Annotated in this window: 53 protein-coding genes and 2 pseudogenes (1 of these 55 cut by a window edge); 22 read left to right on the forward strand and 33 right to left on the reverse strand. The window is 66.6% G+C overall.

The window, feature by feature from the left end; genetic code table 11:
* Both AC56LK_RS08105 and AC56LK_RS08110 read right to left on the reverse strand, forming a co-directional pair.
* A protein-coding gene (locus AC56LK_RS08105) for a lytic transglycosylase domain-containing protein (RefSeq protein ID WP_497184044.1) crosses the window boundary here: on the reverse strand, positions 1-560 show its 5' portion. It extends 67 nt beyond the left edge of the window; only the first 560 of its 627 coding nucleotides appear in the window; the start codon lies at positions 558-560; its stop codon lies beyond the left edge, outside the window.
* A complete protein-coding gene (locus AC56LK_RS08110) occupies positions 557-2,275 on the reverse strand; it encodes a proline--tRNA ligase (RefSeq protein WP_497184045.1) in 1,719 nt (572 codons plus the stop codon). The genes AC56LK_RS08105 and AC56LK_RS08110 overlap by 4 nt, the downstream gene beginning before the upstream one ends.
* A gap of 204 nt (positions 2,276-2,479) precedes the next feature.
* Between AC56LK_RS08110 and AC56LK_RS08115 the strand changes: the two genes are divergently transcribed.
* The 7 genes and pseudogenes from AC56LK_RS08115 (at position 2,480) to AC56LK_RS08145 (ending at position 7,630) form a co-directional block, all read left to right on the forward strand.
* Positions 2,480-3,118, forward strand: a complete 639-nt coding sequence (locus AC56LK_RS08115) for an RNA pyrophosphohydrolase (RefSeq protein WP_497184046.1) — start codon at positions 2,480-2,482, stop codon at positions 3,116-3,118.
* Between the two features lie 59 nt (positions 3,119-3,177).
* Complete coding sequence (locus tag AC56LK_RS08120) at positions 3,178-3,369, forward strand: MerR family DNA-binding transcriptional regulator (protein ID WP_497184275.1); 192 nt, start codon at positions 3,178-3,180, stop codon at positions 3,367-3,369.
* A pseudogene (locus AC56LK_RS08125) lies at positions 3,341-3,403 on the forward strand (hypothetical protein); the annotation flags it as partial. The gene AC56LK_RS08120 and the pseudogene AC56LK_RS08125, both read left to right, overlap by 29 nt.
* 44 nt (positions 3,404-3,447) lie before the next feature.
* A pseudogene (locus AC56LK_RS08130) lies at positions 3,448-3,660 on the forward strand (zinc ribbon domain-containing protein); the annotation flags it as partial.
* A 318-nt stretch (positions 3,661-3,978) separates the two neighbouring features.
* Complete coding sequence (locus AC56LK_RS08135; protein WP_497184276.1) at positions 3,979-5,499, forward strand: aspartyl protease family protein; 1,521 nt, start codon at positions 3,979-3,981, stop codon at positions 5,497-5,499.
* 62 nt (positions 5,500-5,561) lie between these two features.
* Entirely contained in the window at positions 5,562-5,990 is a 429-nt protein-coding gene (locus AC56LK_RS08140; RefSeq protein ID WP_497184047.1) for a DUF1841 family protein, read from the forward strand.
* Positions 5,991-6,097: 107 nt separating this feature from the next.
* On the forward strand, positions 6,098-7,630 hold the full coding sequence (locus AC56LK_RS08145) for an aspartyl protease family protein (protein ID WP_497184048.1): 1,533 nt from the start codon (positions 6,098-6,100) through the stop codon (positions 7,628-7,630).
* Here the strand turns inward: AC56LK_RS08145 and AC56LK_RS08150 are convergent, their stop codons facing one another.
* The 4 genes from AC56LK_RS08150 to AC56LK_RS08165 form a co-directional block, all read right to left on the reverse strand.
* Positions 7,631-9,106, reverse strand: coding sequence for an amidohydrolase family protein (locus tag AC56LK_RS08150; RefSeq protein ID WP_497184049.1), 1,476 nt, complete (start codon positions 9,104-9,106; stop codon positions 7,631-7,633).
* 86 nt (positions 9,107-9,192) lie between these two features.
* Positions 9,193-10,314, reverse strand: a complete 1,122-nt coding sequence (locus AC56LK_RS08155) for an AraC family transcriptional regulator (protein ID WP_497184050.1) — start codon at positions 10,312-10,314, stop codon at positions 9,193-9,195.
* Positions 10,315-10,696: 382 nt separating this feature from the next.
* The gene (locus tag AC56LK_RS08160) at positions 10,697-11,035 is read right to left on the reverse strand and encodes a c-type cytochrome (protein WP_497184051.1); all 339 of its coding nucleotides are present in this window, start codon (positions 11,033-11,035) and stop codon (positions 10,697-10,699) included.
* 10 nt (positions 11,036-11,045) lie between these two features.
* A complete protein-coding gene (locus AC56LK_RS08165; protein ID WP_497184052.1) occupies positions 11,046-11,393 on the reverse strand; it encodes a c-type cytochrome in 348 nt (115 codons plus the stop codon).
* Between the two features lie 177 nt (positions 11,394-11,570).
* On the opposite strand from AC56LK_RS08165, the gene AC56LK_RS08170 reads away from it, so the two are divergent.
* The 5 genes from AC56LK_RS08170 to AC56LK_RS08190 all read left to right on the forward strand — a co-directional run bounded on the left by AC56LK_RS08170 (position 11,571) and on the right by AC56LK_RS08190 (position 16,594).
* A complete protein-coding gene (locus tag AC56LK_RS08170; protein WP_497184053.1) occupies positions 11,571-12,425 on the forward strand; it encodes an AAA family ATPase in 855 nt (284 codons plus the stop codon).
* Positions 12,422-13,012 (forward strand): GNAT family N-acetyltransferase, encoded by a 591-nt coding sequence (locus tag AC56LK_RS08175; RefSeq protein WP_497184054.1) that lies wholly within the window; start codon positions 12,422-12,424, stop codon positions 13,010-13,012. Before AC56LK_RS08170 ends, AC56LK_RS08175 begins: the two co-directional genes overlap by 4 nt.
* A gap of 4 nt (positions 13,013-13,016) precedes the next feature.
* Positions 13,017-14,186, forward strand: a complete 1,170-nt coding sequence (locus AC56LK_RS08180) for a vWA domain-containing protein (RefSeq protein ID WP_497184055.1) — start codon at positions 13,017-13,019, stop codon at positions 14,184-14,186.
* Positions 14,187-14,265: 79 nt separating this feature from the next.
* A complete protein-coding gene (locus AC56LK_RS08185; protein ID WP_497184056.1) occupies positions 14,266-15,468 on the forward strand; it encodes a cation:proton antiporter in 1,203 nt (400 codons plus the stop codon).
* Positions 15,458-16,594 carry a YbdK family carboxylate-amine ligase gene (locus AC56LK_RS08190; RefSeq protein WP_497184057.1) on the forward strand — a complete coding sequence of 379 codons (1,137 nt, stop codon included), beginning with the start codon at positions 15,458-15,460 and terminating at the stop codon, positions 16,592-16,594. Before AC56LK_RS08185 ends, AC56LK_RS08190 begins: the two co-directional genes overlap by 11 nt.
* 9 nt (positions 16,595-16,603) lie before the next feature.
* Here AC56LK_RS08190 and AC56LK_RS08195 read toward each other — a convergent pair whose 3' ends face one another.
* The gene (locus tag AC56LK_RS08195) at positions 16,604-16,948 is read right to left on the reverse strand and encodes an antibiotic biosynthesis monooxygenase family protein (RefSeq protein ID WP_497184058.1); all 345 of its coding nucleotides are present in this window, start codon (positions 16,946-16,948) and stop codon (positions 16,604-16,606) included.
* Positions 16,945-17,277 (reverse strand): NIPSNAP family protein, encoded by a 333-nt coding sequence (locus tag AC56LK_RS08200; protein ID WP_497184059.1) that lies wholly within the window; start codon positions 17,275-17,277, stop codon positions 16,945-16,947. The genes AC56LK_RS08195 and AC56LK_RS08200 overlap by 4 nt, the downstream gene beginning before the upstream one ends.
* Positions 17,278-17,349: 72 nt before the next feature.
* On the opposite strand from AC56LK_RS08200, the gene AC56LK_RS08205 reads away from it, so the two are divergent.
* Positions 17,350-18,021: an ArsR/SmtB family transcription factor gene (locus tag AC56LK_RS08205; protein ID WP_497184060.1), complete on the forward strand. Its 672-nt coding sequence runs from the start codon at positions 17,350-17,352 to the stop codon at positions 18,019-18,021.
* Position 18,022: 1 nt separating this feature from the next.
* On the opposite strand, the gene AC56LK_RS08210 is transcribed toward AC56LK_RS08205, so the two are convergent.
* From AC56LK_RS08210 to AC56LK_RS08220, 3 genes are all read right to left on the reverse strand, one after another.
* Positions 18,023-18,364 carry a hypothetical protein gene (locus AC56LK_RS08210; RefSeq protein ID WP_497184061.1) on the reverse strand — a complete coding sequence of 114 codons (342 nt, stop codon included), beginning with the start codon at positions 18,362-18,364 and terminating at the stop codon, positions 18,023-18,025.
* Between the two features lie 87 nt (positions 18,365-18,451).
* A complete protein-coding gene (locus AC56LK_RS08215; protein ID WP_497184062.1) occupies positions 18,452-19,453 on the reverse strand; it encodes a gamma-glutamyl-gamma-aminobutyrate hydrolase family protein in 1,002 nt (333 codons plus the stop codon).
* Between the two features lie 141 nt (positions 19,454-19,594).
* Entirely contained in the window at positions 19,595-20,491 is an 897-nt protein-coding gene (locus tag AC56LK_RS08220) for a response regulator (RefSeq protein ID WP_497184063.1), read from the reverse strand.
* Positions 20,492-20,648: 157 nt separating this feature from the next.
* Here AC56LK_RS08220 and AC56LK_RS08225 point away from each other — a divergent pair, with 157 nt between their 5' ends.
* Together AC56LK_RS08225 and parC are read left to right on the forward strand one after the other, a co-directional pair.
* Positions 20,649-22,646 (forward strand): DNA topoisomerase IV subunit B, encoded by a 1,998-nt coding sequence (locus AC56LK_RS08225; RefSeq protein ID WP_497184064.1) that lies wholly within the window; start codon positions 20,649-20,651, stop codon positions 22,644-22,646.
* Positions 22,647-22,680: 34 nt separating this feature from the next.
* Complete coding sequence (gene parC / locus AC56LK_RS08230; RefSeq protein ID WP_497184065.1) at positions 22,681-25,008, forward strand: DNA topoisomerase IV subunit A; 2,328 nt, start codon at positions 22,681-22,683, stop codon at positions 25,006-25,008.
* A 64-nt stretch (positions 25,009-25,072) separates the two neighbouring features.
* Here parC and AC56LK_RS08235 read toward each other — a convergent pair whose 3' ends face one another.
* From AC56LK_RS08235 to AC56LK_RS08255, 5 genes are all read right to left on the reverse strand, one after another.
* Complete coding sequence (locus AC56LK_RS08235) at positions 25,073-25,561, reverse strand: hypothetical protein (protein WP_497184066.1); 489 nt, start codon at positions 25,559-25,561, stop codon at positions 25,073-25,075.
* A gap of 144 nt (positions 25,562-25,705) precedes the next feature.
* A complete protein-coding gene (locus AC56LK_RS08240) occupies positions 25,706-27,121 on the reverse strand; it encodes an IgA Peptidase M64 (RefSeq protein ID WP_497184067.1) in 1,416 nt (471 codons plus the stop codon).
* A 49-nt stretch (positions 27,122-27,170) separates the two neighbouring features.
* Positions 27,171-28,442: a cyanophycinase gene (locus tag AC56LK_RS08245; RefSeq protein WP_497184068.1), complete on the reverse strand. Its 1,272-nt coding sequence runs from the start codon at positions 28,440-28,442 to the stop codon at positions 27,171-27,173.
* Between the two features lie 66 nt (positions 28,443-28,508).
* A complete protein-coding gene (locus AC56LK_RS08250; RefSeq protein WP_497184069.1) occupies positions 28,509-28,946 on the reverse strand; it encodes a GNAT family N-acetyltransferase in 438 nt (145 codons plus the stop codon).
* Between the two features lie 98 nt (positions 28,947-29,044).
* Complete coding sequence (locus AC56LK_RS08255; protein ID WP_497184070.1) at positions 29,045-29,605, reverse strand: hypothetical protein; 561 nt, start codon at positions 29,603-29,605, stop codon at positions 29,045-29,047.
* 131 nt (positions 29,606-29,736) lie between these two features.
* Here AC56LK_RS08255 and argH point away from each other — a divergent pair, with 131 nt between their 5' ends.
* Positions 29,737-31,131 carry an argininosuccinate lyase gene (argH, locus tag AC56LK_RS08260; protein ID WP_436104234.1) on the forward strand — a complete coding sequence of 465 codons (1,395 nt, stop codon included), beginning with the start codon at positions 29,737-29,739 and terminating at the stop codon, positions 31,129-31,131.
* A 31-nt stretch (positions 31,132-31,162) separates the two neighbouring features.
* On the opposite strand, the gene rsgA is transcribed toward argH, so the two are convergent.
* Entirely contained in the window at positions 31,163-32,197 is a 1,035-nt protein-coding gene (rsgA, locus tag AC56LK_RS08265) for a ribosome small subunit-dependent GTPase A (protein WP_497184071.1), read from the reverse strand.
* A 302-nt stretch (positions 32,198-32,499) separates the two neighbouring features.
* Between rsgA and AC56LK_RS08270 the strand changes: the two genes are divergently transcribed.
* Together AC56LK_RS08270 and AC56LK_RS08275 are read left to right on the forward strand one after the other, a co-directional pair.
* Positions 32,500-33,183 (forward strand): HAD-IA family hydrolase, encoded by a 684-nt coding sequence (locus tag AC56LK_RS08270; RefSeq protein WP_497184072.1) that lies wholly within the window; start codon positions 32,500-32,502, stop codon positions 33,181-33,183.
* A gap of 67 nt (positions 33,184-33,250) precedes the next feature.
* Positions 33,251-33,478, forward strand: coding sequence for a hypothetical protein (locus AC56LK_RS08275; RefSeq protein WP_436104231.1), 228 nt, complete (start codon positions 33,251-33,253; stop codon positions 33,476-33,478).
* Position 33,479: 1 nt separating this feature from the next.
* Here the strand turns inward: AC56LK_RS08275 and AC56LK_RS08280 are convergent, their stop codons facing one another.
* The 13 genes from AC56LK_RS08280 to paaA are packed head-to-tail and all read right to left on the reverse strand — an operon-like array spanning position 33,480 to position 45,662.
* Complete coding sequence (locus tag AC56LK_RS08280; RefSeq protein WP_497184073.1) at positions 33,480-33,944, reverse strand: cupin domain-containing protein; 465 nt, start codon at positions 33,942-33,944, stop codon at positions 33,480-33,482.
* Between the two features lie 48 nt (positions 33,945-33,992).
* A complete protein-coding gene (gene paaZ, locus AC56LK_RS08285; protein ID WP_497184074.1) occupies positions 33,993-36,044 on the reverse strand; it encodes a phenylacetic acid degradation bifunctional protein PaaZ in 2,052 nt (683 codons plus the stop codon).
* Positions 36,045-36,069: 25 nt separating this feature from the next.
* Complete coding sequence (paaY, locus tag AC56LK_RS08290) at positions 36,070-36,669, reverse strand: phenylacetic acid degradation protein PaaY (protein WP_497184075.1); 600 nt, start codon at positions 36,667-36,669, stop codon at positions 36,070-36,072.
* 2 nt (positions 36,670-36,671) lie between these two features.
* Positions 36,672-37,874, reverse strand: a complete 1,203-nt coding sequence (pcaF, locus tag AC56LK_RS08295; protein ID WP_497184076.1) for a 3-oxoadipyl-CoA thiolase — start codon at positions 37,872-37,874, stop codon at positions 36,672-36,674.
* A 17-nt stretch (positions 37,875-37,891) separates the two neighbouring features.
* Positions 37,892-39,205 (reverse strand): phenylacetate--CoA ligase PaaK, encoded by a 1,314-nt coding sequence (gene paaK, locus AC56LK_RS08300; protein WP_497184077.1) that lies wholly within the window; start codon positions 39,203-39,205, stop codon positions 37,892-37,894.
* Positions 39,206-39,221: 16 nt separating this feature from the next.
* Positions 39,222-39,656, reverse strand: a complete 435-nt coding sequence (gene paaI / locus AC56LK_RS08305; RefSeq protein ID WP_497184078.1) for a hydroxyphenylacetyl-CoA thioesterase PaaI — start codon at positions 39,654-39,656, stop codon at positions 39,222-39,224.
* Complete coding sequence (gene paaH / locus AC56LK_RS08310; protein WP_497184079.1) at positions 39,649-41,187, reverse strand: 3-hydroxyacyl-CoA dehydrogenase PaaH; 1,539 nt, start codon at positions 41,185-41,187, stop codon at positions 39,649-39,651. Before paaH ends, paaI begins: the two co-directional genes overlap by 8 nt.
* A gap of 4 nt (positions 41,188-41,191) precedes the next feature.
* Entirely contained in the window at positions 41,192-41,983 is a 792-nt protein-coding gene (gene paaG, locus AC56LK_RS08315) for a 2-(1,2-epoxy-1,2-dihydrophenyl)acetyl-CoA isomerase PaaG (RefSeq protein ID WP_497184080.1), read from the reverse strand.
* Between the two features lie 36 nt (positions 41,984-42,019).
* Entirely contained in the window at positions 42,020-43,096 is a 1,077-nt protein-coding gene (paaE, locus tag AC56LK_RS08320) for a 1,2-phenylacetyl-CoA epoxidase subunit PaaE (RefSeq protein WP_497184081.1), read from the reverse strand.
* A gap of 1 nt (position 43,097) precedes the next feature.
* Positions 43,098-43,610: a 1,2-phenylacetyl-CoA epoxidase subunit PaaD gene (gene paaD / locus AC56LK_RS08325; protein WP_497184082.1), complete on the reverse strand. Its 513-nt coding sequence runs from the start codon at positions 43,608-43,610 to the stop codon at positions 43,098-43,100.
* Positions 43,610-44,362, reverse strand: a complete 753-nt coding sequence (gene paaC, locus AC56LK_RS08330) for a 1,2-phenylacetyl-CoA epoxidase subunit PaaC (protein ID WP_497184083.1) — start codon at positions 44,360-44,362, stop codon at positions 43,610-43,612. Before paaC ends, paaD begins: the two co-directional genes overlap by 1 nt.
* An 8-nt stretch (positions 44,363-44,370) precedes the next feature.
* Positions 44,371-44,655 carry a 1,2-phenylacetyl-CoA epoxidase subunit PaaB gene (paaB, locus tag AC56LK_RS08335; RefSeq protein ID WP_224946646.1) on the reverse strand — a complete coding sequence of 95 codons (285 nt, stop codon included), beginning with the start codon at positions 44,653-44,655 and terminating at the stop codon, positions 44,371-44,373.
* A gap of 17 nt (positions 44,656-44,672) precedes the next feature.
* Positions 44,673-45,662: a 1,2-phenylacetyl-CoA epoxidase subunit PaaA gene (gene paaA, locus AC56LK_RS08340; protein ID WP_497184084.1), complete on the reverse strand. Its 990-nt coding sequence runs from the start codon at positions 45,660-45,662 to the stop codon at positions 44,673-44,675.
* 94 nt (positions 45,663-45,756) lie between these two features.
* Between paaA and paaX the strand changes: the two genes are divergently transcribed.
* From paaX to AC56LK_RS08360, 4 genes are all read left to right on the forward strand, one after another.
* Complete coding sequence (gene paaX / locus AC56LK_RS08345) at positions 45,757-46,674, forward strand: phenylacetic acid degradation operon negative regulatory protein PaaX (RefSeq protein WP_497184085.1); 918 nt, start codon at positions 45,757-45,759, stop codon at positions 46,672-46,674.
* Positions 46,675-46,731: 57 nt separating this feature from the next.
* Complete coding sequence (locus AC56LK_RS08350) at positions 46,732-47,871, forward strand: M14 family metallopeptidase (protein ID WP_497184086.1); 1,140 nt, start codon at positions 46,732-46,734, stop codon at positions 47,869-47,871.
* Positions 47,868-48,104: a hypothetical protein gene (locus AC56LK_RS08355; protein ID WP_436104216.1), complete on the forward strand. Its 237-nt coding sequence runs from the start codon at positions 47,868-47,870 to the stop codon at positions 48,102-48,104. Before AC56LK_RS08350 ends, AC56LK_RS08355 begins: the two co-directional genes overlap by 4 nt.
* Before the next feature lie 177 nt (positions 48,105-48,281).
* On the forward strand, positions 48,282-54,248 hold the full coding sequence (locus tag AC56LK_RS08360; protein WP_497184087.1) for a type I secretion C-terminal target domain-containing protein: 5,967 nt from the start codon (positions 48,282-48,284) through the stop codon (positions 54,246-54,248).
* A 1-nt stretch (position 54,249) separates the two neighbouring features.
* Here AC56LK_RS08360 and AC56LK_RS08365 read toward each other — a convergent pair whose 3' ends face one another.
* The 3 genes from AC56LK_RS08365 to AC56LK_RS08375 are packed head-to-tail and all read right to left on the reverse strand — an operon-like array spanning position 54,250 to position 55,885.
* Positions 54,250-54,669 carry a DUF1801 domain-containing protein gene (locus AC56LK_RS08365; RefSeq protein ID WP_497184088.1) on the reverse strand — a complete coding sequence of 140 codons (420 nt, stop codon included), beginning with the start codon at positions 54,667-54,669 and terminating at the stop codon, positions 54,250-54,252.
* Entirely contained in the window at positions 54,662-55,618 is a 957-nt protein-coding gene (locus tag AC56LK_RS08370) for a DUF4214 domain-containing protein (RefSeq protein WP_497184089.1), read from the reverse strand. Before AC56LK_RS08370 ends, AC56LK_RS08365 begins: the two co-directional genes overlap by 8 nt.
* Positions 55,619-55,645: 27 nt before the next feature.
* On the reverse strand, positions 55,646-55,885 hold the full coding sequence (locus AC56LK_RS08375) for a hypothetical protein (protein ID WP_497184090.1): 240 nt from the start codon (positions 55,883-55,885) through the stop codon (positions 55,646-55,648).

Consider the following 55,885-nt stretch of genomic DNA (forward strand, 5'->3'; position numbering starts at 1 on the left):
CCGCGGCTGCCGTTGTAGCGGCCCAGGGCCAGGTACAGGTTGCCCTTCTCCATGTCGATGTACATGCGCAGGATCGAGCAGCCGTAGCGCAGGTTGGTCTGCATGTTGAACAGCATGCGGCGGTCGCTGTCGCCGATCACCTTGGTCCAGAACGGCATCACCTGCATGTAGCCGCGCGCGCCGGCGATCGAGATCGCGTACTTGCGGTAGGCCGACTCCACCTGGATCAGGCCCAGCACCATGCCCGGGTCGAGGCCGGCGCGGGTCGATTCGTACCAGACCGTCTCGAGGAATTCGGTGCGCGACAACTGGTCGGGGATGCGCTTAATGAGGCGCTTCGACATCTCGTCGAACCAGGCCTGGTAGCGCGCCCGCGCGGCGGCGTCGCGCAGCACCGGCTTGGGCGGCCGGCTGTCGTGGATGGCGTTGGCCAGCGCCAGCCGCACCGAGTCGGCCAGCGCTTCTTCCTTCTGGTTACCGGCATGCGCCGCGCCGCCGAACAGCAGCCCGGCGGCGAGCAGCGCGGACGCAGCCCAGGGAACCAGGATTACCGGACTCACTTGCCCAGCTTGCCCTTGATGAAGGCGACCATGCCGTCGACCGGCACGCTGGTGGCGGCGTCGTCGCGGCGGCCCTGGTATTCCAGGTTGCCTCCCTTGAGGCCGCGCTCGCCGATCACGACGCGGTGCGGCACGCCGATCAGTTCCCAGTCGGCGAACATCGCGCCCGGACGCAGGCCGCGGTCGTCGACGATCACGTCGACCCCTAGCGCCAGCAGCTCGGCGTACAGCTTCTCGGTCTGCTCCTTGACCAACTCGCTGCGGTCCAGGCCCATCGGGCACAGCACCAGCTCGAAGGGAGCGATCGAATCCGGCCAGACGATGCCCTTGTCGTCGAAGTTCTGCTCGATGGCCGCGCCCAGGATGCGGGTCACGCCGATGCCGTAGCAGCCCATCTGCAGCGGGGCCGGCTTGCCGGCTTCGTCCAGGAAGGTGGCGCCCATCGCTTCCGAATAGGCGGTACCGAGCTGGAACACGTGGCCCACTTCGATGCCGCGCTCGATCGCCAGCACGCCCTTGCCGTCCGGCGAGGCGTCGCCCTCGACCACGTTGCGCAGGTCGGCGACGATCGGCTCGGCCGCGTCGCGGCCCCAGTTGGCACCTAGGTAGTGGTAATCGAGTTCGTTGGCGCCACAGACGAAGTCGGCCATGTTGGCGACCGTGCGGTCGGCCACCACGGTGACCGGCAGCCTGGTGTTGATCGGACCGAGGTAGCCCGGCACGGTGCCGTAGGCTTCCTGGATCTCGGCTTCGGTCGAGAAGCGGAAGTCCTTCAGGCCCGCGACCTTGCTCACCTTGATCTCGTTGAGTTCATGGTCGGCGCGCAGCAGCAGCAGGAAGTAGCTCTTCTTGCCTTCGTTCTCGACGGTCAGGGCGATGCTCTTGACGTGCTTCTGCAGCGGGATGTTCAGCAGTTCGGCCACGGCTTCGCACTTGGTCTTGCCCGGGGTCGAGGTCTTGGTCAGGGCCTGGGTAGCCGCGCCGCGCTCGCCGCCGGCCAGTGCTTCGGCCGCTTCGATGTTGGCGGCGTAGTCGGAATCCGGGCAGTACACCAGCGCGTCTTCGCCGGTGCTGGCGATGACGTGGAATTCATGCGAGCCGGTGCCGCCGATGGCGCCGTTGTCGGCCGCCACCGCGCGGAACTTCAGGCCAAAACGATTGAAAATGCGAGTGTAGGCCTCGAACATATTCTCGTAGGACTTCTGCATGCCCTCGACGTCGCGGTCGAAGGAATAGGCATCCTTCATCGTGAACTCGCGGCCGCGCATCAGGCCGAAGCGCGGACGGCGCTCGTCGCGGAACTTGGTCTGGATGTGATAGAAGTTGATCGGCAGCTGGCGGTAGGACTTCAGCTCGCTGCGCACGACGTCGGTCACGACTTCTTCCGACGTTGGCTGAATGGCAAATTCGCGGCCGTGGCGGTCTTTGACGCGCATCAGCTCGGGACCCATCTTGTCCCAGCGGCCCGTCTCTTGCCACAGTTCGGCCGGCTGCACGAGCGGCATCAGCAGTTCGATCGCGCCCGCCTTGTTCATTTCTTCGCGGATGATGTTTTCCACCTTGCGGATGATCCGCAGGCCGGTCGGCATGTAGGTGTAGATGCCCGAACCGAGGCGCTTGATCATCCCGGCGCGCATCATCAGTTGGTGGCTGACGATTTCCGCGTCGGAAGGCGCTTCTTTAAGAGTTGAAATAAAAAATCGTGAGGCGCGCATATCCGTGAATTCTTTTTAAAAAGAGAGAGTTATAATCGACCTAATTTTAAAGGATTAGCTGGCTGATGCGTCCAATCTTTCTACAAATGGGTCCGGAACAAGCATCACTCGCTTCGTCGGCAACCAGCCGGCGCGGTGGGCAAGGCACTTTGTGGGTAAAAATATAAGGATCGTACGGCCGGCAGAAAGTTTCGAGGTGCACTTATGCTCGATCGTGAAGGGTTCCGCCCCAACGTCGGCATCATCCTGCTGAACGCCAATAACGAGGTGTGGTGGGGCAAGCGGGTGCGCGAGCACTCATGGCAGTTTCCGCAAGGGGGTATCAAATACGGCGAGACGCCGGAGCAGGCGATGTACCGCGAGCTCGAGGAAGAAATCGGCCTGCGCCAGGAGCACGTCAAGATCGTGGGCCGTACCCGCGACTGGCTGCGCTATGAGGTGCCAGATCACTTCATCAAGCGCGAGATCCGCGGCCACTACCGTGGCCAGAAGCAGATCTGGTTCCTGCTGCGCATGATGGCGCGCGATAACGACGTCAACCTGCGCCTGACCGACCATCCCGAGTTCGATGCCTGGCGCTGGCACGACTACTGGGTGCCGCTGGACGTGGTCATCGAATTCAAGCGCGATGTCTACCAGCGCGCCTTGCAGGAACTGTCGCGCTTCCTCACCTGGCCGGCCAAGGGCCCGAACGGCGAGCGCCGCCACAGCGCACGCTACCTGCGCCAGCCGCATGGCCGCGCGCAGGGCACCGGCAAGGGGACGTCGCCGCAGCCGGCACTGGCGGCAGCGGCCACCAAGCCGGCGACGCCGGACTCGCTGGTGCTGGTGCCGGACGAGTAAGCAAGGGGGAGCCTGACTCTAGTCGAACCAAATGTGAGCTGAGGTGTCCAAACGTGATCATGGAAATCACGATAGGGATCGGACAGGCCGCGAGGCTGGTGGGGGCCACTGTGACGCTGCAGCGCTGGGACCGGGAGGAGCGGCTCGTCCCGGCAGCGCGCACCGCCAGCAACCGGCGCCGTTACACCGAGCGCCAGCTGCGACCGACCCTGGAAAGCCATTATGTTGCTGGCGCACCGGATCAGGATTGACGCGAGCGCAGCCCAGCGCGACTATTTCGCGCGCGCGGCCGGCACCGCCCGCCGCGTCTGGAATTGGCCCCTGGCCGAATGGCGGCGCCAGGCCGCGCTGGGCTTGACGCCGAACCAAGCTCACCACCCGACTCTGTGGCCAACGTGCGCCTGTCGCGCGCGACCGCCGACGTCGGTTTCTACGAAATCCGGCGGCAATTGCAGTACAAGGCGCAGCGCTACCGCACGGAGCTGGTGCTGGCGGACCGCTGGTATCCGTCCAGCAAGCTGTGCTCCCGGTGTGGCACGAAAAACGGCACTCTCACCCTCGGCCAGCGCAGCTGGACCTGCGGCGGGTGCGGCGCGACCACGACCGCGACGTCAACGCCGCGCTCAATCTGCCGCCGGCCTGGTGCCGGCGGGAGGCGGGAAAGTCACGCCTGTCAGGTACGAGCACGGTCAGGAGGACGGCTCGGGGCAGGAAGAGAACGATGCACACTTTTGTCCACGTTTTCGATAGCAGCAGCCTGCTCCCCCTTTTTCTGCGCCCCTGTCGGTGGCGCTTGCCCGCCAGGCCCCGTTTATGCGGGTCGAATTGTCAAAAGCACATATAGTCATGACAATGTCCGGATGAAATTATCCGCCAGCCTGCTCGCCTTCATCGCCCTCGTTGCCACGCTTCCGGCCCATGCGGACGAGGCGCTTCCCAAGGGCTGCAAGTACGTCAACGTCGCCAGCGTTCCCTTGCGTTATACCGGGCCAGGGCTTGAACTGACGATGGAAGGCTCGCTCAACGGCACGCCGGCCACCCTGCTGGTCGACACGGGCGCCAGCGACACCGCACTGACGCGTACCGGGACCGAGCCGCGCAACATGACACTGTGGAATACCGGCACCAGCGTCAGGGGTGTCGGCGGCTACAGCCGCGTCTACAACACGCGCTTCAAGGAATTCCGTGTCGGTCCGGTTTCCTCCAAGCCAGGCACGCTCAGGGTGATCCACGATTTCGGCATCGCCCCGGCGCAGGATGGCATCATCGGCGCCCCCTTCCTGCTGCAGGCCGACCTCGAATTCTCGCTGGCGGAAAAGCAGCTCCGCTTCTTCCGGCCGCTCGACTGCCGCAATGATTTCCTTGCCTACTGGGATCCGCAGGCGACGGTCATCCCCTTCGGGCACAGCGACAGCCGCAGTCCGAATCCCCATTTCACGGTCCTGCTGAATGGAAAGAAGCTGAACGCCATCATCGACAGTGGTGCCACCACAACCCTGGTCACGCTCGATGCCGCCAAGCGCGCCGGTCTCAAGCTCGACGCGCCTGGGGTCGAACGCGCAGGTTATGGCGCCGGCATCGGCGACGCCCTGGTGGCACGCTGGGTGACCGTGTTCGACACCCTGCAACTGGGCGCCGAGACCATCCGCAACGCGCGGGTCGGCGTCATCGATACCGACCTGCGCGACATCGACGTCCTGCTGGGGGTGGACTTTTTGCGCTCGCACCGGGTCCTGTTTGCGATGAGCCAGGAAAAGCTCTATATCAGCTATATCGGCGGCGAGCCCCTCGGGCAGCGGCGCGGCATCGAGCCCTGGATTCAACAGGAGGCGGACGGCGGGAATACGGACGCCCAGATGATGCTGTGGCGGCTGTACCAGAGCGGCCAGGGCGTGGCGCGCGACACGGTGCAGGCCAAAGCCTGGCTCGACCGCGCCGCCGCAGGCAACAACCCATTCGCCAATTTCTTCATTGGCCGTGGCCACATGTCGCGGCGCCAGTATGCGGAAGCAGCGCGCCACCTGCGCCTGGGCCTTGAGAAGCTGCCGGGCGACCGCAGCGCCGCCCTCTGGCTCTACCTGGCGCGCCTGCACCTGGGCGAAGCCGATGCGGCCCGGGCCGACCTGGAAAAGGTCTTCGCGCGCGACGACCGGGACCAGTGGCCGAATCCGATTGCGCGTCATTTCCTCGGCAAGCTGGACGAGCAGGAATTGCTGGAAGAAGCGCGTGACGACAAGGTCCGCGCCAAGGGCCAGGTCTGCCTCGCCAAGACCATGATGGGGGAACGGGCGGCGGCCATGGGCGACATGGAGAAGGCCAAGTCGATCATGTTCCACCGCCCCGAATGCGGAGCGACGCCGGCGCCGGAGAAGACCACCTGAAGCAGGCTGCGGCGGGAAGCGCTAGAATGCGGGCTTCCTGCCTTTTACCCTTCCCTCCAGCCATGTTTACTCCGTCCTCGCACGACGTACGCCGCTTTTTCTGCGAAGCCCTGCGCAAGCAGCGCAAGGGCGAGATCCTGACCCCGATGGACGCCATCGCGGCCGACTGGATCGTCCAGCATCCCGAATACCACGCCGAGCTCGAGGACGTGGAAGCGGCGATCGCGCGCGACTACTCGGTCGAGGGCGGCAAGCCGAACCCCTTCCTGCACCTGTCGATGCACCTGTCGATCGCCGAGCAGGTGTCGATCGACCAGCCGCGCGGCATCAAGGCCGCCCACGATGCCCTGGTCGCCAGACGCGGCGAGCACGACGCCCACCACGAGATCATGGAATGCCTGGGCGAGATGATCTGGGCTTCGCAGCGCAACGGGGTGCCGCCGGATACCGAGGCCTATATCGACTGCGTGCGCCAGCGCGCCGGCCGCTGAGAGAGCGCTGAAGCAAGCGATACAACAATGCGCCAGATGCCGCACTTTTTGTATGTATTTATGCACGGAGAATTGCATTAAAAGAAATTCTCCTTTTAGATGCATAGATGAACCCGACCTTCTCTCGCCCCCTCCTGCGCCTGGCCCTGGGCGCCGCCTGCATTCTCGCTCCTCTCGCCCACGCCGAGCCCGCCAAGTGCACCTACACCCCGATCGGCAAGCTGCCGCTGCGGTATAGCGGTCCTTCGCTGGCGATCACGACCGAGGGCACGATCAACGGCAAGCCGGCCGAGCTGCTGGTCGACACCGGCGCTTACGCGACCACGCTGACGCGTACCGGCACCGAGCGGCGCGGCATCCGGCTGTATGCCACCGGCCGCCACGCCAGCGGCTTCGGCGGCAGCTCCCCGATCTATGCCTCGATCGTCAACGAATTCATCGTCGGCCCGGTGCGCGCCGGCCGCAGCAACATGCCGGTGGTGGGCAGCTTCGGCGACACGCCCTCCTACGACGGGATCCTGGGTGCGCCCTTCCTGTTCCAGACCGACGTGGAAATCTCGCTGGCGTCTAAGCAGCTGACCTTCTTCGTGCCCGAGAAATGCGGCGGCACCTGGCTCGGCTATTGGGGCCAGGACGTGCAGGAAATCCCGCTGCGCCGCCATGACCAGCAACACAGTAATCCCAAGTTCTTTGTACGCGTCAACGGCAAGGAACTGGAGGCGATGATCGACACCGGGGCCTCGATCAGCGTGATCACCGCCGATGCGGCCAGGCGCGCCGGCATTTCGCTCGACGGCCCGAATGCCAGGCGCAACGGCGAGATCGCCGGCGTCGGCAACTATACGGCCTCGCTCTGGCAGGTGACGACCGAGTTCCAGATTGGCGAGGAAACCGTCAAGAACGCCGAAATGGGGGTGGAAAACTCCGGCCTGAACATGGCCGACGTGATCCTGGGCGCCGACTTCCTGCGCGCCCACCGCGTGCTGTTCGCCCTGAGCCAGAACAAGCTGTATTTCTCGTATGTGGGCGGCGAACCCTTCGGCCAGCGCCGCAAGCTCGAGCCCTGGATGGTGGCCGAGGCGGAAGGCGGCAACGCCGACGCCCAGTTCGCGCTGGCCAGCATCTACCGCAGCGGCGAGCTGGTCGCACAGGACAAGGAAACCTCGGCCGCATGGCTGGACAAGGCCGCCAGGGGCGGCAGTCCGTATGCCAACCTGTACTCCGGACGGGCGCTGCTCGTCAAGCGCGACTACGCCGGCGCCGCAAGCCGCCTGAGCAGCGCGCTCGACAGGCTGCCGGCCGAACGCCAGGGCGCCCTCTGGCTCTATCTCGCCCGCGTGCGCGCCGGCCAGCCGGATCTGGCGAAGTCGGAGCTGGCGGCCATCTTTGCACGCACCGAGCGCGACGAATGGCCGAAGCCGATCGGCGAGTTCTATCTCGGCACGCTCTCCGCCGAGAAGCTGCTGGCGGAGGCGGGAGACAGCCGCAGCAAGGGCAAGCAGCGGCGCTGCCAGGCGCTGGCGGCGATGGGCGACTGGTACCGGGCGCATGCGCAGGCGGAGGGGGTGAAAACCGTCGATGCCCAGATCAAGGACAGCTGCGACACCCCGGAACTGACCTATACCAGACTGGGCGACTGATCAGCGCGCGTCGGCCGCCAGCCGCGCGCGCTCGACCTGCTTGCCGCCCACCCACAGCGTGACGATGCTGTCCCAGGCCTGCACGCTTTCCAGGGGCGAGCGCCTCAAGAGGAGCAGGTTCGCGTCCTTCCCCACTTCGATGGTGCCGGCCCGCTCCAGGATGCCGAAGGCGCGCGCGTTGTTGAGGGTCGCGGCGCGGAACACCTGGGCCGGCGACATGCCTGCCTCCACCAGGTGCCCCATCTCCAGGTAGCCGTTCAGCCCCGGCAGGTTGCCGTAGGTCGGCGAGGACGGCGTGTCGGTGGCGAACAGGATGTTGGCGTCGCGCGCGGCCAGGTAGCCGACCACCTGGCGCAGCCGGCGCAACGGCGCTTCACTCGACTGCAGCATCTTCGCGTGGCTATGCCCTTCCGCCAGCTCTTCCCCGAACCAGCTGCCGGCCGGCGTCGCGAACCAGTCCGCCAGCGCCTGCGGCACCACCTTGCGCACGCCGGGGTGGCGCAGGTAGGCCGGGTCGAAATAGGCGTTCAGGCCGACCAGTACCCGCATGGTCGGCTGGTAGCCGGTCTTGTCGGCGACGATCCGGTCGAGCAGCGCCCGGATCTCGGCCGGCAGCTCCTTCTGGCCATTCAGGCTGCCCCAGTGCCACATGCCGTGCGCCAGCACGTCGGCCCGGTTCTCCACCGCGAAGCGCTGGCCTTCGAAGGAGTTGGCATGGGTGACCAGGGTCATGCCCGCGGCGCCGGCGGCGGCGCGCACCTCGGCGAACAGCGCCGGGGTCCACACCGGCAGATTCCTCTCCCGGCCGAAACCGCGTTCGAAGTGGGTCTTCACGCAGACGCCCCCATCCGCCCTGGCCCGCGCCACGCCGGCCGCCGGGGTGTGCTCCTCGGGACGGTAGCCGGCCGGGACGCTCGTGGGCTGGGCCGGATCGACAACCGAATTCGGGAAGGCCGCGAAGCGCGTCGCGGCCGGCAGGAAGGACATCGGATAGCCGTTCGCCATCGGCAGCGGCTGGCCGCAATGGACCAGGTCCGGGGCCAGGGGCGCGCTCCGGAAGCGCTCGATCACCTTCATGTCGGCCACCGCCAGGTCGACCACGGTGGTGTAGCCGTAATACAGGAAGGAGCGCGGCAGCTGCCGTGCATAGGCCTCGGCCAGGGCGCGCTCCTGCTTCGCCTGGTCCAGGCTCATGCCCGGCACCGCATGCAGGTGGACGTGGGAATCGATCAGGCCGGGCGTGAGGTAATAAGCCTTGCCGTCGACGCGCCGGGCGCCGGGCGGCATGCGCCCACCCTTGCCGCGGTGGACGGCGGCGATGCGGCCATCTTCCACCAGCACGCTGCCCGGCTCGACGCGGTCGAGTTTTTCGGGCGAGACCAGTTTGACATTGGTGATCCAGACCGCCTCGGCGGCGGCTTGTGGGACCTGCAGCAGGCCGGCCAGCAGCACGGCGAACAAATACTTGTACTTCATGCGAACACTCCATCGTCACGTTGAAACGAGTCTCGAGTGTGGCCGGACAGGGAGGTTAAGGCGTGGCGAATCATGATTCGGGACCTTCAGGCGCTTGATAACACCCGTTCCTGGGCCGGTTCACCGCGCCGGTATTCGCCCGGGGTCATCCCGGCATGCGCCTTGAATACCCGGTTCAGGGCGCTCTTGCTGTTGAAGCCCGCCGCCATGGCCAGGTCGAGGATGGTGCGCTCGCGCTGGGCCGGGTCGCGCAGCGCTTCCTTGAGCGCCTCGACCCGGTAGCGGTTCAGGTAATCCTGGAAGTTGGCGCCGCAAACGCCGTTGATCAGCTGGGACAGTTCGTGCGCGGTCATTGCCAGGCGCTCGGCCAAGCCTTCCAGTTTCAGTTCGCCGTCGCGCCAGGGCTGCTCGCCCGTCATGCAAGCCTCCAGGCGCGCCAGGAATTCGCTGCGCTGGTTCTCGGGCAGCAGTTTGTCGCCGTAGCGCTGTTTCGGCGGCGGCGCCGCTTCGGGCAAGCCGTATCCCAGCGGCTGGCGAATCGCCAGGTAGGCGGTCGCGTACAAAAAGTACAGCAGCACCAGCGCCCCGGTCACGTCCGCGGAAACCGGCAGCTCGAAGGGCGCGAACTCCAGAATGAGGACCAGCATGCTCAGCAAGCCGCCAAACAGCCAGATTCCCAACAGGCGGCGCAGGCCGGGCGCCAGCGGATGGGCGGCCGCGCCGACCAGCCGGTAACAGGCGCGCACATAGGCGAGGAAGAGCAGGAGTTTGGCGATAGCTGCCGCCCCCAGGTACCACGGCGGACCATCCAGGCCCTGCATCCAGGCCAGCTTGGCGGCGGCCGGCTGCAGGTAGAAAGGCAGCAGCGCCAGCGTGACCAGGGCGAAGGGAAGGAAGTGCGGCAGCCGGCGCCGGCCCAGCGGCTGCTCGAGCAGGAGTCGCGTGAAGTAGAGGTAGAGCAGCGGCCCGGTCGCGAAGCCCAGCGGCAGGACGATCAGGGCGCTGTGCGGCCAGCTTCGATACAGCCCGGCCATGCCCAGCCAGGCATGGCCGACGACGGCCACGCACACCAGCATCAGGGCGGCGAGCAGCCCGTTTGCGCCCCGCACTTCCGGCCGGCGCGCGCCCAGCAACAGGAGGACGGCGGCCAGGAACAGGCCCTGGCCGATGGCCAGCAGGAAGAGTCCGGACAGGATGGTCGTCAGCACGCGCGCGTCAAGCTCTGCGAATTGGTGATCCGGCCATTCTGCCCGAATCAGCCCAGCTTGTCGTCGGCGACGTGGTAGCGCGGGTCTTCCGGCAAGTTCACTTAGATCATGTCCTTCGCCTTCTCCAGCAGTTCGCGGCAGTCCGGACTCAGGTGGCGCAGGTGCAGGCGCTTAACCCGGCGCGCGGAAGTGGTCGGCCACGCGCGCTTCGGGGACGAGCGCGAGGGCGACGATCAGGCCGCTGAGCAGCTTGGATCTGATGTGGGAGGGGACATGGAATCGGTCGATACAAAAACAAACCCCCCGCCGGCTGCCCGGTTCGGGGGGATCGACAGTTTACCAGCTGGACGCCGGTAAAGCTGTATGAAGGCTTGGTGAGGGCTTATTTGCTGACGACGAAATTCGACGGCAGGCTGGCGAGGTAGGCGCCGATGTCCGCCATGTCCTGGTTCGACAGCGGCTGTACCTGGCCCGCCATGATCGGGTTGGTGCGGCCGTTGGTGCTGGCGCCGCGCTTGTAGGCGCGCAGGGCGTGGGTCAGGTAGTCGGCATGCTGGCCGGCCAGCTTCGGATAGCTCGGGTCGATCGGCTTGTTGTAGTCGGCGCCGTGGCAGGATGCGCAGTTGTACTTCTTGGCCAGGGCCTCGCCTTTCGCGACGTCGGCGGCCGAAGCATTCAGGCAGAAAGCGCCGGCAACCAGCGTATAGATCAGTTTTTTCATCGGCTGGTCCTCAGCGTTTGGCGGTGGCGGGAGTCTGCTGCGAATAATAGGCGGCGACGTCGGCGATGTCCTGGTCGCTCAGCGAGGCGGCGATGCCCATCATCGACGGGTTCTTGCGCTCGCCCTTGCGATAGGCCTTGAGTGCGCCCTCGATATACTTGGCCGACTGGCCGCCGATCATGGGAACGCGGTAGACCTCGGGGAAGCCCGACTTGTAGCCCGGGATGCCGTGGCAGCCGATGCACATTTCGATCTTGGCCGGTGCTGCTTTCGGATTGCCGACAACTTCCGCCGCGGCGGCCGGGGTGACACTGGCGGCAAACGCTGCCAATACCAGTAGTGCTAAAGATGTTTTCATGGGTGTGGCTCGTTAGTTGTAATTCGAATACCGCAAACGCACAAAAAGTTAGCAAATGGACTACCAACCTGTCGATTCTATCTGAAGAGTTGTCCCCAGTCTACAAACGCACGCCACCTGTCCGGCCTGCGGTTCTGGAATATACTCCCCTTCATTTCACTCGAATCCAGAACGCCCATGCACGCTTCCCAACGCTTCGAAGGCAGCGACAACTACGTCGCCACCGCCGACCTGAAACTGGCCGTCAACGCCGCCCTGACCCTGGGCCGCCCCCTGCTGATCAAGGGCGAGCCGGGCACCGGCAAGACCATGCTGGCCGAGGAAGTCGCCGCCGCGCTCGACATGCCGCTGCTGCAGTGGCACGTGAAGTCGACCACCAAGGCCCAGCAGGGCCTGTACGAGTACGACGCGGTGTCGCGCCTGCGCGACTCGCAGCTGGGCGACGAACGGGTGCGCGACATCCACAACTACATCGTCAAGGGCGTGCTGTGGCAGGCCTTCACCGCGCCGGAGCCGGTCGTGCTGCTAATCGACGAGATCGACAAGGCCGACATCGAGTTCCCGAACGACCTGCTGCGCGAACTGGACCGCATGGAGTTCTACGTCTACGAGACCCGCGAGATGGTGGTGGCCAGGCACCGGCCGTTGGTGATCATCACTTCGAACAATGAGAAGGAACTGCCGGACGCCTTCCTGCGCCGCTGCTTCTTCCATTACATCAAATTCCCGGACCGCGAGACGATGGCCGACATCGTCAAGGTCCACTTCCCGACCCTGAAGCAGGACCTGCTGGCCGCCGCGCTGCAGAGCTTCTATGAGCTGCGCGAGGTCGCAGGCATCAAGAAGAAGCCCTCGACCTCGGAATTCCTCGACTGGCTCAAGCTGCTGCTGGCCGAGGACATCCCGGCCGAAGCCCTGCGCAGCCAGGACAGCAAGGCCATCGTGCCGCCGCTGCACGGCGCCCTGCTGAAGAACGAACAGGATGTGCACCTGTTCGAGCGCCTGATCGCCATGTCGAGGGCCAACCGATGATCAAGCTAGCGCCGGTGACGCTCGAGTTCAACGGCCTGCGCCTGGAACCGCTCGCGCCCCACCATGAGGACGGCCTGCGCGCGGCGGCCAGCGACGGCGAATTGTGGAAGCTGCGCGTGACCAGCGTGCCCGAGCCGCACGACGTCGCCCGCTACATCGGCACCGCCCTCGATACCCGCGACCGGATGGCATTCGCCGTGATCGACGCCTATACGGACGTGCTGCTCGGCACGACCAGCTACCACGACATCGTGCCGGCGGCAGACCGCGTGGAGATCGGCTACACCTGGTATGCGAAACGCGTCCAGCGCAGCCACGTCAACACCAGCTGCAAGCTGCTCCTGCTGTCGCACGCCTTCGACACCCTCGGGGCCGGCGTGGTCGGCCTGCGCACCGACTGCGAGAACTTCGCCTCGCAGGCCGCGATCGAACGCCTGGGTGCGAAGAAGGATGGGGTGATCCGCCACCACGTCCTGCGCCGCGACGGCACGGTGCGCGACACCGTCATGTACAGCATCCTGCGGTCCGAGTGGCCCGCCATCAAGAGCGCCCTGCACGGGCGGCTGGAGCGGCACGCGCGGGGGTGAACCTATGCTGATCGATTTCTTCTATACGCTGCGCGATGCGAAAGTCCCGGTCACGATCAAGGAATTCCTGACCCTGCTGGAGGCCATGCAGCGCGGCATCACCGCGCCCTCGCTCGACGAGTTCTATTACCTGGCGCGCCTGACCCTGGTGAAGGACGAAGCCCATTTCGACAAGTTCGACCGTGCCTTCGGCGCCTTTTTCCACGGCGTGAACGCGGTGTTCGACGAGAAGGCCGACATCCCGCTCGACTGGCTGCTCAAGCGCTTCGAGCGCGAGCTCACGCCGGAACAGCGGGCGGCGCTGGAAAAGCTCGGCTACGACAAGCTGCAGCAGCGCCTGGAAGAACTGCTGAAGGAGCAGAAGGGCCGCCACGAAGGCGGCAACAAGTGGATCGGCACCGGCGGCACGTCGCCCTTCGGGAACGGCGGCACCAACCCGGAAGGCATCCGCATCGGCGGCCAGAGCCGCAACCGCACGGCGGTGAAGGTGTGGGAACAGCGCAGCTACCGCGACTACGACGACGAGCGCGAACTGGGCACCCGCAACATCAAGGTGGCGCTGCGCCGCCTGCGCCGCTTCGCGCGTCAGGGCGCGGCCGAAGAACTGGCGCTGGACGACACCATCCGCGCCACCGCCAGCAATGCCGGCTTCCTCGACATCCGCATGCAGCCCGAGCGCAAGAACCGCATCAAGGTGGTGATGCTGCTGGACGTCGGCGGTTCGATGGACGACCACATCGAGCGGGTCGAGGAACTGTTCTCGGCGGCCAAGAGCGAATTCAAGAACATGGAGTTCTATTACTTCCACAACTGCGTCTACGACTACCTGTGGAAGAACAACCGGCGCCGCCACAGCGAGCGCTTCCCGACCTGGGACGTGCTGCGCACCTACCCGCTAGATACCCGCGTGCTGTTCGTGGGCGACGCCACCATGAGTCCCTACGAGGTGCTGGCGCCGGGCGGCTCGGTCGAGTACAACAACGAAGAAGCCGGCGCGGCCTGGCTGGCGCGCTTCACGAATGCCTTCCCCAAGTTCGCCTGGCTCAATCCGGAGCCGGAACACCTGTGGCAGTACCGGCAGTCGATCGCTGTCATCAAGCAGATCATGAACGACCGGATGTTCCCGATTACGCTCGAGGGGCTGGAACGGGCGATGCGCCTACTCAGCAAGTAGGACGCTTCGCACATCAATCGTGCGCATCGCCCCCTCTTGTAGAATTGGCAAAAATACCACATGCCGATGAGGGGAACCGATGCCCGACCTGCTGCCTGCCCTGACCAGCCTCGCATGGCCGATCGCGCTCGCGATCGCCTGGCTGGCCGGCGAATTCGGGCAGCGCTGGACCGGCCTGCCGCGCATCAGCTTCTATGGCCTGGTCGGCTTCGCGCTGGGCAGCTCGCAGATCGGCGTGCTGCCGCCGCCCGACGCCGGCCCGGTGGCGCTGCTGGCCGACATCGCCTTCGGCCTGATCCTGTTCGAGCTGGGCTACCGCATCAACCTGCGCTGGCTGCGCCACAATCCCTGGATCGGCGCGGCCGGACTGCTTGAATCCGGGCTCACTTTCGTGCTGGTCTACCTGGTCGCGATCGCCTTCGGCAGCTCGCAGCTGATCGCGCTGATGATGGCCGCGCTGTCGATGGGCACCTCGCCCGCCACCATCGTCCGCGTCATCAACGAGCAGCGCAGCTCGGGCCAGGTCACCGAGCGCGTGCTGCACCTGACGGCGCAGAACTGCGTGCTCGCGGTGTTCGCCTTCAACGCCATCATCGGCTTCTGGATCTTCCGCACCTTCGACGCGGTGGGCGAAGCCCTGTGGCAGAGCCTCGTGATGCTGGCCGGCTCCGCCCTGGTGGGGGCGGTGTTCGGCGTCGTGGTCCCGGCCCTGCTGCGCGCCATCCACAACCCGCGCCAGGACGCCACCGTCGCCTTCGCGCTCGCCATCGTGCTGCTGGTGGCGGTGTGCGACGCCGGCACGCTCTCGCCCTACATCGCCACGCTGGCCTTCGGCCTGACGGCGCGCCACCGCCGCCTCGCCTTCAGCCAGGCGCAGCGCAACTTCGGGGCGCTGGGCGAAGTGTTGACCGTGCTGCTGTTCATCTATGCCGCCTCGACGCTCGACTGGCGCCAGATCGCCGCCGGCAGCGCGCTGGCGGTCAGCGTGGTGCTGGTGCGCCAGCTGGCCAAGACCGTCGGCGTGACCGCCCTCGCCCACCTGTCCGGGGTCTCCTGGCGCAAGGGCGCGCTCACCGGGCTGGGACTGGCGCCGCTGTCGGTATTCGTGATCCTGCTGATCGAGCACGCGCGCCACGCGGGCGTGCACGTGGTCGAGGAACTCCGCGCGATGGCGGCGGTGACCATGCTGCTGGAAGTGTTCGGTCCCGTCATCATCCAGCGTGCGCTGGTGTGGGCGCGCGAATCCTCTCCCGACCTGCCGGAGCAGACCCATGCCGCTTGAAGCCTTCACCGCCTCCCGGCCGCTCACCTTCGGGGTGGAGCTGGAACTGCAGCTGGTCAGCCTGTCGGACTTCGACCTGACCGCCGCCGCCCCCGACCTGCTGCACCTGTTGAAGCGCAAGCCCTTCCCGGGCAACGTGACGCCCGAGATCACCGAGAGCATGATCGAGATTAACTCGAGCGTGCACACGTCCTACGGGCCCCTGCTGGCCCAGCTGCTCGAGATCCGCGACACCCTGGTGGCGGCCGGCGACCTGCTCAACGTCGGCATCGCCGGCGGCGGCACCCATCCCTTCCAGCACTGGTCGGAACAGAAGATCTCGAGCAAGCCGCGCTACGAGTACCTGTCGCAGCTGTACGGCTACCTGGCCAAGCAGTTCACGGTGTTCGGGCAGCACGTGCACATCGGTTGCGCCGACGGCGACGACGCGCTCTACCTGCTGCATGCGCTGAACCGCTACCTGCCGCACTTCATCGCGCTGTCGGCCTCCTCGCCCTTCGTGCAGGGCCACGACAGCGGCTTCGATTCGGCGCGCCTGAATTCCGTGTTCGCCTTCCCGATGAGCGGGCGCGCGCCCTTCGTGCACACCTGGCAGGAGTTCAGCGATGTCTACTTCGCCAAGATGGAGCGCACCAACATCATCAAGAGCATGAAGGACTTCTACTGGGACCTGCGGCCCAAGCCGGAATTCGGCACCATCGAGCTGCGCGTGTGCGACACGCCGCTGACGGTCGAGCGCGCGGCGGCGATCGCCGGCTACCTGCAGGCCCTGTGCCGCTACCTGCTCACCCGCCCGGAAGAAGCGCCCGCCGAGGACGACTACCTGGTCTACAACTACAACCGCTTCCAGGCCTGCCGCTTCGGGCTGGAAGGCGCGATCACCCATCCGAAGACCTACGAATCGATCCCGCTGCGCGACGACATCCTGGCGACGCTGGAAAAGATGATGCCGCACGCCGAGGCGCTTGGCAGCGTCGACGCGCTGCAGCACCTGGCCCTGGCGGCGCGCGAAGGCAGCGACGCCAGCCAGTTGCGGCGGGTATTCGAGCGCGAGGGCAGCGTGGAAGGTATGGTCAATGCCGCGATCCAGCGCTTCCGCGGCGACCGCCGCATGCGCATCCGCTAGCCCTCCCCTTCAATCATGTACGGCGCGCGAGTCCGGCGGCGCCCCGTCGCGCGCCTGCAGGCCATAATCGCGCACGACCTCGGCCACCCGCAGGCGATAGTCGCTGAACACCCCGGCGCGCCCCTGGGCCTGCGCCGCCCGGTGCGCCTCCAGGCCGCGCCAGCGCGCCACCGCCGCTTCGTCGCGCCAGAACGACAGGGACAGGATGCGTCCGGGCCGCGACAGGGATTCGAAACGCTCGATCGAGACAAAGCCGTCGATGCTCTCCAGTTGCGCGCGCAGGCCGGCCGCGAGCTCGAGGTAGGCCTGGCGCTGCCCCGGCGCCGGCTCCACCTCGAAGATCACGGCGATCATGCCTGCGCCTCGCGCCCCAGCGTCCCCTCGACGACTTCGGTGAAGCTGCGCCATTCGCGCAGGATGAAGCGCTGTTCCTGCGCCAGCGCGAAGTTGGCGCGGGCTTCCGGGTCGGTCTTCAAACGGCCGCGGTAGGCCTCGTAGGCGGCCAGGCTGTCGAAGGCGACCAGGCCCCAGGCTTCGTCGTTCGTTCCCTCATGCGGCAGGAAGTAGCCGAGCAGCTGCCCGCCGAGGCGCGGAATGATGCGGCCCCAGTTCTCGGCATAGTGGCGGAAGTGCTCGCGCTGGAAGGGGTCGATCCGGTAGCGGATGAAGCAGGTGATGGTCATGTGAGTCCTCTCGTGGTGGAAGCGCCCATTCTGGCCGTTTGCGCCCGGCGATGCTTCGGCTAAGATCGAAGCATGGGACCGAATATCACGAACATCGCCGCACTGATCGGCGACCATGCCAGGGCAAGGGCGCTGACCGTGCTCATGGCCGGCCGCGCGCTCACGGCCACCGAACTGGCCGACGCCGCCGGCGTCACCCGGCAGACCATCAGCACCCACCTGGCGCAGCTGGTCGACGCCGGCTTGCTGGCGGTGGAAAAGCAGGGCCGCCACCGCTACTTCCGCATCGCCGATCCGGAGGTTGCGCAGATGCTGGAAACCCTGATGGGGGCGGCCGCCGATGCCGGCACCCGCGGGCCGCGGCCGGGGCCGCGCGAGCCGGCCCTGCGCAAGGCGCGCGTCTGCTATGACCACCTGGCCGGGGAACTCGGGGTGCTGGTATATGAACGCCTGGCCCAGCGCGGCGCCTTCACGCTGGGCCCGGACGGGATCGTGCTCACGCCGCAGGGCATGCAGGCGGTCGCGGCGCTGGGCCTGGACCCGGACGCGCCCGCGGAGGGGCGCCGGCCCTTCTGCCGCACCTGCCTCGACTGGAGCGAGCGGCGCCATCACCTGGCCGGCACGCTGGGCGCCAGGCTGCTGGGCCGCTTCGAGGCGCTGGGATGGGCCGGGCGGGTGCCGGACTCGCGGGTGCTGGCCTTCAGTCCCGCCGGGGAGGCGGCGCTGCGGGCCTGGCTGGATTGAGTCAGCCGGCGGCGACCGGCTTGCCGCCCCAGGACGCCTTCATGAAGCGTGCCAGCAGGGCTGGCCTGGCCGGCTGGGCGGGCGGCAGCTTCTCGTCCACCAGGCCGGCCCAGCGCTCGGCCAATTGCTCGCAGGTGGCGCGCAGCACCGGATCGATGTCCGGCAGGCGCGCCAGCGCACACAGGTGCCGCTCGATGACCGACGCCAGTTTCACGCAGGGCTGCTCGGCGTCGCCGCGCGCGGTGTAATGCGACATCAGGTGCAGCAGCGACGCCACCAGCAATGCGTCCTGGCTGCGCGGCGGCTGCGATGGCAGCGCCGGATCTGCAAATGGAGTGGTCATGCACGCCCTTCTCACGAATACGCGGTCAAATGAATGAGAATGATTCTCATTCATTATTGTACGACCTCGAAATGAAAGCAAGCGTTTTTAGAGCCGCGTTTCGCGCGCGGCGCGCAGGAACTCGTCCAGCACCGGCGTGCAGTCGAGCAGTTCGGTGCCGCCGGCGCGGTGGAATTCCGGGTGCCACTGCAGGCCCATGACGAAGTCGGCGCGCTCGTAGCGGATCGCCTCGACGATGCCGTCGGGGTCGGAATAGGCCTCGATACGGATGTCGCGCCCCAGTTCCTTGACCGCCTGGTGGTGGATCGAATTGACGATCGGCCTTTCCACGCCCGCGAACATCTTGCCCAGCGAAGAGCCGGGCGGAAAGCGGATCGCGTGCCGGTGCGCGTCATAGAGTTCGTGCACGTGGGCCAGCGCCTCCGGCACGTTGGTGGCGACGTCCTGGTGCAGCGTTCCGCCGAAGGCGACGTTGATCAGCTGGCAGCCGCGGCACACGCCCAGCACCGGCTTGCCGGCATCGACGAATTCGTGCAGCAGCTCGAGTTCGTAGACGTCGCGCGCCCGGTCGCCGCTCCATTCGGGCCGGGTCGGAAATTCGGAGTAGGTCTGCGGCGCCACGTCCGCCCCGCCCTGCAGCACCAGCCCGTCGAGGTGGCGCGCGTAATGGCGCAGCGTGATGTTACTGGGGTGGAAAAGTCCACTCGTGTTCACGGTCGGGATCATGAACACCAGCACGTCGCGCGACATCACCCATTGGGCGATGGACTCTTCGAGGTATTGCAGGTTCTTGCTGAGCAGGCCCCTGGCGCCCGGCTCAGGATGAAAAATGCGGGCCGATACCCCGATGTGCAGGGTGCGGTGCATGAAGTCGCGGTTGAAGCGCTCGCGCAGCGCGCGCCAGCGCGAAGTCAGGACCCGCCCCGCCAGCGCCAGCGGCGTGTCGCCATCACGTTGATACTTTGCGTGGCCGCGCATGGTCTGGCCTTGCGTCGCGCGCCGGTCGGGCACCCGTACCGGCGTCTCGGGACGCTTGTCGATGGGGGGGCCGGGCTTGTCCTCGGGTGGTTTTTGTTCGTCTTCCGCCATATCTGCCAATATAGCCCTGGTATGGCCGCGCACGATTTGAAGTTGTTAAAAAAACCATCATCCGCGACTGCTCATCCATACAACAACGCCGCCTTGCGGGGATCGGGTTTTTGGTTAATACTGTATGTAATTACAGTGGTTTTAGCTTGGCAGTGCCAGCAGCTTCTGGAAAGTGGCCAGCAGGTGGCGGTCGGCGACCGGCTTGTCGAGCAGGCCGCGCACACCCGCATCGCGGGCGCGCAGGCTGTCGTACTTGAAGGATTGTCCCACCAGGAAGAGCACGGCGGTACGCCCTGCCCCCTCCTGGGATTTGATGGCGCTGCTCAGGCTGTACGGTTCGATGCCCGGCGCGCAGGTATTGATCATGACGAGCGACACCGGCGTCTCGTCGCACAGGCGCACCGCGGCGCGGCAGCTGTCGGTCCATTCGACCGGCCGGCCGCCGGCGCCGGGCAGCGTGCAGGCGGACTTGCCGGGCGTCGTGTTCAGTGTCGTGCCGAGGGTGTTGGCGATGGTATTGGCGACGACGCGCGCCACGTGGTCGCGGAAGGCGCCGCCCTTGTCGATGATGAGCACGGCGCCGTCGGGCGGTCCCTGGCGCAGGCGGGCATAGTAGGCCGGAGCCTCGGTATCCGGCTCCAGCCTCGGCCTTCGGCGCCGCTCGGGCAGGCAGCGCTCGCCGCGTGCGGCCAGGGCGGCCAGGGCCTGCACCCGGCTGTCGAGCAGCTCGGCCAGGGCATCGAAGAGGCTGGCCGGATCGACCGGACGCGGCAGGGTGCGGCGGCTGCTGGCGCCGTCGCCGCCGATGAGCAGGATGGGCTGCAGCGCGCCGGGCGGCAGGCAGGACAGCCGTGCCAGTGCGGCCGGGTTGCCGCCGTCGGCGAGGTAGAGGTCGGGTTCTTGCAGGCTGTCGTCGTGCAGGCAAAAATACGACGGCCCCGGAAGCGGAGCCTGTGCCAGCAAATGCTCGAGCTGTGCGCATTCAGCCGGCGCAAAACCGACCAGGCGGACAGAGAACGGATATCTGGGTGCGTGCATCGCTTTTCCAGCCTTTCCTTAGCACTTCCGGGTCACATCATTTTAATCTAGCACAAAGGTGCGAACTACCAAGCACGTTTTGGCATTCGCTTGAAAAGATCAATTTTTTCTGCCCGACAAGATAGAATGCGCAAGCATTGAATTAACCAAGATAAGCATGGCTTCCAAGAAACCCGCATCCGACTACAGCGAATCATCCATCCGCGTCCTCAAAGGACTCGAGCCCGTGAAACAGCGTCCGGGCATGTACACCCGGACCGAAAACCCGCTGCACATCATCCAGGAAGTGATCGACAACGCCTCCGACGAGGCGCTGGGCGGGCACTGCAAGAACATTGCCGTCACCCTGAACACGGACGGCTCCGTCACGGTCGAAGACGATGGCCGCGGGATCCCGGTTGGACTGCATCCGGAAGAAAACGTGCCGACCGTCGAAATCGTCTTCACCCGCCTGCACGCGGGCGGCAAGTTCGACAAGGGCTCGGGCGGCGCCTATGCCTTCTCGGGCGGCCTGCACGGCGTCGGCGTCTCGGTCACCAATGCGCTGTCGACGCGCCTCGAGATCACGGTCTGGCGCAAAGACGACGACGGCAACGGCGTGCACGACCTGGCCTTCGAAAACGGCGATCTGGTCGAGCCCCTGAGCTCGCGTCCGGCCGAGCGCGGCGGCAAGAAGAACGGCACCCGCGTCACCGCCCGCCCCGACCCGAAATACTTCGATTCCCCGAACATTCCGCTGGCCGACATGCAGCGCCTGCTGCGCTCGAAGGCCGTGCTGCTGCCGGGCGTGACCGTCACGCTCACCAACGCCAAGACCGGCGACGTCCAGACCTGGCGCTACGACGAAGGCCTGCGCGGCTACCTGCTCGAGGCGCTGAACCAGACCTCGGGCGGCCAGACCGTGATTCCGCTGTTCGAAGGCGCGCAGTATGCAGCCAGCGGCGACGAAGGTTTCGCCGAGGGCGAAGGCGCGGCCTGGGTGGTGGCCTGGACCGAGGAAGGCTCGGTCGTACGCGAGTCCTACGTCAACCTGATCACGACCGTCAGCGGCGGCACCCACGAATCCGGCCTGCGCGACGGCCTGTTCGGTGCGGTGAAGGGCTTCGTCGAGATGCATTCGCTGCTGCCGAAAGGCGTGAAACTGCTGCCGGAAGACGTGTTCGCGCGCGTCTCCTTCGTGCTGTCCGCGAAAGTGCTGGACCCGCAGTTCCAGGGCCAGACCAAGGAGCGCCTGAACTCGCGCGACGCGGTCAAGCTCGTCTCCACCTTCACCAAGCCGCCGCTCGAACTGTGGCTGAACCAGCACGTCGAATACGGCAAGAAGCTGGCCGAACTGGTCATCAAGCAGGCCCAATCCCGCCTGCGTTCGCTGCAGAAGGTCGAGAAGAAGAAGTCCTCGGGCGTGGCCGTGTTGCCGGGCAAGCTGACCGATTGCGAATCGACCGACATCACCCGTAACGAGCTGTTCCTGGTCGAGGGCGACTCGGCGGGCGGCTCGGCCAAGATGGGCCGCGACAAGGAATTCCAGGCCATCCTGCCGCTGCGCGGCAAGGTGCTGAACTCCTGGGAGACCGAGCGCGACCGCCTGTTCGCGAACAACGAGATCCACGACATCGCGGTGGCGATCGGCGTCGACCCGCACGGCGTGGACGACAATCCGGACCTCACCGGCCTGCGCTACGGGAAGATCTGCATCCTGTCCGATGCGGACGTGGACGGCTCGCACATCCAGGTGCTGCTGCTCACTTTGTTCTTCAAGCACTTCCCCGCCCTGTTCCGCAGCGGCCACATCTGCGTCGCCCGTCCGCCGCTGTACCGCGTCGACGTGCCGGCACGCGGCAAGAAGCCGCTGCAGAAGCTGTACGCGCTGGACGACGGCGAGCTGCTGGCGATCGAGGACAAGCTGAAGAAGGAAGGCCTGAAGGAAGGCGTGTGGAGCATCTCGCGCTTCAAGGGCCTGGGCGAGATGAACGCGGAACAGCTGTGGGAAACCACCATGAACCCGGATACCCGCCGCCTGCTGCCGGTCGCTTTCGGCGAATACAACCTGGCCGAATCGGCAGCGCGCTTCAACATGCTGATGGGTAAAGGCGAAGCCGCGGCGCGCCGCGCCTGGCTGGAAGAACACGGCAACGAAACGGAAGCCGACATCTGATGTCGCCCGCGGGCCGAACAGAACGAACTAAATCATGACGACGCAAGCAAGCCTCTTCGAACAACAACACGAGCCGTCCGACGACGTCGAAACGCTCACCCTCTCCACCTTCGCCGAGCGCGCCTACCTCGACTACGCCGTCTCGGTGGTCAAGGGCCGCGCCCTGCCGGACGTCTCGGACGGCCAGAAGCCGGTCCAGCGCCGCATCCTGTACTCGATGCACGAACTGGGCCTGGGCCACACCGCCAAGCCGCGCAAGTCGGCCACCGTGGTCGGCGACGTGCTCGGTAAACTGCACCCGCACGGCGACCAGTCGGTGTACGACGCGCTGGTGCGCATGGCCCAGGACTTCTCGCTGCGCTATCCGCTGATCGACGGCCAGGGCAACTTCGGCTCGCGCGACGGCGACGGCGCCGCGGCGATGCGTTACACCGAAGCGCGCCTGACGCCGGTGTCGCGCCTGCTGCTCGACGAACTCGACATGGGCACCGTGGACTTCCAGCCGAACTACGACGGCTCGACCACCGAACCGCGCCAGCTGCCGGCGCGCCTGCCGATGGTGCTGCTCAACGGCGCCTCGGGCATCGCGGTCGGCATGGCCACCGAGATCCCCTCGCACAACCTGCGCGAAGTGGCGTCGGCTGCCGTGGCCCTGATCCGCAACCCCAAGATCACCCACGCCGAGCTGATGACCCTGATCACCGGCCCGGACTTCCCGGGCGGCGGCCAGATCATCACCCCGGCCTCGAACATCGCCGACATGTACGCCTCCGGCCGCGGCTCGATGAAGGTGCGTGCGCGCTGGAAGATCGAAGAACTGGCGCGCGGCCAGTGGCAGGCGGTGGTCACCGAGCTGCCGCCGGGCACCTCGGCCCAGCGCGTGCTGGAAGAGATCGAGGAACTCACCAACCCGAAGATCAAGGCGGGCAAGAAGACCCTGCTGCCGGAACAGCTGGCGCTGAAGCAGACCATCCTGGGCGCGCTCGACACCGTGCGCGACGAGTCGGGCCGCGAAGCCGCGGTGCGCATCGTGTTCGAGCCGAAGTCGAAGAACCAGGACCAGGGCGAGTTCATGCTGATGCTGCTCGCGCACACCTCGCTGGAAACCTCGAGCCCGATGAACCTGGTGATGATCGGTGGCGACGGCCGCCCGCGCCAGAAGGGCCTGCTGGAGATCCTGCAGGAATGGGTCGACTTCCGCTTCGTCACCGTGCGCCGCCGTACCGAGTTCAAGCTGGGCAAGGTCAACGACCGCATCCACATCCTGGAAGGCCGCGAGACCGTCCTGCTGAACATCGACGAAGTCATCGCGATCATTCGCAATTCGGACGAGCCGAAGGCGGCGCTGATCGAGCGCTTCCGCCTGTCGGAGCGCCAGGCCGAGGACATCCTCGAGATCCGCCTGCGCCAACTGGCGCGCCTGGAAGCGATCAAGATCCAGCAGGAGCTGGCCGAGCTGCGCAGCGAGAAGGAAAAGCTCGAGGACATCCTCGAGAATCCGTCGAGCATGAAGCGCCTGATCATCCGCGAGATCGAAACCGACGCCAAGCAGTACGGCGACGAGCGCCGCACCCTGATCGAGGAAGCCGAGCGCGCCGTGGCCGAGCAGAAGCTCATCGACGAGCCGGTGACCGTGATCGTGTCGGAGAAGGGCTGGGTGCGTGCGCGCACCGGCATCGGCCACGACCCGGCGCAGTTCACCTTCAAGGCCGGCGACTCGCTGCTGCGGGCCTTCGAATGCCGCACCGTCGATTCCCTGATCGGCATCGGCAGCAACGGCAAGACCTTCTCGGTGCCGGTGGCCGCCCTGCCGGGCGCGCGCGGCGACGGCGTGCCGATCACCACCCTGGTCGACCTGTCGGGCGGCGTGCGCATCCTGCACTACTTCGCGGGTAACCCCGACACCCGCCTGCTGCTGGCGTCCTCGAACGGCTTCGGCTTCATCGCCAAGGCCGGCGACATGATCAGCCGCCTGAAGGGCGGCAAGTCCTTCATCACCCTGGACGACGGCGCCGTGCCGCTGCCGCCGCGGATCGTCAGCGACACCGCCGGCGCCATCGCCTGCCTGTCCGAGAAGGGCCGCGTGCTGGTGTTCGGCATCGACGAGATGAAGGTACTGACCAACGGCGGCCGCGGCGTGACCCTGATGGAGCTGGATCCGAAGGAAACCCTGCTGGCGGTGCAGCCGATCAACCAGAAGGGCCTGAACGTCATCGGCACCTGGGCCGGCTCCAAGCCGCGCACGGTGGAGCTGTTCGCGTCGGGACTGGAGCCGCACTTCGGCAAGCGTGCGCGCAAGGGCAAGCCGCTGTCGGCCAAGCTCAAGGCGCAGGACCTGGCGATGCGGGCGAACGAGGCTTGATCGTTTGAACGCACCATGAAAAACGCCGGCGCGATGCCGGCGTTTTCATTTGAAGCAGCGCTGCTTAGTGCTTGGCAGCTGCCTTGTGCACCTCGGCCGTCGCCTCGGCGCGCACCTGCTCGGTCTTGGCTGCGGCAGTCGCCTTGTCGGCCGCCGCCTCGACCTGGGTCTTGAGCAGCTTCTCGTCCGCCTTGATCATCTTCTTGTCGGCCTTCAGGTTCGCGTCCGCGATCTTCTCGCCGGCCTTGGCGGCTGCCTTGGCACGGTCTTCCGGATCAGCCTTGGTCACCTTCTCGGCAGCATCGGCGTGGGCTTCGGTAGCCTTGTTGAGAGCCTTCTGCTTCTTCTCGTTGGCATCGGCCACGGCCTTGTTCACCTTCTTGTCGGCCTTCTGGACGACCTTCATTTCCTTCGACTCGGCCTTGGCGATGTCTTCCTGCGCCTCGGCTTCTGCCTTCACGACGGCCTTGGTGGCGACCGGAGTGGTCGTGGTCTGGGCGTTGGCGGCGGTGGCCAGCAGGCCGGCGATGAGGGTAGCGATCAGTTTGTTCATGGTATTTCCTTTCCGGTGAGTGGTCACGCAAGTCGATGCGTTTGCGCTGTGTTTTTTGTTTGACGACGCATCCAGAATACGGACTCTCAACCACGTGGGTCTGTTAGCAAACCCACTTAGGCACCGGCGATTTGTAAGCAAACTTTACGGTCGGGCCGCTCCCGCATACAGGTCGATGATCTCGCTGACCCCGTCCCGGCACACCGGGCAGAAGGCTTCGCTGCGGTCGAACATCAGGCACTGCATCGCCGGGCGGTAGTAGCCGCTCGCTTCGTAGTTCGCGCCCTCGAAGGCGCCGACCGCGTGGCGGTGCGGCTTGCCCGCGAACAGAGCCTGGGTGGCCTTCAGGTCTTCGTGAAACAGCGCGTTCATCTCGCTCTCCGGCCGGTTCACGGCGCGCAGGGCCGCCCGCTTCTTCTGGTAGGCGCGCGAGGCGTCCTCGTAGGCGGCCTTGGGCCAGGGCGTCGGCAGCGGCGTGCCGGCCTTCACGTGGCGCTTCCACTTGATGTTGGCCGGGTCGCGCAGCGCGGTGACGTTCGGCTCCCAGGGTTCCATGCGCGTACTGGCGGCCGCATAGGCGACCGGCGAGGTGTAGTACTCGTCGGCCAGGCCGGCGAAGTGGTGGCCGAATTCGTGCACGAACAGGTAGTTGGCCCAGGCGTTGCCGGCCGCCGCGGTACTGAACTGGCCGAAGATGCCGCCGCCGCCATAGGTCTCGTTGTTCACCAGGATCTCGATGAACTCGTAGGGCGCATGCTGGGCGATGTCGCGCAGCGCGCGGTTGTCCAGGGTGAGCACATAGCGCTCGCTGCCGAAGATGTCGTAGCGCGTGCCCAGCGCGGAGGCGCGGTGCACGCCGGTGGACGGGCGGCTGATGCCGGATTCCGCGGTCGGCACCGCCAGTGCCCACACGTTGAAGTCCTTGGCGCGCTCCTTGAACGGCGAGACCGAGAACAGGTATTGGGTCAGGCGGCGCGCGTCCGCCTCGAACTTCTTCATGTCGGCGGCGGTGTAGCCGTCGCCCATGACCAGCAGGTCGACCTTGTCCGGCGAAGGGCCGCTTGAGTGGATCGGGATCGGCTTCGCGGGCAGCGCGGGCTGCTGCTTCACGACTTCCTGCGCGTCGGGATCCACCTCGACGCTCCAGGCCACCGAGAACTGGTTGCGTTCGTCGCGCTGGAGGATGCGCACGCGCACCGGACGGTCCGGCTTGGGAAAGCGCACCGATTCCTGGAAGCTGCGGCTCATCTTGTTCGCCTCTTCCGTCGTGCGCCACTCGCCGAAGACGGTCGAGAAGCCGCGCGAGTACAGCAGGTCGCCGGTCTTCGCATCCACCACCTCGACCCGGTTCTGGCCGCGGTTGGTGTCGTCCAGGTTGCGGGCGGTGTGGCCGGGCCAGGGCAGCGGCTCGATGACGACGCGCTCGAGGGCATACTGGTCGGAGAGCGCATTGCCGCTATGGGCGTAGTCGACGCGGACGGTGGCCGGCTGGGCCGCCTGTGCGATGCCGGCAGCGAGTGCCAGCACAGCCGCAAGGATGCGGGAAGCGAAACGGATCATGGATGGTCCTCATTACAGGAAGGTCATCCATTGTAATGCGGGGGCTCCCCTATTTGCTGGCCTCGGCCGCCACGCTCTCCACCTGCCGGTACTGGTACAGCGGCCGCTGCACCACGATCGGCCGGATGTCGAGCCGCATGTTGTAGACCGAGTACTGCTCGGTGAGCGAGGACATGTAGCCGACGCTGTCGCCGGTGCGCGTGAGCCTGAACTCGAAGCCGAGCTCGGGCTGGATGCCGTTGGGGCTGTCGAGCGAGAGGCCGATGGCTTCCGGCTGGTCGCTGTCGATCAGCTTGGCCATCAGGTCGACCACCGTGCTGTTGCCGAGGATGTCGGCCGAGAACAGGGGCTCGCGATAATAGGGCCGGGCCGGGTCGACCCGGTTGTCGAGCTTGTCCGCCGAGGGCGTGAAGGTCTGGGTGACCAGGTGGAAGCGGTCGCCGTTGTCCAGGTAGCTCAGGCGAACGTTGCTGATGCTCAGTGGCCCTCCCTTCTGTCCCTCCTGCGGCACCGCCTTCGACAGGTCGACCAGCAGCGCGCCGCGGTAGCCGATGACTTCCACCTCGCGGCTCGGCCCCACGATCATGGCCGTGTTCTCGTCGATGCCCAGGCCGAGCTTGTAGCCCTTCTTGAGCATGACCGGCACCATGCGCGCGAAACGGCCGCGCACCAGCAGGTGCTGGTCGATGAAGACGTCGTCGCCGATGAAGCCGAGGCCGGGCGCGATTTCCTTGCCGTCGTCGAGGCCGAGCTTGAGGGTGGCGAGCACCGTCCTGGGGCGGCCGAACATGGTGCTGCTCATGATGGCGGCGCCGGCGCTGGAGCCGGCGATCATGCCGCCGCGGCGGTACATGTCCCACAGGGCGTCGAGCATGCGGGTATTGCTGCCGTCTTCGCGCCGCAGGGCGCGCGTGATGCGGCCCTGGTCGCCACCGGCAAAGTAGGCGCCGCCGGCCGAACGCACCGCGGCGGCCAGCGCCGGATCGTCGGCGGCGGCCTGGTAGTCGATGCCGGACAGGCGCACCGCGACCGGCACGAAGAAAGCCCTGGCGCCGTACTGGTTGAAGCGCTCGACGAGGAATTTGCCGGCTTTCTCGGGACTGGCCGAGGCCGAGGCGAATACGGCGATGCGGGCGCCCTTGCCGCCCGCAAGCTGGACCATGCGCTCCCAGACGGCGGCATTGTCGGCGCGCAAGGCGCCGCCGATGATGACGAGCGAGCCCTTGGGCTGAGGGGCTTGCGCCGCCGCAAGCACAGGGCTCGCCGTCAGGGCAAGGACGAATAGCGCACGGAACACAATGCGGACGACAGCGCCAGGCATACGAATCCTCTCAGTGGAGATGATCGTAAGCCTGATTCCAGAAGGGCGTCGCCGTCTTGAGTATGCTCAGGATAAATATATGTTCGGAAAGTAACGCTCCATCATGGTCTCGGGACGCTGGAGCGGCGTGAACCCGAAGCGTTCGTACAGCCCGTGCGCGTCCGTGGTGTTGAGCGTGAAGCGGCGCAGTTTCTGCAGGCTGGGGTGGCGCAGCACCACCCCGATCAGCTGCTTGCCGTAGCCGCGGCCGCGGTATTCCGGCACCACGAACACGTCGACCAGGTTGGCGAAGGTCGCGAAGTCGGTGATCACGCGCGCGAAGGCGATCTGGCGCCCGTCGAGGTAGCCGCCGAAGCAGAGCGAATTCTCGATGGCGCGCTCGACCACCGGACGCCCGATGCCGATTGCCCAGGTCGACTGCTCGCTCAGGAAGCGGTAGATCATCGGGATGTCCAGCTGTGTCTGGTCGGTACTGACCTGGAAGCTCGAATCGTTGGTAATCATGGAAGCTGTCAATCCGGCTCAAAAAACCAATTCTAGCGCCGTTCCTGGATGCCACATTTTCAATTGAACGGCGCTCCCGGCCCCTTCCTCGCTACTGCTCAGCCGTTACGCAGATAGCGTTCCGGCAACTGCAGCTTCGGGTCTTCGGCGCGCCAGATCAGGCTCAGCACGTACCAGCGCTTGCCGTCGTGGACCAGCTGGATGCTGTTGATGCCGCGCATGAAGGGCTTGGCATCCTCCTTGGCGTGGCGCGCCTCGTAGGTGCTGAACACATGGGCGATCTGGCCGAAAGTCTCGGTGGTGCGCGCCTTCTCGGTCTCGAAGAAGCCCATGGTGGCGAAGTTCTTGGTGTTGCGGGCGATGTAGTCGTCCGGCGTCAGGGTGCGCAGGACGAAGCTGCCGTCCGGGCGTGCGCCGACCGCGCCCATCCGGCCCTCGGGCGCGAACAGCGAACGCATGCGGTCCCAGTCGCGCGGCGCGCCGGCCGGGCCCGAGATCACGTCATAGACCGCGGCGATGATGGCGTCGATCGAGGCGACGTCCGCCGGGCGGGCTGCCGGCATGCTGGCTGCCGCAGGGGCGGCCGGTGCGGCCTGTTGTGCCATGGCCGCCGGTGTGGTCAGTGCCAATGCCAGGCCAAGCTGGGCCAATCGATGCATGTCTCCCCCTTATTGTTGTCATTTATTGAACAAGTGCGCACATGATTGCGCATTTCCGGGCGCTTGTCATCCACCACGGATGGGGTTTCTCAGGCCAGTTATAATCGTCGGATAGCAAAAGGGATCCCACCATGAACGAACAATTCTCCAAGAAAGCCGAAGCCTGGTCGGCGCGCTTCTCCGAACCCGTTTCCGACCTCGTCAAGCGCTACACCGCCTCGGTGTTCTTCGACAAGCGCCTGGCGCCCTTCGACATCCAGGGCTCGCTCGCCCATGCCGAGATGCTGGCCGCACAGGGCATCATCAGCGAACAGGACCGCGCCGAGATCGAGCGCGGCATGGCGCAAATCAAGGGCGAGATCGAGGCCGGCAGCTTCGAATGGCTGCTCGACCTGGAAGACGTGCACCTGAATATCGAGAAGCGCCTGACCGAACTGGTGGGCGACGCCGGCAAGCGCCTGCATACCGGCCGTTCCCGCAACGACCAGGTGGCGACCGACATCCGCCTGTACGTGCGCGCGGCGATCGACGACATCCTCGGCCTGCTGGCCAGCCTGCGCGGCGCGCTGACCGACCTCGCGGAGCGCCACTTCGACACCATCATGCCCGGCTTTACCCATTTGCAGGTGGCGCAGCCGATCACCTTCGGCCACCACATGCTGGCCTACGTCGAGATGTTCGGCCGTGACGCCGAGCGCATGCAGGACGCGCGCCGCCGCGTCAACCGCCTGCCGCTGGGCGCCGCCGCGCTGGCCGGCACCACCTTCCCGATCGACCGCCTGCGCGTGGCGAAGACCCTGGGCTTCGAGGACGTGTGCCACAACTCGCTGGACGCCGTGTCCGACCGCGATTTCGCGATCGAGTTCACCGCTGCGGCTTCCCTGATCATGATGCACGTCTCGCGCTTCTCGGAAGAGCTGGTCATGTGGATGAGCCCGCGCATCGGCTTTATCGACATCGCCGACCGCTTCTGCACCGGCTCGTCGATCATGCCGCAAAAGAAAAACCCGGACGTGCCGGAACTGGCGCGCGGCAAGACCGGCCGCGTGTATGGCCACCTGAACGGCCTGCTGGTCCTGATGAAAGGCCAGCCGCTGGCCTACAACAAGGACAACCAGGAAGACAAGGAACCGCTGTTCGACACCATCGACACGGTCACCGATACGCTGCGCATCTTCGCCGACATGGCGGGCGGCATCACGGTGAAGGCCGAGAACATGCGCGCCGCGGCGCTGCAGGGCTACGCCACCGCCACCGACCTGGCCGACTATCTTGTCAAGAAGGGCCTGCCCTTCCGCGATGCGCATGAAGCCGTGGCGCATGCGGTGCGCGCCTGTGACAGCGCCAAGTGCGATCTGTCGGAGATGTCGCTGGAGAAGCTGCAGGAGTTCTCGCCGCTGATCGAGCAGGACGTGTTCGCGGTGCTGACGCTGGAAGGTTCGGTGGCGGCGCGTGACCACGTCGGTGGCACGGCGCCGAACCAGGTGCGCAAGGCGATCGAGCGCGTGCGCAAGCAACTCTCGTAATCGTAGGATGGCCGGCTAAGCCGGCCACCGACTACCCTCCGCGTTTGTCTCGGCCGCGCTGCTTTGCGGCCTTCATCAACACTTTCCACTTGCCCCGCTCGGCAATCCGATCCAGCGCGGTCTGCTCGGCACGCCTCACCTCGCGCAAGAGCTTGCGGTAGTTCTGCAGCCTGTCCGCATCCACCACCTCCCTGACCGCGCACCCCGGCTCGCTCTCATGGCTGCAGTCGCGGAACTGGCAGCCTTCGGACAGCGCAGCGATGTCGTTGAACGACAGCTCCAGCTCGTCCTCGTCCGCATCCGGCTGCCACGCGCGCAGGCCGGGCGTGTCGATGATGCATGCACCGCCCGGGCAGCGGTGCAGCGAGCGCGCCGTGGTCGTGTGGCGGCCGCGGTCGTCGCCGTGGCGGGTGCCGCCGGTGGCCTGGGCAGTGCCCGCCAGCGCGTTGGTGAGCGTGGATTTGCCCACGCCCGAGGAGCCGAGCAGCACCAGGGTCTGGCCTGCCCCCAGCCAGGGCGCCAGCACGCCGTCATCCCGCTGCTCCGAGGGAATCAGCTGCAGCAGCGGCACATCAATCGGGATGCGCTGGCGCAGCTGGGCGATCCGGTCCTCCACCGCGCTGCCGATGTCGGGTTTGGTCAGGATCATGACCGGCGCCACGCTGCAGGCGCGCACGATGGCAATGTAGCGCTCCATGCGGCGCGGATTGAAGTCGTTGTCCAGGCCCATCAGCAGCAAGGCGGTATCGACGTTGCTGGCCAGCACCTGGCGCCCGGACGGGGTCCGCCTGGACAGCTGGGTGAAGGCCTCCAGGGGGGCGTCGATCCACCAGTCGCCCAGGCCGTGGGTGACGAGCACCCAGTCGCCCACCACGGGCTGGCCGCTCGACACGAAACGGGCGCTGCGCGCCGGGAAAGCCTCGCGGCCGTCGTCGAGCGTCAGCCAGTCGCGCTGGACGGAGGTGACGCGGGCAAGCCGCTGTTGCGGCGATGCATCCGCGCATTGTGTAAGGAAGTGCTGTTTGAAACCGATCCCGTGCAGGGTCGGGAAATCGAAGTCGATCATGACGATGTGTTTTCCAGTCTGATGGCGCAACAGGCGTGCGCGGGCAGCCGCGGCAATGGCGGCAGGATCAAGGAATGGAAGGTCGGCGCGCTGGCGCGCTCAGGACATCGTCGGGATGGACGAGCGGATCAGGCGGCCGACCGGAGGGCGGTATCAGGCTGGTTCATGCGGCGTCTCCGTGGGTCGATTGAAGGAAAGGCTAGTGTGGCAGGGCATTGCCACAGCGTCAAGGGACTGGCGGACGAAAGCTTCCTGCCGTTTGCGCTATGCTGCACGATTGTCCATCCAGCGAGATTGTTTCCGTGACGCCAACCAACCCCTCTGTCCTGCCCTCCCGCGAATATGCTGCTTTCCTGTTCGACATGGACGGCACCATCCTGACGTCGATCAAGTCCGCCGAGCGGGTCTGGACTGCGTGGGCAATCAGGCACGGCCTCGACCCGGTGAGCTTCGTGCCGACCATCCATGGCAAGCGCACCGAAGACACCATCCGCCATCTCGGCCTGCCCGGTGTCGATCCGGTCGCCGAAGCGCTGGGCATTGCCCTGGCGGAGATCGAGGACGTGGACGATATCGAAGAAATCGCGGGCGTAGGACGTTTCCTGGCCAGCCTGCCGAGCGACCGCTGGGCCATCGTCACCTCGGCCTCCCGTGCCCTGGCGACGGCCCGCATCGCCGCTGCCGGCCTGCCCCTGCCGCCCCTGCTGGTATCGGCCGATGACGTCAAGCGCGGCAAGCCCGCGCCCGATCCCTTCCTGCTGGGCGCGCAGAAGCTGGGCGTGGCGCCCCAGGATTGCCTGGTGTTCGAGGACACGCCGATCGGCCTTGCCGCGGCGGAAAGCGCGGGCATGGACAGCATCGTCGTGACCGCCACCCACACCCATCCGGTCGAGACGCGCTCGGCCCCGGTGCCGGACTATGCGGACCTGGTTGCTGTGCGAACAGAAAGTGGCTTGCTGAAGGTGCTGCGCAAGATCGGTCACTGAGAACACGCTTGTACAGACGCGATCGACACCCATATACCGGGTATCGACGTAATCCAGGGAGGCGCACATGCACCGCTACCGCAACACGAGCGGCGAATCCGGCGTCGTTGCCTATGACATCGACAAGGACTCGATCACCATCCAGTTCAGCGGCGGCGATCGCTATCTGTACACCGAGCGCAGCGCCGGCGCCGAAAACATTGCCCGGATGCAGGAACTGGCCCGCGAAGGCCGCGGGCTATCGACCTTCGTGAGCCAGCACATCCGCAGCCGCTATGCGCGCAAGCTGAACTGATTCAGCCGCGTGGTGGATAGGGTGTGCCGTCCCTGTGCGTGAAGGAATTCGTGGCGCCGTCGTAGCGGAGGTCGACGTCAGGGTAGCTCGCCACATCCTCCTTCACGCGCGAGCCCACGCACAGGAACACGCCCTGGCCCCAGCTGCGGTTGATCAGGTGGTGCCCGTTCGGCTTTCCCGCCGGGAAGGCCGCGCAGTCGCCAGCGCGCATCAGGGTCTCGCCTTCGTCGGTGACCAGCACCAGTTCGCCCGACACCACCATCACGAACTCGTCCTCGTGCGAGTGCCAGTGGCGCTGCGAGGACGCCGCGCCGGGCTGCAGCTCGACCAGATTGACGCCGAACTGCGTCAGGCCGCCGGCATCGCCCAGCGCCTGCCTGGTGCGCCCGTCCACCAGTTCGGCAAAAGGCTCGGGATAGCCGGTGCCGCCCACCACGGGAATGCTGCTCAGGTCCAGTCTCGACATGCGATAAGTCTCCTTGGTTGTGGCAGCGGACGGCGCCCTCGCGTCGTCCTAGCCGCGTTTTTGTACCAGCGTCAGGATATCGTAACTCGCCACCAGCTCGTCGTGTTGATTCGTTACCTGCACGTCCCAGGCCACCACGCCCTGGCCGCGGCCCTGTTCATCAAGCCGGTTGCGGTCGACCTTGCGCTTGCAGGTCAGGCGCGCGCGGATGGTGTCGCCGATCGCCACCGGGGCCACGAAGCGCAGGTTGTCCAGGCCGTAGTTGGCCAGCACCGGACCCGGGGCCGGCGACACGAACAGGCCGGCCGCCGCCGACAGCACGAAGTAGCCGTGGGCGATGCGCTTGCCGAACTGGGTGTCCTTGGCCGCAATCTCGTCGAAGTGCATGTAGAAGTAATCGCCCGAGACGCCGCCGAAGTTGACGATGTCCGCCTCGCTCACGGTGCGGCGGTGGGTCAGCAGCGAGTGGCCCACTTCGAGGTCTTCGAACCAGCGGCGGAAGGGGTGGATGTCGGTTTCCTTGACGGCGCCGCCGCGCACGTACTCGCCGGTGACTGCGCCCAGCATGGTCGGCGAGCCCTGCACCGCGGCACGCTGCAGGAAGTGCTTGACGGCGCGGATGCCGCCCAGCTCTTCGCCGCCGCCGGCGCGGCCCGGACCGCCGTGCTTCAGCTGCGGCAGCGGCGAGCCGTGGCCGGTGGAATCCACCGCCGATTCGCGCTCGAGGATGTGGACACGGCCGTGCGAGGCCGCGGCGACCGGCACCGCATGCGCCGCGATCGCCGGGTCCTTCGTCACCAGGGTGGTCACCAGGCTGCCCTTGCCGCGCGCGGCCAGATCCAGCGCCTCGTCGATGTCGCCGTAGGTCATCAGGGTCGAGACCGGGCCGAAGGCTTCGATGTCGTGCACGGCCTCGTTGACCGAGGCATTGCGGCACAGGAGCAGGGTCGGCGCGAAGAAGGCGCCGTTGGCACAGCCCTCGCCTACCGGGTTGAAACCGTCGCGGGCGCTGAACAGCACCTCGTTGCCGCGCGCGAGCATCTCCACGCGTTCCGAGACGTCGCGGTGCTGGTCCATCGAGGCCAGCGCGCCCATGCGCACGCCTTCCATCTTCGGATTGCCGACCGTGATCTTGGCCAGGCGTTCGCGCAGGCGCTGGCCGACGGCGTCGACGTGCTGTTCCGGCACGATGACGCGGCGGATCGCCGTGCACTTCTGGCCGGCCTTGCCGGTCATCTCGCGTGCGACTTCCTTCACGAACAGGTCGAACTCCGGATCGTCGGGCGTCACGTCCGGCGCCAGGATGGCGCAGTTGAGCGAGTCGGCTTCGGCGGTGAAGGGAACCGATGCGCGGATCAGGTTCTGGTTCGCCTTCAGCTTGGCGGCGGTGTCGGCCGAGCCGGTGAAGGTGACGGCGTCGAAGCCGCCCAGACGGTCGAGCAGGTCGCCGGTCGAGCCGATGACCAGCTGCAGCGCGCCTTCCGGCAGCAGGCCGGACTCCATCATCATCTTGACGGTGGCGTGGGTCAGGTAGCTGGTGGCGGTGGCCGGCTTGACGATGCAGGGCATCGCGGCCAGGAAGCTCGGCGCGAATTTTTCCAGCATGCCCCAGATCGGGAAGTTGAAGGCGTTGATGTGCACCGCCAGGCCGCCGCGCGGCACCATGATGTGGGTGCCGGCGAAGCCGCCACGCTTGCCCAGGGCGATGGCCGGGCCTTCGTGCAGAACATTCGAAGAAGGCAGCTCGCGCCCGCCCATGCTGGCGTAGGCGAACAGGGTGCCGATGCCGCCTTCGACGTCGACCCAGCTGTCCGGACGGGTGGCGCCGGTCAGGTGCGAGATCTCGTACAGCTCTTCCTTGCGCTCCATCATGTAGAGGGCCAGGGCCTTCAGGCGCTGGGCGCGCTTCTGAAAGTCGAGCCCCATCAGCCCTTTCACGCCGGTCTTACGGGCGTAGGTGACGGCTTCGTCGAAGTCGATTTTTTCGGCGTGGGTGTGGAAGATCAGTTCGTTGTTCAGCGCGCTGTGCAGCGGGGTATGTGCTTCAGTGCCGTGCCAGCGGCCGGCGATCAGGCTTTGCAGGGTTGCGATGTTGCCCATGTTCTCAGTCTCCGTTCTTGTCTCTTCAGGTTTTTGGCTTGTGCATGCCGTCGGGAGCGAATTCGATGCGCTTGCGCCCAGGCTCGACCTCGCCCAGCGCCTCCACCTCGCGCATCGTCTGCAGCGAGCGCACATTCAGCTCGTGGTACTGGCGCGTCCCGAAACTCTTCCACTTCACGTCGTCATCGGTGAGTTCGCGCATGATCCTGGCCGGCGTGCCCATCACCATGCTGCGCGGCGGGATGATCATGCCCGCCTTCACGAAGCTCATCGCGGCCACGATCGATTCTTCGCCGACGACGGCCTTGTCCATTACCACGGCATTCATGCCCACCATCGCATTGCGCTTGATGCGGCAGCCGTGCAGCACCGCACCGTGCCCGATGTGGCCATCGACTTCGACCACCGTGTCTTCGCCCGGGAAGCCGTGCATCACGCAGGTGTCCTGCAGGTTGGCGCCCTCTTCCAGGATCAGGCGGCCGAAGTCGCCGCGCATCGAGGCCAGCGGGCCGACGTAGCAGCGCGGGCCGACGATCACGTCGCCGATCAGCACCGCCGACGGGTGCACGTAGGCGCTGGGATGCACCACCGGCCGCACGCCGTCGATCTCGTACACCTTGACCATGCTTACACCCGCTCGACGATGATCGCGATGCCCTGGCCGACGCCGATGCACATGGTGCACAGGGCATAGCGGCCGCCGGTGCGGTGCAGCTGGTTGACGGCGGTCGTGATCAGGCGCGCACCGGATGCCCCCAGCGGGTGGCCGAGGGCGATCGCGCCGCCGTTCGGATTCACGTGGGCGGCATCGTCGGGCAGGCCGAGGTCGCGCATTACGGCCAGGCCCTGGGCAGCGAAGGCTTCGTTCAGTTCGATGACGTCCATCTGGTCGAGGCGCAGGCCGGTTTGCAGCAGCAGCTTCCTGACGGCCGGCGCCGGGCCGAAGCCCATGATGCGCGGCGCCAGGCCGGCGGTGGCCATGCCGACCACGCGGGCGCGCGGCGCCAGGCCGTTGCGTACGGCGGTCGTCTCCGAGGCCAGCAGCAGCGCGCAGGCGCCGTCGTTCAGGCTCGAGGCGTTGCCGGCGCTGACCGTCCCAGCGGGCATGACGACCCCCTTCAGTTTCGCCAGCGCGTCCATGCTGGTCTCGCGCGGCTGCTCGTCGGTGTCGAACACGCGCGACTCGCCTTTTTTCCCATGGATCGTGACCGGGACGATCTCGTCCTTGAAGAAGCCGTCGACATGGGCGCGTGCCCAGCGCTGCTGGCTGCGCAGCGCGAACGCGTCCTGGTCCGCACGATTGATGTTGAATTCCAGCGCCACGTTCTCGGCGGTCTCCGGCATCGAGTCGATGCCGTACTTCGCTTTCATGAGCGGGTTGACGAAGCGCCAGCCGAGGGTGGTGTCCTCGATCTTGGCCGCGCGCGAGAAGGCGCTGTCGGCCTTGCCCATCACGAAGGGCGCGCGGGTCATGCTTTCGACGCCGCCGGCGATGATCAGGTTCGCTTCGCCGGCGCGGATCGCGCGTGCGGCCGTGCCGACGGCGTCCATGCCCGAGCCGCACAGGCGGTTGATGGTATTCGCCGGCACTTCCTGCGGCAGCCCGGCCAGCAGCGCGGCCATGCGGCCGACGTTGCGGTTGTCCTCGCCGGCCTGGTTGGCGCAGCCGTAGAACAGGTCGTCCACGGCGCCCCAGTCCACGTCCTTGTTACGGGCGATGAGGGCGGCGATGGGCAGCGCACCCAGGTCGTCGGCGCGCACGCTCGACAGCGAGCCGCCGTAGCGGCCGAAGGGGGTGCGGATGGCGTCGCAGATGAAGGCGTCGGTCATGAAAGTCTCCTTGTTGTTCAGTTCTTCGGGCGCTTGTCGACCACGCGCCGGGCCTTGCCGGTCAGCGTGCGCTCGATCCCGCCGGGCGGGGTCAATGTCACGCGCGTGCTCACGCCCACATAGGTCTTGATGCAGTGCTGGAGTTCGCGGCACAGCGCGTCCATGTCAGCTTGGGAAAGTGAGGCCTCGCGCAGCTCGCCCAGCACTTCCAGCGTATCGAGGTGGCCGTCGCGTGCCACCACCAGCTGGTACTGCGGCGCCAGCGCCGGCATCTTGAGGATGATTTCCTCGATCTGGCTCGGGAACACGTTGACGCCGCGGATGATCAGCATGTCGTCCGAACGGCCGGTGATGCGGCCCATGCGGCGCATCGAACGCGAGGTCGGCGGCAGCAGGCGGGTCAGGTCGCGGGTGCGGTAGCGGACGATCGGCAGGGCTTCCTTGCTCAGCGAGGTGAACACCAGCTCGCCCTCCTCGCCGTCGGGCAGCACTTCGCCGGTGTCCGGGTCGATGATCTCGGGATAGAAGTGGTCTTCCCAGATGGTCGGGCCATCCTTGCTTTCGATGCATTCGCTGGCCACACCCGGGCCCATCACTTCGGACAGGCCGTAGATGTCGACCGCATCGATGCCGGCGCGGGTTTCGATCTCCCTGCGCATGGCGTCGGTCCAGGGCTCGGCGCCGAAGATGCCGACCTTCAGCGAGGAAGCGGCCGGGTCGAGGCCCTGGCGCGTGAATTCCTCGATGATGTTCAGCATGTAGGAAGGCGTGACCATGATGATCGAAGGCTGGAAGTCCTGGATCAGCTGGACCTGCTTCTCGGTCTGGCCGCCCGACATCGGGATCACGGTGCAGCCCAGCTTCTCGGCGCCGTAGTGCGCGCCCAGGCCGCCGGTGAACAGGCCGTAGCCGTAGGAGATGTGCACCATGTCGCCGCGACGTCCGCCGGCGGCGCGGATCGAGCGCGCCACCACGCCGGCCCAGGTGTCGATGTCCTTCTGCGTATAGCCGACCACGGTGGCCTTGCCGGTGGTGCCGCTCGAGGCGTGGATGCGCACCACCTGCTCGCGCGGCACGGCGAACAGGCCGAAGGGGTAGTTGTCGCGCAGGGTCTTCTTGTCGGTGAAGGGGAACTTCGCTAGGTCGGCGAGCGACTTGAGGTCTTCCGGGTGCACGCCGGCGGCATCGAAGGCCGCGCGGTAGTGCGGCACGTTCTCGTAGGCGTGGTGCAGCGACCACTTCAGGCGCTCCAGCTGCAGGGCCTGCAGTTCGTCGCGGCTGGCACGTTCGATCGGTTCCAGCTCTTCTGGCACCGGATTGCGTTGGACCATCTCGACCTCCTAGTCTTTACTCAAGCTCTGCGACCATGCCGCTGACGCGGTGCGACTTCCCGCGGAACAGCGCCACCGTGCGTCCTTCCTGGTTGCTCACCCTGATGTCGTAGACGCCGGTCTTGCCCTGCAGCGCCTGCTCCACCGCTTCGGCCACCAGCAGGTCGCCTTCGCGGCCCGGCGCCAGGTAATCGATCGTGCAGCCGGCGCCCACGGTATTGAAGTTGTGCGAGTTGCAGGCGAAGGCGAAGGCGCTGTCGGCCAGCATGAAGATGTAGCCGCCGTGGCAGGTGGCGTGGCCGTTGAGCATGTCGCCGCGCACGCGCATCGACATGCGGGCGTAGCCGGGACGGATCTCGTCGAGCGTCATGCCCAGGGCCTGGCTGGCCGGATCGCGTTCGTACATGGTCTTGCCGGCCAGCTCGGCCAGCGCCTGCGGATCGCTATGCATGGAAGCTGGCTCCGTGCGGATTGGCGGCCAGCTTGCGGCGCAGCAGCGGCGAGACGCGGTAACGGTCTTCGCCATAGGTGGCGGCCAGGTTCGACAGGACGGCCACGATGTGCTCCAGGCCGACGCTGTCGGCCCAGGCCAGCGGCCCGCGCGGATAGTTGACGCCCTTCTGCATCGCGATGTCGACCGCGGCCGCGCTGCATACGCCCTGGTTGACGGCATCCGCCGCTTCGTTGGCCAGCATGGCGACGGTGCGCATCACGGCCATGCCCGGCACGTCGTCGAGGCGTGTCACGGCAAAGCCGGCGGCCTGGAACATGCCGACCACGGCGTTGTAGGCCTCGTCGCTGCACTGGTCGGCGCGCGCCAGCGCGATACGGGTGGCGCCGGCAGGGTCGAGCAGCAGGTCGTAGACGACGGTGTCGTCGTGCCAGCTTTCGGCGGCGCGTTCGGTGGCGCTGCGGCCATCGGTGAGATACACGGCGGCGCCCTGGCATACGAAGCCCGGCGTGCTGTCGAGGGTCTCTTCGTGCGGCAGTTCGTAACCGGCAGCGGTGAGGCGCGCCGCCAGCGCCGCGATCGCGCCTGGTTCGCCGCCGACGATAGCCACCGATGCGGGCCGCGCCTGCGGCGCTTCGGTCTGCACGGGGGGCTTCTCGATGCCGTCGCCGTAGCGGTAGAAGCCGCGCCCGGTCTTGCGGCCCAGGAAGCCTGCATTGACCAGTTCCTGCTGCAGGATCGAGGGCGTGAAGCGCGGGTCGCCGAAGTAGGCGTCGTAGACCGAGTTCGTGACCGAGAAGTTGACGTCGTGGCCGATCAGGTCCATCAGCTCGAAGGGACCCATGCGGAAGCCGCCGCAGTCGCGCAGCACGGCATCGATGGTGGCCGGTTCGGCGGCCTGCTCGAGCAGGAGGCGCAGGGCCTCGGCGTAGTACGGCCGGGCAACGCGGTTGACGATGAAGCCGGGCGTGGATTTCGCATGCACCGGGCTCTTGCCCCAGGCTGCGGCCGTGGCGTAGGTGGTCTCGGCGACGGCCTTGTCGGTGGCGATGCCGCTGATGACTTCGACCAGGGCCATCAGGGGCACCGGATTGAAGAAGTGCATGCCCACCAGGCGTTCCGGACGGCGCAGTTTGGCCGCGATCGCGGTGACGGAGATCGACGAAGTGTTGGTGGCCAGGATGCAGTCGTCGCTGACGATGCCTTCCAGTTCCGCGAACAGGGCGCGCTTGGCGTCCAGGTTCTCGACGATGGCTTCGACCACCAGCGCGGCCTGGGACGCTTCCTGCAGCGTAGCGATGCGCTTCAGCCGGTCATGTGCTTGGCTTGCCGCGGCGGCGTCCATGCGGCCCTTTTCGACCAGCCTGGCGTAGGTCTTGCCGATGTCGGCGATGGCCTTGTCGGCGGCATCTGGACGGGTGTCGAACAGCAGCACCTGGTGGCCGGCCGTGGCCGCGACCTGGGCGATGCCGCTGCCCATGGCGCCGCTGCCGACGACGGCGATGATGCTGTCTTGCGGGAGTGCCTGCATGGTCTTACTCTCCCTTGAAGTGCGCCGGGCGCTTGGCGATGAAGGCGGCGACCCCCTCGCGGTAGTCGTGGCTGTAGCCCAGTTCGCGCATCATCTCGCCTTCCAGCTTGAGCTGCTCCGGCAGGGTGTTGGCCCAGCTGGCCTGCAACGCCTTCTTGGTGAAGGCCAGGCCGCGGGTTGGCGCAGCGGCGAAATGCTCGGCCATGGCCATGGCCTGGTCCATCAGGGCTTCGTCCGGGACGCAGGCCCAGATCAGGCCCCATTGCTCGGCCTTCTCGGCGCTCAGTTTGTCGCCCAGCATGGCCAGGCCGGTGGCGCGTGCATGGCCGATCAGGCGCGGCAGGTGCCAGGTGCCGCCGGTATCGGGGATCAGTCCCAGCTTGCAGAAGGCTTCGATGAAGCTGGCCGATTTTGCGGCCAGCACGATGTCGCAGGCCAGGGCCAGGTTGGCGCCGGCGCCGGCGGCCACGCCGTTGACGGCGCAGATGACCGGCATCGGCAGCGATTTCAGGGTCAGGACCAGCGGGGCGTAGAACTTCTCGACGGATTCGCCGAGGTCGACGCCTTTCCCGCCAGGTTCCACGGCACGGTCCTGCAAGTCCTGGCCGGCGCAGAAGCCGCGGCCGGCGCCGGTGAGGACCAGGACGCGGACCGACTTGTCGGCCTGCAGCTTGTCGAGGGCGTCGCGCACTTCAAGGTGCATGGCCTGGGTGAAGCTGTTCAGGCGATCGGGACGGTTCAGCGTCAGGAGGGCGATGCCGTTCTCGATCTTGAACTGGATGGATTCGTAGCTCATTGGTGTCTCCACATTCTTATTGTTGTTGGATGCGCCTTATTCGGCGATGTCGAAATCGACCACCACCTTGTCGGTGATCGGGAAGCTCTGGCAGCTCAACACGAATCCGCGCGCCACTTCGTAGTCTTCCAGCGCATAGTTCACGTCCATTTCCACCTGCCCGTCGAGCACCTTGCAGCGGCAGGTCGAGCACACGCCGCCCTTGCACGAGTAGCGCATGTCGATGCCCGCGCGCAGGCCGGCGTCCAGCAGGGATTCCTTGTCCTTGTCCATCGTGAAGCTGGCCGCGTTGCCGTCCATGATGACGGTGACTTCGGTCTGGTGCTGCTGCCCGGCTTCCAGCTTGCGCGGCTTGTGCTCGTGCTTCGGGATGCTGGCGGCGAACAGCTCGATGCGGATCTTTTCCTTGGCCAGGCCGGCCGCCTGCAGCGAACGCGAGACGCCGTGCATCATGTCTTCGGGGCCGCAGATGAAGGCCACGTCGATGTCGCGGATGTCGATCCAGTGCTTCAGGAAATGGCCGCACTTTTCTTCGGTGATGCGGCCGTTGAACAGTTCGATGTCCTGCTGCTCGCGGCTCATCACATACACCAGCTTGAGCCGCTCCATGTAGCTGTCCTTGAGATCGGTCAGCTCGTCGCGGAAGATCACGCTGGACGAGGCGCGGTTGCCGTACACGATGGTGAAGCGGCTCTTCGGCTCGGCCTTGAGCGTGGTCTTCACGATCGACAGGATCGGCGTGATGCCGCTGCCGGCCGCGAAGGCCAGGTAATGGCGTTCGCTGTCGGGGTCGAGCGGCACGTTGAAGTGGCCCATCGGCGGCATCACCTCGATCGTGGCGCCCGGCTTGAGGCTTTCGTTGGCCCAGGTCGAGAACCGGCCGCCGCTGACGCGCTTGATGGCCACGCGCAGGGTATCGTCCTGCACCGCCGAGCAGATCGAATAGGAACGGCGCACGTCCTCGCCGTCGATCAGCGCGCGCAGGGTCAGGTGCTGGCCCTGCTGGTAGGCGAATTGGGCTTTCAGCTCGGGCGGGACGTCGAAGGTGACGGCGATGGCGTCGCGGGTCTCGTGCTTCACCTTGGCCACGCTCAGTGGATAGAATTTGCTCATCTTAATGACACTTGAAATAGTCGAAAGGCTCGCGGCAGTCGAGGCATTTGTACAGCGCCTTGCAGGGCGTCGAGCCGAACTCGCTGGTCAGCTGGGTGTGCGGCGAGCCGCAGTGCGGGCAGGCCACCTCGGGCGCGGCGCGGCGCCGGATGCCGGCGTGCAGGCCGCTGATGTCGATCGCCTGCTGCACCGGGGGCGCAATGCCGTAGCCCTTCAGGGCGGCCTTGCCGGCCTCGCTCATCCAGTCGGTGGTCCAGGCGGGCGCCAGGCGGCTGAGGATGCGCACGTGCTCCAGGCCGTGGGCCTGCAGGGCTTCCTTCACCGCATCCGCGATCACCTGCATCGCCGGGCACCCGGAATAGGTCGGCGTGATCGTCACGACGCAGGCATTCCCCTCGAAGGCGACTTCGCGCACGATGCCGAGGTCCACCACCGAGATGACCGGGATCTCCGGATCGGCGACCTCGCCGAGCCAGCTCCACACCTGTTCCGTCGTGACGCCAGCGAGGCTCATTACCACTGCGCTCCGGGATAGGCGCGCTGCAGGAACTGCATCTCGGCCAGGATGTAGCCGAGGCGCTCGCTGTGGCGGCCCTGTTTGCCGCCGCGCTGCATCCAGGCGTCCGGCGACGGCATCGTCAGCGTGGCTTCCGCCAGCACTTCCGCCAGGTGATCGAGGCACATCTTGCGCAGCGGCTCGGCGGCCGGGGCGACGCCCTGCTCCACCATCGCGTTGTCGACCGCGTCGTAGAGGAACATTTCGCCGCTGTACATCCACAGCTCGTCCAGCGCCGACTGCATCCTGGCGTGACTGACGTCGGTGCCGTCGCCCAGGCGCACCACCAGGTCGCCCGAGCGGCGCAGGTGGTAGGTGACTTCCTTGATCGATTTTTGCGCGATCTCGGCGATGCGCGCATCGTTTGACCTGGTCAGGCCGTCCATCAGGAAGTAGTGCCAGGTATCGAACAGGAACTGGCGCATCATGACCTCGGCGTAGCTGCCGTTCGGCTGCTCGACCAGCAGGCAGTTGCGGTAGTCGTGGGCGTCGCGGTGGAAGGCCAGGCGGTCTTCGTCGCGGCCCTTGCCTTCGAGTTCGCCGGCGTAGCTCAGCCACATGCGGGTCTGGCCCAGCAGGTCGAGCGCGACGTTCGACAGCGCCATGTCTTCTTCCAGCGCCGGGCCCTTGCCGCACAGCTGGCACAGCTGCTGCGACAGGATCAGCGCGTTGTCGCCCTGGCGCAGGAGGTACTCGATCTTTGCGTCCACAGCCGACCTCACAGGTTCTTGACTTCTTCCGGCATCGGGAAGAAGGTCGGGTGGCGGTACACTTTGCTGTTGGCCGGCTCGAACAGGGCTTCCTTGTCGTTCGGGCTGCTGGCGACGATGTCCTGGGCGCGCACGACCCAGATCGAGACGCCTTCGTTGCGGCGGGTGTAGACGTCGCGCGCGTTGTTGACCGCCATCTCGGCGTCAGGGGCGTGCAGGCTGCCCACGTGCTTGTGGGCCAGGCCGTGCTGGCTGCGGATGAAGACTTCCCACAGTGGCCATTCTTTGCTCATTTGCTCTCTCCGGATTCTTATGCTGCCGCCTTGGCTGCGGCTTTCTTGTCGGCGTGGGCGACCAGGGCGTCGCGGAACCATTCGCCGTCTTCATAGGCTTTCACGCGGGTGCGCAGGCGCTCGCGATTGCAGGGGCCGTTGCCCTTCAGGACGTTGTGGAACTCGCTCCAGTCGATCTCGCCGAAGTCGTAGGAACCGCGCTCTGCGTTCCACTTGAGGTCGGGGTCGGGGATGGTCAGGCCCAGGTATTCGGCCTGGGGCACGGTCTGGTCGACCATGCGCTGGCGCAGCTCGTCGTTCGAGAACAGCTTGATGCGCCAGGCGGTCGATTGCGCGCTGTTGACCGACTCGGCATCCGAGGGGCCGAACATCATCAGCGACGGCCACCACCAGCGGTTCAGCGCATCCTGGGCCATCGCCTTCTGCTCCGGCGTGCCCTTGGCCAGGGCCATCATGATGTCGTAGCCCTGGCGTGCGTGGAAGGACTCTTCCTTGCAGACGCGGATCATGGCGCGCGCATACGGGCCGTAGGAGCAGCGGCAGAGCGGGATCTGGTTGATGATGGCCGAGCCGTCCACCAGCCAGCCGATGGCGCCCATGTCGGCCCAGCTCAGGGTCGGGTAGTTGAAGATGCTCGAGTATTTCGCCTTGCCCGCGTGCAGGGCCTGCAGCAGCTCGTCGCGCGACACGCCCAGGGTCTCGGCGGCGCTGTACAGGTAGAGGCCGTGGCCGGCCTCGTCCTGGATCTTGGCCAGCAGGACCGACTTGCGCTGCAGCGTCGGGGCGCGCGTGACCCAGTTCCCTTCCGGGAGCTGGCCGACGATCTCGCTGTGCGCATGCTGCGAGATCTGGCGGATCAGGGTCTTGCGGTAAGCCTCGGGCATCCAGTCCTTGGGCTCGATCTTGATGCCGGCGTCGATGCGCGCCTGGAACGCCGCTTCGTCGGCGCTCATGTCTTCCTCGGTACGGACTTTCTTGAGCCCGGTCTCCACCATCTGTGCATACATGTCTGGTCTCCATTGCAAACCTACTCAATCCATAATACGATACAAAAAATCGGATGTACACCAAATTTTTGAATCATATTAGGGTCTTATCAAGATGACACGACTGACCAGCGGCGAGTGGATCGACCACTTCCTGACGACTGATCCGCCGCGCCACAAATCGCTGGTGATGACCCTGTGCGGCGACGCCATCGCCCCGCATGGCGGCGCTTTCTGGCTGGGCAGCATGATCGAATTGCTGGCGCCGCTCGGGGTCAGCGACCGGCTGGTGCGCACCAGCGTGTTTCGCCTGGTGCAGGAAGGCTGGCTGGTGGCCAGCCGCGAGGGCCGGCGCAGCCGTTATGCGCTGGAGCCGAAGGCCCTGCCGCGCCTGGCGCGCGCCAACCGCCGCATCTATTCGCCGCCGGGGCTGGACTGGGACGGCCGCTGGCGCTTTGTGCTGGCGCCTACCAACAGCATCGACGGCGACCTGCGCGCGCTGCTGCGCAAGGAACTGGAATGGGAGGGCTTTGCGATGCTGGCCACGGGCGTGATGGCGCACCCGGCGCCGGACGGCGATACGCTGCGCGAGATCCTGGCCAGGTCGGGCGCCGCGGGCAAGGTATTCGTGTGCGATGCGGCCGAGCTGCCCGGCGTCGGTTCGCGGGCGCTGCCCGAGCTGGCGGGCGACGCCTGGGATTTGTCCGGCGTCGTAGCCGGCTACCGCGGCTTCATCGACAGTTTCTCTCCACTGCTGGACACGCAGGCAGATCTCACGCCGCAAGACGCCTTCTCGATCCGCACCCTGCTCATCCACGCCTATCGCCGCGTGCAGCTGCACGACCCCATGCTGCCGCTCGAACTGCTGCCCGATCCGTGGCCGGGGACCGCCGCCTACGAACTGGCGAAGCAGGTCTACCGGCTCAGCTACGCCCGCGCCGAGGAGCACGTCATGCGCTTGCTGGGCAAGGAGGACGAGCACACGCCCCCGGCCGACGACAGCTTCTACGGCCGCTTCGGCGGTTTGGCTTAGTCGCGCACTACGCGGTATGATCAGCGTTTTACCCAACATCCATACCCAGGACACACCATGTCTATCAAGATCAGCAGCCAGTTCGACGCTGGCGCCATCGAGGTCGTGAACGCCACGAGCGCGAACGCCATCGACCTGAACATTCGCAAGGATTCCCACGCCGACATCATCCAGTGGTTCTACTTCCGCCTGCAGGGCGCGCAAGGCGAAGCCTGCAGCATCCGCTTCCTGAACGCCGGCCAGGCCGCCTATCCGGCCGGCTGGGAAGGCTACCAGGCGATGGCGAGCTACGACCGCGTGAACTGGTTCCGCGTGCCGACGTCCTACGACGGCCAGGTGATGACGATCGAGCACACTCCGGGCATGGACAGCGTCTACTACGCCTACTTCGAGCCGTATTCGTGGGAGCGCCACCTGGAGCTGCTCGACCGCGCCCAGATGTCCGAGCAGGTGCGCATGCTGGACCTCGGCTCCACCGTGGACGGCCGCGACCTGAACATGCTGGTCATCGGCGAACCGTCGCCGGAGAAGAAGAAGGTGTGGGTGATCGCACGCCAGCACCCGGGCGAGACCATGGCCGAGTGGTTCGTGGAAGGCATGCTCGACGCCCTGCTCGACCCGGCCCATCCGTTCGGCCGCCAGCTCTTGAAGGAATCGGTGTTCTACGTGGTGCCGAACATGAACCCGGACGGCTCGGTACGCGGCAACCTGCGCACCAACGCGGCCGGCGCCAACCTGAACCGCGAGTGGATGAACCCGACCATGGAGCGCAGCCCGGAAGTCTTCCTGGTGCTGAAGAAAATGCATGAGACCGGGGTCGACCTGTGCCTGGACGTGCACGGCGACGAAGGCCTGCCCTACGTGTTCGTGGCCGGCAGCGAATCGCTCCCGACCTGGAGTGAACAGCAGGCTGCGCAGCAGCAGCGCTTCATCGAGGACTTCAAGATCGCCAGCCCGGACTTCCAGGACGTGCACGGCTACGGCAAGACCCCGTTCACCGACGAAACGCTGACCATGGGTTCGCCGCACATCACCCACGCCTTCGGCTGCCTGTCCCTGACCCTGGAACTGCCGTTCAAGGACAACGCCAACGACCCGGATCCGCAGGTGGGCTGGGACGGCGCCCGCAGCGCACGCCTGGGCGGCGCGGTGCTGCAGCCGGTGCTGAACGCGGTCCGCGCGCTGGGTAAAGCATGACGGTCTTCGCCGCTTCCGTATTCGACGCCACCGTCGTCTTCGAAGGCCAGGAGCTGTTCAAGGGCCGCGGTGCGGCCCAGACCTGGGCCGAGAAGGTGGCCAGGGAGCTCGAGGTCGAAGTGACGGTCGAGAAGATCGGCACCGGCTGGGCCTTGAAGGCGACCGTCGATGGCGAGCCCCGTACCTGGGGCATCTATGGCCAGCGGCTCAGCCGGATCGAGCAGGCCGGCTAGCCGTTCTTCCTCTGCAAGCGACTGCAAACGCCCCGGTTTTCCGGGGCGTTGTCATTTCCGGCCCCACCCGAACGCCGATGTATGCAGATGGCATACGCGGGATTCTGTTGCATTTTTTTCTAGACAAGCACTGCTGAGTCAGTAATAGTTTCGGCTACTCTTCAGCCCGAGGATCCCATGCGCCGCGCTGCCCCGCTTTCGCCTCCTATCCTCCTCCGGGCCACCATGTCGGGCTCCTCGGCATCCACCGCAGACACGCAGGGACCAGTCCTGGTCGGTCGGCCGGACGGCTCCTCCTACATTGCCGACGGCAGGCTCGTCTTCATCTTCGACGAAGCGATTTTCTCGGGGACAGGTACGCTGAGCATCCAGGCCGGCGTCAATGTCGTCTTTTCCGGCCTTGTTCACACGGACAGCGCCATCCGGTTATCGGGCAATACCCTCGCCCTGACCCTATCGAAGCCCCTGCAGTACGGGACCACCTACACGGTCACACTCAGCCACGATGCGCTCAAGGACGCCGCCGGCAACGGGCTGTCTCCATTGACATTCGACTTCTCGACCGCTTCCAGCCCGCCGTCCGTGAACCGGACCGGCACGGCGGAAGCTGACATCCTGTACGGCAGCGACCATGGCGACGCCCTCGGCGGTGGCGCGGGCGACGACGTCCTGTTCGGCCTGGGCGGAGCCGACTGGATCAGCGGCGGGGCCGGGAACGACCTGCTCGAAGGCGGCGACGAGACCTGGGGCGGCGATGAACTGTACGGCGGCACCGGCGACGACGTACTGCGCGGCGGCGGCGGCGACGACCTCCTGATCGACAAGGACGGCTACAACACGCTCGACGGCGGCGCCGGCAAGGACACCCTCCAGGCTGCGGCGCCCGACCTGGGCGGCGCCGGGATCAAATCCCGCATCCTCGGCGGCGACGGCGACGACGATATCGGCGCCGGCGACACCATCGACCGCATCGAGGGTGGCAGCGGCAATGACCGGATCTCCATCGGGAGTGTTTTCACGCGGGCCACGCGCTGGGAGCAGGCGCTGCAGGTCGATGCCGGCGGCGGCGACGACCTGGTCGTGCTGCGCGGCGCAGCCACCGGCTCGCGCCCCGTCGAGGCGGCCGGGGGCGCCGGCAGGGACGTGTACGTGTTCGACGGCCAGGCGATCCTGCCGGTGGTGACGATCTCTGACTTCGAGACCGGCAGCCAGGGCGACGTCATCGACACGTTGTCGATGCTGGGCGTGACGCCCGCCCAGGACCTGGTCAATCCCTTCGGCCCGTCCGGCAGGCTGCAGCTCATCCAGCGCGGCACGGACGTGGTCCTGCAGCGCGACGCCGACGGCACTGCCGGCACGGAAGGCTGGCGCGATGTCGTCATCTTCACCGGCAAATCGCTGTCCTCCTTCACTCGGGAAAATGTCGGTGACGTGGACCCGGGCGGTTCACAGAAAGGCCATGAGCGCCAGGGGACCGCGGGAGCCGACGACATGCGGGGCGGGGGTTTCGACGACACGCTGCATGGCCTCGGCGGCAACGACACGCTCAATGGCTACGGGGGCATCGACGTCCTGTACGGCGGCGACGGCAACGATAGCCTGGATGGCTTCAGCGGTAACGACCGGCTCGACGGCGGCGCCGGCGACGACTGGCTGAATGACGACGATGGGGACAACACACTGCTGGGCGGCGCGGGCAAGGACCTGCTGTCGGTGTACGGCGGCGGCGCCAGCCTGCTCGACGGAGGCGAAGGCGACGACACGCTGGCGATCGGCGCCTCGGGCACGGTCACGGCACGCGGCGGCAGCGGCGCCGACCTGTTCCAGCTCGACGGCGATCTTGGCCACGTGACGATCGCCGACTTCAGTGTGGCTGCTGGCGACCGGCTCCAGCTGCATGGCCTGTTCCCATTCACGCCGGACGGCAATCCTTTCGGCCGCCGGGCTTTCCTCAAGCTGGAACAGTCGGGCAAGGACGTGCTGCTTTATGTCGACGTCGACGGCGCAGCGGGAAGCGCGCACGGCTTCCGTCTCGTCGCCACCCTGACCGGGGTCGATCTGGCGAAGCTCACCGACGCGCACATTATTGGGCAATACCATCCTGACGGCAACTTCACCGGCCAGATGATCACCGGGAGCGCTGGCATCGACACGCTGACCGGCGGAGAGCGCGACGACATCATTCGCGGCCTGGGCGGATCCGACCGGATCGCGGGCGGCAGCGGGGACGACGTGATCGAGGGGGGTGACGAAGACGCCATCGGCGACGACCTGGCGGGCGGCTCCGGAGACGACATCCTCCGCGGCGGCAAGGGCGCCGACAGCCTGCACGGCGAGAGCGGCAACGACAGACTCGAAGGGGGCGACGACGACGACCGGCTCGAAGACGGGGACGGCGACGATAAGCTCTTAGGCGGCAACGGTAACGATTATCTGTTCGACCAGGCCGGCGGTGGGCTGATCGATGGCGGCGCCGGCGACGACTGGATCCGGGCCGGACTGCAGAACCCCAACCAGTATGCCGTGTCGGGCACCATGCAGGTGGTGGGCGGCACGGGCAACGACACGATCGACGCCGCATTCAGCGTGGCCGGCATCGATGCCGGCGCCGGCAACGACCGGATCGAACTCTCCGTCCACGGCGGCGCCGACAGCACGCAAGCCTTGCGGGTCGCGGCCGGCGACGGCGACGACTTCCTCGAGCTGTCCGGCGGCCAGGGCAAGGCGCCGGTCGAGGCAAGCGGGGGCGCCGGGCAGGATACCTACCGCTTCGCCTACTTTTTCGATCTTCCTCTGTTGACGGTGACCGACTTCCGGGCCGGCGCCGGCGGCGACGTGCTCGACCTGTCAAGGGTGTTCATCGATTCGCTCGGCAGCGCCAACCCCTTCGGAGCGGCCTGGAACCTGCTGCGCATGGTCCAGCGCGGCGGCGACGCCGTCCTTCAGCGCAACGATGCGCGGGATGGCACGCCGGCCATCTGGATCGATACTGCCGTGCTGCGCAATACCTCCACCGCCGCGCTGACCAGCGAAAACTTCAGCGACGGCCTGCACATCGACGGCTCGTCGGATGGCTGGGAGCGCACCGGGACGGTCTCAGATGACACGATGAGGGGCGGACGCATGAACGACCGCCTGCGCGGCGCCGCCGGAGACGACAGGCTGTATGGCGAGAACGGCGACGACACCCTGCACGGCGAAGGCGGCCGCGACATCCTGTCGGGCGGCCCCGGCAACGACGAGCTGTGGGGCGGTGACGGCGACGACCGGCTGGATGGCGGCGAAGGCAGCAACCGGCTCGAGGGTGGGGGCGGCAACGACAATCTGAACGGCGGCGGCAGCGACGACATCCTGCGTGGCGGCGAGGGCAAGGATTTCCTCGGCGCATATGGAAGCAGTGCGCTACTCGATGGCGGCGATGGCGACGACCAGATCTGGGTCTCGCCGCGCGCTCCAGCGTCGGGCACGGCGCTCTCGTTCACGGTCCACGGCGGCGCCGGCAGGGACAACATCACCATCTGGACGGCGAACTTTGCAGGCGCGAGCGTCGTCGTGGACGGGGGCGCCGGCAGCGACACCTACATCATCGAAGAACGCCAGGCCGGCAGCATCCGGATCCAGGATTTCGCACCGGGCGAAGGCGGCGACGTGCTCGACCTGACCAAGCTGTTCTGGCATAGCTGGGATAGCGCCAAACTGAATCCCTTCGCCGCCGGCGGCGCGCTCAAGGCCGTCCAGCGCGGCGCCGATACGGTATTGCAGCTGCGCGTGACGATGGATGGCACCACCAGCTACGAAGACCTGCTGACGCTGGTGAATGTCGACAAAAGCAAGCTCGGTGCCGCCAACGTTACCATGGGTTTCAACCCGGACGGCACGATGACGGGGCGCAATATGCTGGGCACGGCCGGGGCGGACCAGCTCGCCGGCGGGTGGCTGGACGATACTATCGACGGCGGGGCCGGCGACGATAGCCTGTCGGGCGGGGTCGGTAACGACCAGTTGCTGGGTGGCGACGGCAACGACGCGCTCGATGGAGATACCCAAGAAAACGCCTCGCCGCCACTCGGTTTTCATACGCAGAAGACCGGCAACGACCTCCTCGACGGCGGGGCGGGCGACGACACCCTGGTCAGCAGCTGGGGCAGCGACGTGCTGCGCGGCGGGGAAGGCCGGGACACGCTGCAGCTGGTCTGGAACCGCAATGCCGCCCGGGGCGCCGAACGCGTATCGATGCATGGGGGCGCCGGCGACGACCAGATCTCGGTGCGTATCGCTTCCTCCTTTGGCGAGCCAGTCGCGCTCGATGTCACGCTCGAAGGCGGCTCCGGCAAGGACCATTTCTACAGCAACTGGTTCCCGCTCTACGGCACCGGCTCGCTGACCATTCTCGACTTCAAGGCCGGCGCCGGCGGCGACGTGCTCGATATCTTCGACACCGTGTACATGGGCGGTTCCCCCTTCGCCAGCGGGCAGCTGGTGCTCCAGCAGGACGGCGCCGACACCGTGTTCTGGCTTGATCCCGACGGATCGCGCGGCAATTGGGGCCACCACATCCTGCTCAGTCTCAAGAACGTCGAAGCCGCCAAGCTCACCGCCGCCAACATGGCCCATGGACTGCATCCCAACGGCAGCACGACGGGCATGACCTGGAACGGCACCAGAGGTAACGACAGCTTCGACGGCGGCTGGCTGGACGACACGCTGTACGGCAACGATGGCGACGACGTTCTCAACGGCCATTACGGCAACGATGTGGTCGATGGCGGCGACGGCAACGATACCCTGACCAGCTACCACGGCGTCGATAGGCTGCTCGGCGGCGCCGGCAACGACCATCTCCAGTCCAGCGGCAGCGGCTCACTGCTGGGCCAGGACGGCGACGACCTGCTCGTCACCGTGCGCGGTAACGCGAGGCTGGACGGCGGCGACGGCGACGACACCCTGCGCGTGACGTGGAGCGGCGATTCCGAGCCTGCGGCGCTCACGACCCTGCTGGGCGGGGCGGGCGCCGACCTGTTCGAGGTCGGCGCCAGCTCGGGACCCTACCATGCAAACCATGTCGCCATCGCCACCGGTGGAGCCGGGCGGGATATCTTCGAAGCGAGCCGCCAGCCCTACACCGTCACAGACTTCCAGGCAGGCGCCGGCGGCGACCGCATCGCGCTGGGCAGGCTTGGCATCAATCTGGGGCTTGTACCGGATCCCTTCGGTGCGGGTTACCTGCGCCTGGTGCAGGACGGCGCCGACGTGCAACTGCAGGCCGACCTGGACGGCGCCGGCAGCTATGCCGGCTTCGAGACCGTCATGGTGCTGAACAAGCTGAAGGTGGCGGACATCACCGCGGCCAACTTCGTCGAGGCCGTGAGCGTGCCGGCGCCGCCACCGCCTGTAACGCCACCGGTGACGCCTCCAGTGACGCCGCCGGTAACGCCACCGGTGACGCCGCCCTCACCGCAGGACAGGACCGGCACCAGCGGTACCGACCAGCTCCTCGGAGGCGCGGGCAACGACCGCCTCGACGGTGGCGAAGGCGACGACGTGCTGACTGGCGGCGCCGGCAACGACACCCTGATCGGCGGCGTCGGCATGGACAGCGCGCGCTACACCGGCAACAGCACCGATTACACGGTCACGCGCACGGCAGACGGCTTCCGGGTGGTCGACAAGCGCAGCGAGAGCGGCAGCGGCGGCGACGGCAGCGACATCCTGGCCGGCGTCGAACGCATCGCCTTTGCAGACGGCGCCATGGCACTCGATACCGAAGGTGTGGCCGGCCAGGCCTTCCGCATCTACCGCGCCGCCTTCGACCGCTCCCCGGACCTGGGCGGCATGGGTTTCTGGCTGCAGGCCATGGACAAGGGCAGCACGCTGCTCGAGATCGCTGCCGGTTTCGCAGCGTCGAAGGAGTTTGCCGAGGTATACGGCAGCGCGCCGACCAATGCCGAGATCATCACGCGCTTCTACACCAACATCCTGCACCGCGCGCCGGAAGCCGCCGGCTACGCCTACTGGCTGGATATTCTGGACAGCAAGAAGGCGAGCCTGCCGGCGGTACTGGCAGCGATCAGTGAAAGCACGGAAAACCAGGTTGGCGTGGCCGAGCTGATCGCCAACGGCATTCCCTACACGCCCTACGGCTGAATCATGCAGGGTACTGCGCCCGGGTGGCCGCGGCCGCCTCGGCCACCAGCTGTTCCAGCACGCCGAGGTCGACATCGTCCAGCCGGCGCACGTACAGGCAGGCCTTGCCCATCTTGTGCTTGCCCAGGCGTTCGCGCAGCGCGTCCGTCGGCGGCACCTCGCAGGACAGGTAGATGCTGATGTCGCCCTTGCGCGACGAAAAACCGGCGAGCGGCGCATCGCCTTCGCGGCCGCTGGCGTATCTGTAGTGATAGCTGTCGAAGCCGACGATGCTGTCGCCCCACATGACGGGCGGCGCCCCCGTCACCCTGCTCATCATCGCCACGATGGTTTCGCAGTCCTGGCGCCGTCCGGCATCGGGAATCGCATCGAGGTAGCCGCGCACGCTGGCGCCGTTCGCCTTGGTTTTATTCTCAGCCATAAGGTGTATATGAGAAGCCGTTGGCGATCAGCGCCGCCGAACCGTTGATGTTCTCGGCGCTTTCGCTGATCCCGGCCAGCACCTCGGCGCGCGCCACGCCGCTGTCGAGTTTCGCGACCCAGAAGTCGAGGCCGGCCTGTTCCGGCGCGCGGTCGAGGATATTCGTGTAGTAGCGGGTGACGAGATCGCGGTTGCTCATGGCGGAACCGTAGGCGTCGCGGTATTCCTGCGAGTCGATGAAACCCTGGGCCACCGCCGACACCGACACGCCCGCGTCGAGTTTGCCGATCCAGAAGCCGACCCCGGGGGCGTCCGGCCTGCGGTTGAAGGCGGCCTCGTACAGCCGGTAGGCGCGCCCGCCGATCTCGCCGGCGCCCACGTCGAGCGCCACATTGGTGTCGGCAAAGCTGAGCCGCTCGACCTCCACCAGCACGTCCCTGCCCTCCGCCCCCGCGCCGTCCGCCACGCTGACGCCTTCAGGCGTGCGGGTGACGGTGTAGCCGGCCCGGCTTCCCGCATACAGGGCGAAGTCGCTGCCGCTGCCGCCGGAAATCCAGTCGTCGCCGCCGCCGCCGCGAATGCGGTCGTGGCCGGCAAAGCCCATCAGGCCGTCGGCGCCGGCGCTGCCCCCGATGCTGTCGTTGCCGGCCAGGAAAGGCTCGTAGAGGCCGCGCAGGTCGCCCTTGCGCTCGACGTAGGGCGCCAGCAGCACTGCGTCATGGTCGAGGCCGGTGATGCTGTAGACCAGGGCGTCCTTGATGAAGAAGGAAGTAGTGGCGACCTTGCCGTTCAGGCTGCTGCCCGGCCCCAGGGGGAAGTCGCCGCCGAAGCTCTGGCGGTAGGTGGTGTCCGCCACCGAGATACGGGAGAAATTGGTTTCCCGCACCAGCCAGGTCCAGGCCTGGGCGCTGCGGAAATCGAAGGCTTGCGACAACGCGACATTGGCCATGGTGCCTCCGCCTGCCGGGCAAAAGGTTTAGAGTTCGACGCCTAGGTGCTTGTACACCCAGCTGCTGGCGTCGGCGAGCGAATCGAAATGCAGGGTGGCGATGGTGGTCTTGTCGGGCGCCAGGAAGGTCGCATAGGCCTTGCGGGCCTCGTTGCCCGAGCTGAGCAGGTCGGACGGTTGCGACAGCTCGACCGTGGCCACCAGGTCGAGGTTGAGCAGGACGCTCTTCTGGCTGTTTTCCTTGTCGATGCGAACGAATTTACTCAT

The organism is Telluria sp. ZB4P36 (assembly GCF_059685865.1).

Coding starts and splice junctions, on each gene's coding strand:
- pcaF (WP_497184076.1), bottom strand. CDS start 37,874: ATGACCGACGCCTTCATCTGCGACGCCATCCGCACCCCCTTCGGCCGC.
- AC56LK_RS08255 (WP_497184070.1), bottom strand. CDS start 29,605: ATGCATCGATTGGCCCAGCTTGGCCTGGCATTGGCACTGACCACACCG.
- AC56LK_RS08375 (WP_497184090.1), bottom strand. CDS start 55,885: ATGAGTAAATTCGTTCGCATCGACAAGGAAAACAGCCAGAAGAGCGTC.
- AC56LK_RS08200 (WP_497184059.1), bottom strand. CDS start 17,277: ATGACCATCACCTGCTTCATCCGCTACCGGATCGACCCCTTCCAGCGC.
- AC56LK_RS08235 (WP_497184066.1), bottom strand. CDS start 25,561: ATGAACAAACTGATCGCTACCCTCATCGCCGGCCTGCTGGCCACCGCC.
- AC56LK_RS08360 (WP_497184087.1), top strand. CDS start 48,282: ATGCGCCGCGCTGCCCCGCTTTCGCCTCCTATCCTCCTCCGGGCCACC.
- AC56LK_RS08240 (WP_497184067.1), bottom strand. CDS start 27,121: ATGATCCGTTTCGCTTCCCGCATCCTTGCGGCTGTGCTGGCACTCGCT.
- paaE (WP_497184081.1), bottom strand. CDS start 43,096: ATGAGCAAATTCTATCCACTGAGCGTGGCCAAGGTGAAGCACGAGACC.
- paaD (WP_497184082.1), bottom strand. CDS start 43,610: ATGAGCCTCGCTGGCGTCACGACGGAACAGGTGTGGAGCTGGCTCGGC.
- AC56LK_RS08110 (WP_497184045.1), bottom strand. CDS start 2,275: ATGCGCGCCTCACGATTTTTTATTTCAACTCTTAAAGAAGCGCCTTCC.
- AC56LK_RS08205 (WP_497184060.1), top strand. CDS start 17,350: ATGGGACCGAATATCACGAACATCGCCGCACTGATCGGCGACCATGCC.
- rsgA (WP_497184071.1), bottom strand. CDS start 32,197: ATGATCGACTTCGATTTCCCGACCCTGCACGGGATCGGTTTCAAACAG.
- AC56LK_RS08215 (WP_497184062.1), bottom strand. CDS start 19,453: ATGGCGGAAGACGAACAAAAACCACCCGAGGACAAGCCCGGCCCCCCC.
- AC56LK_RS08165 (WP_497184052.1), bottom strand. CDS start 11,393: ATGAAAACATCTTTAGCACTACTGGTATTGGCAGCGTTTGCCGCCAGT.
- AC56LK_RS08115 (WP_497184046.1), top strand. CDS start 2,480: ATGCTCGATCGTGAAGGGTTCCGCCCCAACGTCGGCATCATCCTGCTG.
- paaZ (WP_497184074.1), bottom strand. CDS start 36,044: ATGGGCAACATCGCAACCCTGCAAAGCCTGATCGCCGGCCGCTGGCAC.
- AC56LK_RS08135 (WP_497184276.1), top strand. CDS start 3,979: ATGAAATTATCCGCCAGCCTGCTCGCCTTCATCGCCCTCGTTGCCACG.
- AC56LK_RS08225 (WP_497184064.1), top strand. CDS start 20,649: ATGGCTTCCAAGAAACCCGCATCCGACTACAGCGAATCATCCATCCGC.
- paaH (WP_497184079.1), bottom strand. CDS start 41,187: ATGCAGGCACTCCCGCAAGACAGCATCATCGCCGTCGTCGGCAGCGGC.
- argH (WP_436104234.1), top strand. CDS start 29,737: ATGAACGAACAATTCTCCAAGAAAGCCGAAGCCTGGTCGGCGCGCTTC.
- AC56LK_RS08160 (WP_497184051.1), bottom strand. CDS start 11,035: ATGAAAAAACTGATCTATACGCTGGTTGCCGGCGCTTTCTGCCTGAAT.
- AC56LK_RS08190 (WP_497184057.1), top strand. CDS start 15,458: ATGCCGCTTGAAGCCTTCACCGCCTCCCGGCCGCTCACCTTCGGGGTG.
- AC56LK_RS08220 (WP_497184063.1), bottom strand. CDS start 20,491: ATGCACGCACCCAGATATCCGTTCTCTGTCCGCCTGGTCGGTTTTGCG.
- AC56LK_RS08185 (WP_497184056.1), top strand. CDS start 14,266: ATGCCCGACCTGCTGCCTGCCCTGACCAGCCTCGCATGGCCGATCGCG.
- AC56LK_RS08250 (WP_497184069.1), bottom strand. CDS start 28,946: ATGATTACCAACGATTCGAGCTTCCAGGTCAGTACCGACCAGACACAG.
- paaA (WP_497184084.1), bottom strand. CDS start 45,662: ATGTATGCACAGATGGTGGAGACCGGGCTCAAGAAAGTCCGTACCGAG.
- AC56LK_RS08275 (WP_436104231.1), top strand. CDS start 33,251: ATGCACCGCTACCGCAACACGAGCGGCGAATCCGGCGTCGTTGCCTAT.
- parC (WP_497184065.1), top strand. CDS start 22,681: ATGACGACGCAAGCAAGCCTCTTCGAACAACAACACGAGCCGTCCGAC.
- paaX (WP_497184085.1), top strand. CDS start 45,757: ATGACACGACTGACCAGCGGCGAGTGGATCGACCACTTCCTGACGACT.
- AC56LK_RS08370 (WP_497184089.1), bottom strand. CDS start 55,618: ATGGCCAATGTCGCGTTGTCGCAAGCCTTCGATTTCCGCAGCGCCCAG.
- paaI (WP_497184078.1), bottom strand. CDS start 39,656: ATGCATAGCGATCCGCAGGCGCTGGCCGAGCTGGCCGGCAAGACCATG.
- AC56LK_RS08120 (WP_497184275.1), top strand. CDS start 3,178: ATGGAAATCACGATAGGGATCGGACAGGCCGCGAGGCTGGTGGGGGCC.
- paaK (WP_497184077.1), bottom strand. CDS start 39,205: ATGGTCCAACGCAATCCGGTGCCAGAAGAGCTGGAACCGATCGAACGT.
- AC56LK_RS08140 (WP_497184047.1), top strand. CDS start 5,562: ATGTTTACTCCGTCCTCGCACGACGTACGCCGCTTTTTCTGCGAAGCC.
- AC56LK_RS08355 (WP_436104216.1), top strand. CDS start 47,868: ATGACGGTCTTCGCCGCTTCCGTATTCGACGCCACCGTCGTCTTCGAA.
- AC56LK_RS08245 (WP_497184068.1), bottom strand. CDS start 28,442: ATGCCTGGCGCTGTCGTCCGCATTGTGTTCCGTGCGCTATTCGTCCTT.
- AC56LK_RS08280 (WP_497184073.1), bottom strand. CDS start 33,944: ATGTCGAGACTGGACCTGAGCAGCATTCCCGTGGTGGGCGGCACCGGC.
- AC56LK_RS08195 (WP_497184058.1), bottom strand. CDS start 16,948: ATGATCGCCGTGATCTTCGAGGTGGAGCCGGCGCCGGGGCAGCGCCAG.
- AC56LK_RS08170 (WP_497184053.1), top strand. CDS start 11,571: ATGCACGCTTCCCAACGCTTCGAAGGCAGCGACAACTACGTCGCCACC.
- paaG (WP_497184080.1), bottom strand. CDS start 41,983: ATGAGCTACGAATCCATCCAGTTCAAGATCGAGAACGGCATCGCCCTC.
- paaB (WP_224946646.1), bottom strand. CDS start 44,655: ATGAGCAAAGAATGGCCACTGTGGGAAGTCTTCATCCGCAGCCAGCAC.
- AC56LK_RS08150 (WP_497184049.1), bottom strand. CDS start 9,106: ATGAAGTACAAGTATTTGTTCGCCGTGCTGCTGGCCGGCCTGCTGCAG.
- AC56LK_RS08180 (WP_497184055.1), top strand. CDS start 13,017: ATGCTGATCGATTTCTTCTATACGCTGCGCGATGCGAAAGTCCCGGTC.
- paaY (WP_497184075.1), bottom strand. CDS start 36,669: ATGGTCAAGGTGTACGAGATCGACGGCGTGCGGCCGGTGGTGCATCCC.
- AC56LK_RS08350 (WP_497184086.1), top strand. CDS start 46,732: ATGTCTATCAAGATCAGCAGCCAGTTCGACGCTGGCGCCATCGAGGTC.
- AC56LK_RS08145 (WP_497184048.1), top strand. CDS start 6,098: ATGAACCCGACCTTCTCTCGCCCCCTCCTGCGCCTGGCCCTGGGCGCC.
- AC56LK_RS08365 (WP_497184088.1), bottom strand. CDS start 54,669: ATGGCTGAGAATAAAACCAAGGCGAACGGCGCCAGCGTGCGCGGCTAC.
- AC56LK_RS08175 (WP_497184054.1), top strand. CDS start 12,422: ATGATCAAGCTAGCGCCGGTGACGCTCGAGTTCAACGGCCTGCGCCTG.
- AC56LK_RS08210 (WP_497184061.1), bottom strand. CDS start 18,364: ATGACCACTCCATTTGCAGATCCGGCGCTGCCATCGCAGCCGCCGCGC.